The 57205-nt window shown below is 64.8% G+C and carries 50 protein-coding genes (1 of these 50 only partly in view); 19 read left to right on the plus strand and 31 right to left on the minus strand.

The window, feature by feature from the left end; genetic code table 11:
• The first annotated feature begins 15 nt into the window (after positions 1-15).
• The 6 genes from mgrA to CUR21_RS07980 all read left to right on the plus strand — a co-directional run bounded on the left by mgrA (position 16) and on the right by CUR21_RS07980 (position 6962).
• The gene (gene mgrA, locus CUR21_RS07955) at positions 16-1044 is read left to right on the plus strand and encodes an L-glyceraldehyde 3-phosphate reductase (RefSeq protein ID WP_100196468.1); all 1029 of its coding nucleotides are present in this window, start codon (positions 16-18) and stop codon (positions 1042-1044) included.
• An 89-nt stretch (positions 1045-1133) separates the two neighbouring features.
• Positions 1134-1973 carry a flagellar motor protein MotB gene (locus CUR21_RS07960; RefSeq protein ID WP_100196469.1) on the plus strand — a complete coding sequence of 280 codons (840 nt, stop codon included), beginning with the start codon at positions 1134-1136 and terminating at the stop codon, positions 1971-1973.
• A 96-nt stretch (positions 1974-2069) separates the two neighbouring features.
• Positions 2070-3389, plus strand: a complete 1320-nt coding sequence (locus CUR21_RS07965; RefSeq protein ID WP_100196470.1) for a flagellar hook protein FlgE — start codon at positions 2070-2072, stop codon at positions 3387-3389.
• Between the two features lie 12 nt (positions 3390-3401).
• On the plus strand, positions 3402-4859 hold the full coding sequence (gene flgK / locus CUR21_RS07970) for a flagellar hook-associated protein FlgK (RefSeq protein ID WP_100196471.1): 1458 nt from the start codon (positions 3402-3404) through the stop codon (positions 4857-4859).
• Position 4860: 1 nt separating this feature from the next.
• Positions 4861-5865: a flagellar biosynthesis protein FlgL gene (locus CUR21_RS07975; RefSeq protein WP_100196472.1), complete on the plus strand. Its 1005-nt coding sequence runs from the start codon at positions 4861-4863 to the stop codon at positions 5863-5865.
• Entirely contained in the window at positions 5862-6962 is a 1101-nt protein-coding gene (locus tag CUR21_RS07980) for a flagellar basal body P-ring protein FlgI (protein ID WP_100196473.1), read from the plus strand. Before CUR21_RS07975 ends, CUR21_RS07980 begins: the two co-directional genes overlap by 4 nt.
• Positions 6963-7045: 83 nt before the next feature.
• Here the strand turns inward: CUR21_RS07980 and map are convergent, their stop codons facing one another.
• The gene (gene map / locus CUR21_RS07985; RefSeq protein WP_100196474.1) at positions 7046-7855 is read right to left on the minus strand and encodes a type I methionyl aminopeptidase; all 810 of its coding nucleotides are present in this window, start codon (positions 7853-7855) and stop codon (positions 7046-7048) included.
• Positions 7856-7992: 137 nt separating this feature from the next.
• Between map and CUR21_RS07990 the strand changes: the two genes are divergently transcribed.
• From CUR21_RS07990 to CUR21_RS19040, 3 genes are read left to right on the plus strand one after another with little or no spacing between them, the layout of a single operon-like run.
• Positions 7993-8712, plus strand: coding sequence for a molybdopterin-binding protein (locus CUR21_RS07990; RefSeq protein WP_100196475.1), 720 nt, complete (start codon positions 7993-7995; stop codon positions 8710-8712).
• Positions 8709-9419 carry an N-acetyltransferase gene (locus CUR21_RS07995; protein WP_100196476.1) on the plus strand — a complete coding sequence of 237 codons (711 nt, stop codon included), beginning with the start codon at positions 8709-8711 and terminating at the stop codon, positions 9417-9419. Before CUR21_RS07990 ends, CUR21_RS07995 begins: the two co-directional genes overlap by 4 nt.
• Positions 9420-9440: 21 nt before the next feature.
• Positions 9441-10427, plus strand: a complete 987-nt coding sequence (locus CUR21_RS19040; RefSeq protein ID WP_304528565.1) for an OmpA family protein — start codon at positions 9441-9443, stop codon at positions 10425-10427.
• 16 nt (positions 10428-10443) lie between these two features.
• Here the strand turns inward: CUR21_RS19040 and CUR21_RS08005 are convergent, their stop codons facing one another.
• A complete protein-coding gene (locus CUR21_RS08005) occupies positions 10444-11349 on the minus strand; it encodes a LysR family transcriptional regulator (RefSeq protein ID WP_100196477.1) in 906 nt (301 codons plus the stop codon).
• Between the two features lie 290 nt (positions 11350-11639).
• On the opposite strand from CUR21_RS08005, the gene CUR21_RS08010 reads away from it, so the two are divergent.
• From CUR21_RS08010 to CUR21_RS08020, 3 genes are read left to right on the plus strand one after another with little or no spacing between them, the layout of a single operon-like run.
• Positions 11640-14984, plus strand: coding sequence for a DUF2126 domain-containing protein (locus CUR21_RS08010; protein WP_100196478.1), 3345 nt, complete (start codon positions 11640-11642; stop codon positions 14982-14984).
• A gap of 6 nt (positions 14985-14990) precedes the next feature.
• Complete coding sequence (locus CUR21_RS08015) at positions 14991-17399, plus strand: circularly permuted type 2 ATP-grasp protein (protein WP_100196479.1); 2409 nt, start codon at positions 14991-14993, stop codon at positions 17397-17399.
• On the plus strand, positions 17396-18280 hold the full coding sequence (locus CUR21_RS08020; protein WP_100196480.1) for a transglutaminase family protein: 885 nt from the start codon (positions 17396-17398) through the stop codon (positions 18278-18280). Before CUR21_RS08015 ends, CUR21_RS08020 begins: the two co-directional genes overlap by 4 nt.
• Here the strand turns inward: CUR21_RS08020 and CUR21_RS08025 are convergent.
• From CUR21_RS08025 to chvE, 7 genes are all read right to left on the minus strand, one after another.
• A complete protein-coding gene (locus tag CUR21_RS08025; RefSeq protein ID WP_100196481.1) occupies positions 18277-19782 on the minus strand; it encodes an aldehyde dehydrogenase (NADP(+)) in 1506 nt (501 codons plus the stop codon). The two genes, CUR21_RS08020 and CUR21_RS08025, sit on opposite strands and share 4 nt — an antisense overlap.
• 86 nt (positions 19783-19868) lie before the next feature.
• On the minus strand, positions 19869-20792 hold the full coding sequence (locus CUR21_RS08030; protein WP_100196482.1) for a Gfo/Idh/MocA family protein: 924 nt from the start codon (positions 20790-20792) through the stop codon (positions 19869-19871).
• Positions 20792-22534 carry an L-arabinonate dehydratase gene (gene araD / locus CUR21_RS08035; protein ID WP_100196483.1) on the minus strand — a complete coding sequence of 581 codons (1743 nt, stop codon included), beginning with the start codon at positions 22532-22534 and terminating at the stop codon, positions 20792-20794. Before araD ends, CUR21_RS08030 begins: the two co-directional genes overlap by 1 nt.
• Before the next feature lie 7 nt (positions 22535-22541).
• On the minus strand, positions 22542-23522 hold the full coding sequence (gene araD1 / locus CUR21_RS08040; protein WP_100196484.1) for an AraD1 family protein: 981 nt from the start codon (positions 23520-23522) through the stop codon (positions 22542-22544).
• Between the two features lie 8 nt (positions 23523-23530).
• Positions 23531-24721, minus strand: coding sequence for a multiple monosaccharide ABC transporter permease (gene mmsB / locus CUR21_RS08045; RefSeq protein ID WP_100196485.1), 1191 nt, complete (start codon positions 24719-24721; stop codon positions 23531-23533).
• Positions 24722-24725: 4 nt separating this feature from the next.
• Complete coding sequence (gene mmsA, locus CUR21_RS08050; RefSeq protein WP_100196486.1) at positions 24726-26255, minus strand: multiple monosaccharide ABC transporter ATP-binding protein; 1530 nt, start codon at positions 26253-26255, stop codon at positions 24726-24728.
• Between the two features lie 67 nt (positions 26256-26322).
• Positions 26323-27393, minus strand: coding sequence for a multiple monosaccharide ABC transporter substrate-binding protein (gene chvE / locus CUR21_RS08055; RefSeq protein ID WP_100196802.1), 1071 nt, complete (start codon positions 27391-27393; stop codon positions 26323-26325).
• Positions 27394-27565: 172 nt separating this feature from the next.
• Between chvE and CUR21_RS08060 the strand changes: the two genes are divergently transcribed.
• On the plus strand, positions 27566-28489 hold the full coding sequence (locus CUR21_RS08060; protein ID WP_100196487.1) for a LysR family transcriptional regulator: 924 nt from the start codon (positions 27566-27568) through the stop codon (positions 28487-28489).
• On the opposite strand, the gene CUR21_RS08065 is transcribed toward CUR21_RS08060, so the two are convergent.
• The 10 genes from CUR21_RS08065 to CUR21_RS08110 form a co-directional block, all read right to left on the minus strand.
• Complete coding sequence (locus CUR21_RS08065) at positions 28482-29429, minus strand: 2-hydroxyacid dehydrogenase (protein ID WP_100196488.1); 948 nt, start codon at positions 29427-29429, stop codon at positions 28482-28484. The two genes, CUR21_RS08060 and CUR21_RS08065, sit on opposite strands and share 8 nt — an antisense overlap.
• Before the next feature lie 27 nt (positions 29430-29456).
• Positions 29457-30857: an NADP-dependent phosphogluconate dehydrogenase gene (gene gndA / locus CUR21_RS08070; protein WP_100196489.1), complete on the minus strand. Its 1401-nt coding sequence runs from the start codon at positions 30855-30857 to the stop codon at positions 29457-29459.
• Between the two features lie 232 nt (positions 30858-31089).
• Positions 31090-31935 carry a fumarylacetoacetate hydrolase family protein gene (locus tag CUR21_RS08075; protein WP_100196490.1) on the minus strand — a complete coding sequence of 282 codons (846 nt, stop codon included), beginning with the start codon at positions 31933-31935 and terminating at the stop codon, positions 31090-31092.
• Positions 31936-31948: 13 nt separating this feature from the next.
• The gene (locus CUR21_RS08080; RefSeq protein ID WP_232622721.1) at positions 31949-32713 is read right to left on the minus strand and encodes an SDR family oxidoreductase; all 765 of its coding nucleotides are present in this window, start codon (positions 32711-32713) and stop codon (positions 31949-31951) included.
• A gap of 42 nt (positions 32714-32755) precedes the next feature.
• Complete coding sequence (locus CUR21_RS08085; RefSeq protein ID WP_100196492.1) at positions 32756-34264, minus strand: UxaA family hydrolase; 1509 nt, start codon at positions 34262-34264, stop codon at positions 32756-32758.
• 7 nt (positions 34265-34271) lie between these two features.
• A complete protein-coding gene (locus CUR21_RS08090) occupies positions 34272-35066 on the minus strand; it encodes an SDR family oxidoreductase (protein ID WP_100196493.1) in 795 nt (264 codons plus the stop codon).
• A gap of 74 nt (positions 35067-35140) precedes the next feature.
• The gene (locus tag CUR21_RS08095) at positions 35141-36088 is read right to left on the minus strand and encodes an ABC transporter substrate-binding protein (RefSeq protein ID WP_100196494.1); all 948 of its coding nucleotides are present in this window, start codon (positions 36086-36088) and stop codon (positions 35141-35143) included.
• A 68-nt stretch (positions 36089-36156) separates the two neighbouring features.
• Positions 36157-37155, minus strand: a complete 999-nt coding sequence (locus CUR21_RS08100; protein ID WP_100196495.1) for an ABC transporter permease — start codon at positions 37153-37155, stop codon at positions 36157-36159.
• Positions 37152-38672, minus strand: coding sequence for a sugar ABC transporter ATP-binding protein (locus tag CUR21_RS08105; protein ID WP_100196496.1), 1521 nt, complete (start codon positions 38670-38672; stop codon positions 37152-37154). Before CUR21_RS08105 ends, CUR21_RS08100 begins: the two co-directional genes overlap by 4 nt.
• Positions 38669-39685 (minus strand): zinc-binding alcohol dehydrogenase family protein, encoded by a 1017-nt coding sequence (locus CUR21_RS08110; protein WP_198431646.1) that lies wholly within the window; start codon positions 39683-39685, stop codon positions 38669-38671. The genes CUR21_RS08105 and CUR21_RS08110 overlap by 4 nt, the downstream gene beginning before the upstream one ends.
• Positions 39686-39835: 150 nt before the next feature.
• On the opposite strand from CUR21_RS08110, the gene CUR21_RS08115 reads away from it, so the two are divergent.
• The 5 genes from CUR21_RS08115 to CUR21_RS08135 all read left to right on the plus strand — a co-directional run bounded on the left by CUR21_RS08115 (position 39836) and on the right by CUR21_RS08135 (position 44944).
• Positions 39836-40738: a GntR family transcriptional regulator gene (locus CUR21_RS08115; protein WP_100196497.1), complete on the plus strand. Its 903-nt coding sequence runs from the start codon at positions 39836-39838 to the stop codon at positions 40736-40738.
• Positions 40739-41042: 304 nt separating this feature from the next.
• Positions 41043-42143 carry an ABC transporter substrate-binding protein gene (locus CUR21_RS08120; RefSeq protein WP_198431658.1) on the plus strand — a complete coding sequence of 367 codons (1101 nt, stop codon included), beginning with the start codon at positions 41043-41045 and terminating at the stop codon, positions 42141-42143.
• Between the two features lie 88 nt (positions 42144-42231).
• Positions 42232-43104: an ABC transporter permease subunit gene (locus CUR21_RS08125; RefSeq protein ID WP_232622722.1), complete on the plus strand. Its 873-nt coding sequence runs from the start codon at positions 42232-42234 to the stop codon at positions 43102-43104.
• Positions 43101-43883 carry an ABC transporter permease gene (locus CUR21_RS08130; RefSeq protein WP_100196500.1) on the plus strand — a complete coding sequence of 261 codons (783 nt, stop codon included), beginning with the start codon at positions 43101-43103 and terminating at the stop codon, positions 43881-43883. Before CUR21_RS08125 ends, CUR21_RS08130 begins: the two co-directional genes overlap by 4 nt.
• Complete coding sequence (locus CUR21_RS08135) at positions 43883-44944, plus strand: ABC transporter ATP-binding protein (protein WP_100196501.1); 1062 nt, start codon at positions 43883-43885, stop codon at positions 44942-44944. The genes CUR21_RS08130 and CUR21_RS08135 overlap by 1 nt, the downstream gene beginning before the upstream one ends.
• 90 nt (positions 44945-45034) lie before the next feature.
• On the opposite strand, the gene CUR21_RS08140 is transcribed toward CUR21_RS08135, so the two are convergent.
• From CUR21_RS08140 to CUR21_RS08170, 7 genes are all read right to left on the minus strand, one after another.
• A complete protein-coding gene (locus CUR21_RS08140; RefSeq protein ID WP_100196502.1) occupies positions 45035-46195 on the minus strand; it encodes an iron-containing alcohol dehydrogenase in 1161 nt (386 codons plus the stop codon).
• Between the two features lie 5 nt (positions 46196-46200).
• Complete coding sequence (locus CUR21_RS08145) at positions 46201-47583, minus strand: aldehyde dehydrogenase family protein (RefSeq protein WP_100196503.1); 1383 nt, start codon at positions 47581-47583, stop codon at positions 46201-46203.
• A gap of 112 nt (positions 47584-47695) precedes the next feature.
• Positions 47696-49063 carry a glutamine synthetase family protein gene (locus tag CUR21_RS08150; protein WP_100196504.1) on the minus strand — a complete coding sequence of 456 codons (1368 nt, stop codon included), beginning with the start codon at positions 49061-49063 and terminating at the stop codon, positions 47696-47698.
• 89 nt (positions 49064-49152) lie between these two features.
• On the minus strand, positions 49153-50205 hold the full coding sequence (locus CUR21_RS08155) for a TRAP transporter substrate-binding protein (RefSeq protein WP_100196505.1): 1053 nt from the start codon (positions 50203-50205) through the stop codon (positions 49153-49155).
• 60 nt (positions 50206-50265) lie between these two features.
• A complete protein-coding gene (locus CUR21_RS08160) occupies positions 50266-51609 on the minus strand; it encodes a TRAP transporter large permease subunit (RefSeq protein ID WP_100196506.1) in 1344 nt (447 codons plus the stop codon).
• Positions 51609-52115, minus strand: coding sequence for a TRAP transporter small permease subunit (locus CUR21_RS08165; RefSeq protein ID WP_100196507.1), 507 nt, complete (start codon positions 52113-52115; stop codon positions 51609-51611). Before CUR21_RS08165 ends, CUR21_RS08160 begins: the two co-directional genes overlap by 1 nt.
• Positions 52116-52118: 3 nt before the next feature.
• Positions 52119-52886, minus strand: coding sequence for an N-formylglutamate amidohydrolase (locus CUR21_RS08170; RefSeq protein ID WP_100196508.1), 768 nt, complete (start codon positions 52884-52886; stop codon positions 52119-52121).
• Between the two features lie 191 nt (positions 52887-53077).
• On the opposite strand from CUR21_RS08170, the gene CUR21_RS08175 reads away from it, so the two are divergent.
• Entirely contained in the window at positions 53078-53947 is an 870-nt protein-coding gene (locus CUR21_RS08175; protein WP_100196509.1) for a MurR/RpiR family transcriptional regulator, read from the plus strand.
• Positions 53948-53953: 6 nt separating this feature from the next.
• Here the strand turns inward: CUR21_RS08175 and CUR21_RS08180 are convergent, their stop codons facing one another.
• From CUR21_RS08180 to CUR21_RS08200, 5 genes are all read right to left on the minus strand, one after another.
• Complete coding sequence (locus CUR21_RS08180; RefSeq protein ID WP_232622723.1) at positions 53954-54454, minus strand: copper chaperone PCu(A)C; 501 nt, start codon at positions 54452-54454, stop codon at positions 53954-53956.
• Between the two features lie 84 nt (positions 54455-54538).
• On the minus strand, positions 54539-55888 hold the full coding sequence (locus tag CUR21_RS08185; protein ID WP_100196510.1) for an FGGY-family carbohydrate kinase: 1350 nt from the start codon (positions 55886-55888) through the stop codon (positions 54539-54541).
• Positions 55885-56199: an L-rhamnose mutarotase gene (gene rhaM, locus CUR21_RS08190; protein ID WP_198431647.1), complete on the minus strand. Its 315-nt coding sequence runs from the start codon at positions 56197-56199 to the stop codon at positions 55885-55887. The genes CUR21_RS08185 and rhaM overlap by 4 nt, the downstream gene beginning before the upstream one ends.
• A complete protein-coding gene (locus CUR21_RS08195) occupies positions 56199-57176 on the minus strand; it encodes an ABC transporter permease (protein ID WP_198431648.1) in 978 nt (325 codons plus the stop codon). Before CUR21_RS08195 ends, rhaM begins: the two co-directional genes overlap by 1 nt.
• Positions 57173-57205: the 3' end of an ABC transporter permease gene (locus CUR21_RS08200; protein ID WP_100196512.1), read on the minus strand. Its footprint extends 936 nt past the window's final position; the window shows 33 of its 969 coding nt (coding positions 937-969); its start codon lies beyond the right edge, outside the window; it ends in the stop codon at positions 57173-57175. Before CUR21_RS08200 ends, CUR21_RS08195 begins: the two co-directional genes overlap by 4 nt.

The raw sequence follows: 57205 nt of genomic DNA on the forward strand, positions 1-57205 counted from the left end.
ACAGGAGGATCGCCCATGTCTTATACCGCCCATCCCGACCGTTATTCGCGCATGACCTATCGGCGCTGCGGCGTCTCGGGGTTGAAGCTGCCTGCCATCAGCCTTGGGCTGTGGCACAATTTCGGCCATGACACGCCGCATCAGACCAAGCGCGAGATTTGCCGCACGGCGTTTGACCATGGCATCACCCATTTCGATCTGGCCAACAATTACGGCCCGCCCCCCGGCAGCGCCGAAGAGGCCTTTGGCGAGATTCTGCGGACGGATTTTGCCGGGCACCGTGATGAGCTGATCATCAGCTCGAAAGCCGGGTATTTGATGTGGCAAGGGCCTTATGGCGAATGGGGGAGCCGCAAGAGCCTGATCGCGTCTTGCGACCAGAGCCTGAAGCGGATGGGTCTGGACTATGTCGATATTTTCTATTCGCACCGCTTTGACCCCAACACGCCCTTGGAGGAAACCATGGGCGCGCTGGACCAGATCGTGCGTTCGGGGCGGGCGCTTTATGTGGGGATTTCCAGCTATTCCAGCGCCAAGACCCGTGAGGCGGCGGCAATTCTGAAAGATCTTGGCACGCCTTGTGTGATTCATCAGCCCAGCTACAACATCTTGAACCGCTGGGTGGAGAAGGATGGCCTGCGGGAGACTTTGGCAGAGTTGGGAATCGGGTCCATCGCCTTTACGCCGCTGGCGCAGGGGATTTTGACCAAGAAGTATCTCGGCGGCATCCCCGACAGCAGCCGCGCCGCGCAAGGCAAGAGCCTGAACCCCGCCACCATCACCCCGCGCGCGATTGAAAGCGTGAAGGCTTTGGATGCCATCGCGCAGGCGCGCGGGCAAACCTTGGCGCAAATGGCGATTGCTTGGGTGCTGCGCGAGGAGAAGATCACCACGGCGCTGATCGGGGCCTCGAAACCCGAGCAGGTGGTCGATTGCGTGGGCGCCATTGGCAATTTGGCGTTTTCGCCGGAAGAACTGGCCGAGATCGACCGGGTTTCGGCCGAAGAAGACATCAACCTGTGGGCGCGCTCTTCCGCCGAGTAAGCGCCGGAAATGCCTAAAACACCCGTCTTTAAGCCCCGGTTTACCGCGCGCAGGTAAACCGGGAGACGGGTGTGAAACATGGGTGTGTGATGGCAGGGCAATCAAATGCCGCGCCAGTCATCATCAAACGGAAGAAAAAGATCACGGGCGGTGGGCACCACGGGGGGGCGTGGAAGGTTGCCTATGCCGATTTCGTGACGGCCATGATGGCCTTCTTCATGCTGATGTGGCTGCTGAACGCGACAACGGAACAACAACGCAAGGGGATTTCGGATTATTTCAGCCCGACCATCCCGATCAACCGCGTCTCGGGCGGCGGCGATGGCGCCTTTGGCGGCGATTCGGTGATGTCGGAAAACACCTTGGCGCAGAACGGCACCGGGGCTTCGGCCACGCGCCCCACCGCCGAGCGGCAGGCGCGGGGCGATTCCCAGACGGAAGACGCCACCTCGGCCCAAGAAGAAGAGCGCTTGGCCGAGGTGCAAAAGGCGCTGTTGGCGCGCAGCGGGGAAAGCATGACGATGGAGCGTCTGCTGCGCCATGTGGTGACACGGGTCACCGATGAGGGGCTGGTGATCGAGCTTTTCGATCTGGAAGAGGCCCCGCTGTTCCAAGGCGAGACGGCGCGGCCCAGTCAGACCTTGCAGGATCTGGCCACGGTGCTGGCCGATGTGCTGCAGGCCACGCGCAACGATCTGGCCATCGGCGGGCATGTGCGGAGCTACCCCTTGATCCGAAAAGACAATCCGGTTTGGCCCTTGTCGGCGGACCGGGCGCAGAGGGCGCGTGACCTGCTGCGGAGCAAGGGCCTGCCCGACAGCCGCTTTGCCCGCGTGACGGGCTTTGCCGATCGCAAACCGCTGACGCCGGACCCGGCGGTGATCCGCAACAACCGGGTGGAGGTGATCCTGCTGCGCCGCGACCGCTAGGGGCTGTGTCAAATTGTCGGAATTAGCGGGCTGTTAATCGGGATGCGGCAGGCTGCACGGCACATAGAGGCATCGACCTGTAGAAAGGCGGCATTGATGACCATTTCCTCCTCGCTGAACGCGGGTGTGGCAGGCCTGAACGCAAATGCGACGAAGCTCGCCACCATTTCCGACAACATCGCCAACGCATCCACTTATGGCTACAAGCGGGCGGCCACTGATTTTGAAAGCATGGTGATCGGCAATTCCCGCGGCGCGGGAAAGTATTCGGCCGGGGGCGTGCGCGCCTCAAGCTCACGGTTGATCGATGAACGCGGCGCGATCGTTGGCACCGCGAATGCTTTGGATCTGGCGGTGTCGGGGCGTGGCATGTTGCCGGTGATTCCTTCCGTCAAGCTGTCGGATGGCGGGCTTGGCACGCAGCCCATCATGATGACGACGACCGGCTCTTTCCGGATAGATGCCGATGGCGTGGTGAAGACGGATTCGGGACTTGTGCTGTTGGGCTGGCCCGCCAATATCAGCGGCGACATCCCGATCCGGCCTCGGGACTCGGCCTCGGGGCTGGAGGCTGTGGTGATCCGTGCCAACCAGACTGCCGCCGATCCGACGACGCGGATCGGTCTGGGGATCAACCTGCCGGCAAGCGACACGGCAGTGGGGGCCTCGGGCGCGCCGATCCCGCTGTCGGTGCAATATTACAGCAACCTTGGCACCACGGAAACACTGACGCTCGATTTCACGCCGGGCGTGCCAGTGGCCCCGGCCACCTCGGCCACGAACAGCTGGACGATGGTGATCCGCGACAGCGCGTCGAACGGGGCGGTCGTCGGGGAATATGAGCTGACATTTGATGACACGCGCGGGGCGGGCGGCACCTTGGCCAGCGTCACCACCACCAGCGGAGGCGCCTATAGTGCCGCCGCCGGCACCATCGCGCTGTCCGTGGCAGGCGGGCCCATCGCCCTGTCGCTCGGGCGGCCCGGGCAGGCCGGCGGCGTCACCCAGCTGGCTGACAGTTTCCTGCCCACCGCCATCACCCGCGACGGCTCGCCCACCGGCAATCTGACAGCGGTTGAAGTCGACGAAAACGGCTATGTCAACGCCACCTATGACACCGGCTTTGTCCGGCGGCTTTACCAGATCCCTTTGGTCGATGTGCCCAATGTCAACGGGTTGACGGCTCTGGGCAACCAGACCTTTGAAGTCTCGCCCGACTCCGGCAGCTTTCTTTTGTGGGACGCCGGCGACGGGCCGACGGGAAGTGTGATGGGCTTCGCGCGCGAAGGCTCTGCCACCGATGTCGCGGCGGAACTGACCGCGCTGATCACCACCCAGCGCGCCTATTCGTCGAATGCAAAGGTGATCCAGACCGTCGATGAAATGCTGCAGGAAACCACCAACATCAAACGCTGAGGAGGGTGAAGGATGAGTATTTCCGGGGCTCTGTCTTCGGCCTTTTCCGGTCTGACCGCCACATCACGTCTGGCAGAAGCGACGGCGGCCAATGTTTCAAACGCCTTGACCGAAGGTTTTGCCCGGCGCGAGGTGCAGCTGGCCTCGCGCAGCCTTGGGAAAACGGGGGTGGGCGTGGCCATCACCGGTGTCACCCGGCAGGTCGACGCGCTCTTGCTGCAGGATCTGCGGTTGGCCTCGTCGCATCAGGGCGGGCGCGCCCTGTTCTCAGAGGCGCTCACCCGGGTTGAGACGGCCCTCGGCACGGCCGATCAATCCGGATCTTTGGCCGCCCGCATCGCACGGCTGGAAAGCACGGTCATCGAAGCGGCCGCCCGCCCCGAGGCGGAAGCGCGCCTGACCGCCGTGCTGGAGGCCGCCCGCAGCCTGACCGAAGGGCTGGCCCAGATCTCGACGGTGATCGCGACCGAACGCCAGACGGCCGACCGCCAGATCGCGGCGGAGGTGAAGCGGCTCAACGACTCGCTGGCGGGCGTGGCCGAGCTGAACCAGCGGATTCGGGCCTTTGCCGCCGCCGGGCGCGACACCACCGCCCTGCTGGATCAGCGGCAAACTCTGGTCGACGTGATCGCACAGGCCGTCCCCGTGCGGGAGATCAGCCGGGGGAATGATCAGATCGCGCTTTACACCAGCGCGGGCACTCTTTTGCTGGATGGCGAACCGGCACAGTTCGGCTTCACGGCCACCGGCATGATCACCCCCGATATGACCCTCGCGGCGGGCAGTCTGTCGGGCCTGTCGGTGAACGGCCAGCCGCTGCGCACCGCGCCTTCCGGGGGGCGCCTTGGCGAAGGACGGCTCGCGGCATTGTTCGCGCTGCGCGACGAAACCGCACCCGAAGCGCAGGCCAATCTGGATGCCCTCGCGCGCGACCTGATGGAACGGGTCAGCGCGCCCGCCGTCGATCCGACCCGCGCCCCCGGGGCACCGGGACTGTTCACTGATGCCGGCGCCGCTTTCGACCCGCTGACAGAGCCGGGTCTGGCAGGGCGCCTTGCCCTGAACGCGGCGGCAGACCCGGACCAAGGCGGCGCGCTCTGGCGCTTACGCGACGGGCTCGGCGCGACGACGCCCGGGCCTGCCGGCTTTGCCGGGCGGCTGACCGCACTGGCCGAGGCACTGGCCGCGCCCCGGGCGCAAGCCTCGGGCACGCTTTCCCCCGGATTGCGTAGCCTGTCGGCCTTGGCCGCGGAGATCGGGTCCGCTCAATCGGCCGCGCGGCTCGGCGCCGAGGCGGAAACGGCCTTTGCCGCCGCCCGCAGCGACACTCTACGCAGTGCTTTTCTGCAAGGCGGGGTGGATACCGACCAAGAGATGCAGAATCTTCTGCTGATCGAACAGGCCTATGCTGCGAATGCCAAGGTGTTCAAAACAGCTGACGACATGATCCAGACCTTGCTGGGGATATAGCATGACCATGGTTTCCTTAGGCGATCTGGCACAATCCTTCTTGCTGAAATCGCAAGCCACCCGCCTTAAACGCGACGCAGACAGGATCACGGGCGCGCTGGCTTCAGGCCGGGTCGCCGATGTGGGCGCGGCTTTGTCGGGCGATCTCTCTCGGCTCACCGCAGACTCCCGCGCCCGCGCAGTCACCGCAGGCTATCAATCGGCTGCGCGTGAGGCCGCCGCGCAGGCGCGGGCCACACAAGCCGCGCTGGATCTGGTCGGGGGTGCGGCACAGGCCCTCGTATCCCCCCTGCTCAGGGCGTCCCAGTTGAACCTGGCCGATCAGGTCGCCCTCGCCGGAGAGGAGGCGCGCGGCCGGCTACAAACGGCGCTGGCCGCACTGAACACGGCATCCGGCGGGCGGTCGCTCTTTGCCGGTCAAGCGATCAACCGCCCCGCCGTGGCAGAGTCCGGCGTGCTTCTGGCGGCGCTGCGGGCCGAGCTGGCCGGGGCAACGACGGCCGATGCGGCGATGGCGCGGCTCTCGGCCTGGTTCGACGCCCCCACAGGATTTGCAGCCATGGCGTATCAGGGCGGCATTGCGCTAGAGGATGTGGCGGTCTCGGCGACAGACCGGGTTTGGCTGGGCGTCACCGCGGCCGACCCGGCGCTGCGCGCTGTTCTCAAAGGTCTGACCGCAGCCGCCTTGATCGAAGACCCTGCCCTGCCCTTGCCCTTGGACGAATCAAAAACCTTGGCACGCCTCGCGGCCGAGGCGCTGCTGACAGGAGGAGAGCGGGTAACCGATCTCGCGGCCCGTCTCGGGATCAGCGAAGAACGGATCGACGCGGCGCAAAGCCGCAACGCAGCAGATCTCTTGACCCTTGAACTGGCACAAGCAGAGGCGATCCGAAGCGACCCGGAACGGCTCGCGGTCGAGTTGGAAGCCGTGCAGACCAGTCTTGAAACGGTATTTGCCATCACGGCCCGGCTGTCGCGGCTGAATTTAACGGATTTCCTGCGATGATGGCGCGGCTGGTTTTGCTGCTGTCACTGCTGCTCTGCCCCCCGGCGCTTGCAGATGCGGTGCGACTCAAGGATCTGGTGGAATTCGACGGAGTCCGCGGCAACGATCTGGTGGGCTATGGGCTTGTCGTGGGCCTGAACGGCACTGGCGATGGCATCCGCAACGCACCTTTCACCGAAGAGATCATGTCGAATCTGCTGGAACGGCTGGGCGTGAACGTGGCCGGAGAGGCTTATCGGCCCCGCAATGTGGCAGCCGTGTTCGTGACCGCCAGCCTGCCCCCTTTTGCCCGCGCCGGGGGGCGCATCGATGTGACCGTTTCGGCAATCGGCGATTCGCAAAGTCTTTTGGGCGGCACGCTGGTGATGACGCCGCTGAACGGCGCGGACGGGCAGATCTATGCCGTTGCGCAAGGCACGATCATTGCCGGTGGGATCGAGGCTGAAGGTCAGGCGGCACGGGTGGTGCAGGGGGTCCCCACCGCCGGGGTGATCCCGTCCGGCGCGCGGGTGGAGCGTGAGATTGACTTTGATTTCACCACTTTGCAATCCGTGCGTCTGGCCTTGCGCAACCCCGATTTCAGCACCGCCACGCGGATCGAATCTGTGCTGAACCGAGAATTTGGCCGACGGATCGCTTTGATGCTGGATGCCGGAACGGTCGAACTGGATGTGGCAGCCGCAGGCATGCGCTCTCCCGCCCATGTGATCGGTCGCATCGAGAATCTGACCCTCTCCCCCGAAACGCGTGCGCGGGTGGTGGTGGATCAGCGGTCAGGCACCATTGTCATCGGGCAGGACGTGCGGATCAGCCGGGTCGCGGTGGCGCAAGGCAACCTGACCTTGCGAATTGAGGAGGCGCCTTTGGTGGTGCAGCCCAATCCCTTTGCCGAAGGCGAAACTGTGGTGGTGCCGCGCACCAACGCCAACATCAATCGCGATCCGGGGACCGGGCTGGCCGAAGTCTCAGGCGGGACGTCGCTTTCCGAGCTCGTCGCCGGGCTGAATGCCTTGGGGGTCGCACCGCATGACATGATCGACATTCTCAAAAGCATCAAGGCCGCGGGCGCGCTCCATGCGGATTTCGTGGTGAACTGACGATGTGGCCGCGGAGATCCTGCCAAGTTCTTGTGACATTGCGCGCCGTTGGGCGCTGGCTGTCCCGACACATCGGCCTGCGGTTAACCCCAAGTGGGATGAAAGCGACCGGCGGGCGAAAGCGTGAAGATCTCACATCCAGTCGCGGTGACGCCCACCGAATGCTCGAACTGCGCCGAGAGCGATTTGTCGCGGGTCACCGCTGTCCAGTCATCGGCGAGGACCTTGGTTTCCGGACGGCCAAGGTTCACCATCGGCTCGATGGTGAAAATCATGCCTTCCTCAAGAACGGGGCCGCTTCCGGCGCGGCCATAGTGCAGCACATTCGGGGGCGCGTGAAACACACGGCCCAGCCCGTGGCCACAAAAATCCCGCACCACCGACATGCGCTGCGCCTCGACATAGCTTTGGATCGCGTGGCCGATGTCGCCGAAGGTGTTGCCCGGGCGCACGGCCGCGATGCCGCGCATCAGCCCTTCGTGGGTGACATCGATCAGGCGTTCGGCCTTGCGCGACAGGTTTCCGGCCACATACATCCGACTGGTGTCGCCAAACCAGCCATCCACGATCACCGTTACATCGATGTTGAGGATATCGCCATCCGCGAGCACCTTGGCCCCCGGAATGCCATGGCAGACCACATGGTTGACCGAGATGCAGGAGGCGTGCTGATAGCCTTTGTACCCAATGGTGGCCGAGGTGACGCCGCGGCGGACGATCTCTTCCCGGATGAAATCGTCGAGTTGGGCTGTGGTGGCCCCTGGCGTGACCAGCGGCGCCACCGCATCCAGAATCTCGGCCGCGACCCGCCCGGCGGCGCGCATGCCAGCAAAATCCGCCTCTTGATAGATGCGAATTCCATCTTTGGTGACGCGTCCCAGGGTGTCATTCATAGCAGATATCCTTTGTCTGTTGCCTGAATAGGCAAAACGGCCCCGCTTGACCAGAGGGGCGCAAGAACGCACAGCGCGGATTGAAAGCCTGCGGGGGCGGGCTATACCCGGGCTTGGCACAGAACAGGAGCGCGACAATGGCAAATCCAACAGCGGCAATGCTGGTGATCGGGGATGAAATCCTGTCAGGGCGGACCCGGGATTCGAACATGCATTACCTTGCGGGCGAACTGACGCGGCACGGCATCCGTCTCTTGGAAGCGCGGGTGGTGGCGGATGAGGCCCCGGCGATCATCGCGGCGGTCAACGCCTTGCGGGCGACTTATGACCATGTGTTCACCAGCGGCGGCATCGGTCCCACGCATGATGACATCACCGCCGAGGCCATTGCGGCGGCTTTTGAGGTGGGGATCAGCCAGCGGCCCGATGCCTTGGCGCTTTTGGCGGCGCATTACGAACGGGCGGGGCTGGAGTTCAACGCGGCGCGGCGGCAGATGGCACGCATCCCTGATGGTGCCATGTTGATCGACAACCCGGTGAGCACAGCGCCGGGCTTCACCCTTGGCAATGTGCATGTGATGGCGGGGGTGCCCAATATCTTTCAGGCCATGGTCGCCAGCGTGATGCCGACCCTGACCGGGGGCGCGCCGCTGCTCAGCCAATCCTTGCGGGTGAACCGGGGCGAAGGCGAGGTGGCGGGGCCTTTTGGCGCCTTGGCGGCGGAATACCCCGAGCTGAGCATGGGCTCCTACCCCTTTTTGCAAAATGGCGCCCATGGCACCAATCTGGTCATCCGCGGCACGGATGCGGCGCAGATCGACGCGGCGATGACGCGGCTGGCGGCGCTGTTCGGATGACACCAGAGGCGCTGGCCGAGGCGATGGAACAGACCTGGCCGCCGGCGCGCAGCTTTGAAGCGGGGCCTTGGTGCCTGCGCGATGGGCAAGGCGGTGGCAAGCGGGTTTCGGCGGCCACGGCCCGGCCGGGTTGGCGCGATGAGGACATCCCCGCGGCCGAAGCCGCCATGGCCGCGATGGGTCAGCCGCCGCTGTTCTGCATAAGGGCAGGGGACGATCTGCTGGATCAGGCCTTGCAAGCGCGCGGCTACCGGGTGGTGGACCCGGTGCTTGCCTATGGCGCAGCTTGCGCCGATCTGGCTTTGCCGCCGGCCCCGCCGATGGCGGCCTTCGCGCATTGGCCGCCCTTGGCGATCTGTGCCGAAATCTGGGAGGAGGGCGGCATCAGCCCGGCGCGTCTGGCGGTGATGCAGCGCGCCACAGGCCCGAAATGCGCGGTGCTGGGGCGCGTCGCCGACCGCCCAGCGGGGGTGGCCTTTGTGGCGATCCACCAAGACATCGCGCTGCTGCACGCTTTGGAGGTGCGGCCCCAGATGCGTCGGCAGGGTTCCGCGCACAACATCTTGCGGGCGGCAGCGGGTTGGGCGCAACAGAACGGCGCAACACAGCTTTGTCTTGCGGTCACGGTGGCCAACACCGGCGCGCGCAAGCTCTATGCTTCCCTCAACATGCAAATTGTGGGAGAGTATCACTATCGGCAGAGATAAGCCCAAAGAGGCATGCGGCAGGTGACCCAGAGCAGAACGATCCTTTGCGCCATGCTTGCGCTGACGTGGACGGCTTCGCCAGCGCTGTCTCTTGCGCTGGAAATGCCGTTTGATGCGGTGCCAAGCGCGGACAAGGCCGAAAGCCTAACCTCTTATGCGCTTCCGGTGGGCGCCTATGCCAATGGCGCGGTGCCAAGCCGGATGATCGAAGGACCGCTGATCGAGACCGCTTGGCGCATCGATGCCCCGGGCGTCACGACGCTGGAACTGCTGCAACCGCTGCGCCAGCAAGTGCTGGATGCGGGTTTCACGCCGGTTTTTGAATGCGAGGCGGCGCGCTGCGGCGGCTTTGACTTTCGCTACGGCACCCGCATCCTGCCGGAACCGGAAATGCATGTCGATCTGGGGGATTACCGCTATTTCGCGGCTGAGCGCGGGACAGAGGTGGTGAGCCTGATCGTGAGCCGGACGGCAGCCGCGGGTTTCGTGCAGGTGATCCATGTGGGAGGCGCGGCGCGGACGGTGCCGCTGCTGAGCGCCTCGACCATGGCGCGCCCGGCGGTGGCGGCCCCGCCGCCGCAAACAACCGCGCCAGCGCCCATGTCGGCCCCTGCGACGGCGGAACCGCTGGGCGCGCGCTTGCTGCGGGGCGGCGCGGTGGCGCTGGAGGACTTGGTCTTTGCCTCGGGCGCGGCGGCGCTGGCGGCGGGAGAGTATGGCTCGTTGCGCGATCTGGCCGCGTGGCTGCGCGAAAATCCCGGAATGACGGTGGCCTTGGTGGGGCACACCGATGCATCGGGCGGGCTGGAGGGGAACATCGCCCTGTCGCGCAAACGCGCCGATGCAGTGCGGCAATATCTGATCGGGCAGGAAGGCATTCCGGCGGCACAGGTGGAGGCGCAGGGGGTGGGCTATTTGTCACCGCGCGCCAGCAATCTGGATGAGGCGGGGCGCGAGAAAAACAGACGGGTCGAGGTCATGGTGACCTCGACCCAAGTTGCACCCTGAGGACGGCGGGCGGGGATTACCAGGCGTCGGGGCCTTTGTCGGCATAACGCCGGGCCAGAAAATCGATGAAAGCCCGCACCTTGGGCTGGGTAAAGCGGCCCGGCGGGTAAACGGCATAAATGCCCAGCACTTCCGTGGGCAAGCCGGGCAGCGCCTCTTCCACCAGACCCTGTTTCATCGCATCGGCATAAAGGAAGCTGGGGAGATACGCGATTCCGAGGCCGGAAATGGCGGCGTTGAGCAAGGACTGCCCGTCATTCACCGTCAGCCATCCGGCGGTGCGCACCTGCCGTTTTTCCCCCGAGGGCGCGGTGATCTTCCACACATTGCCATTGGCTTGGTTGGAATAGTGCAGGAGCTTGTGTTCGTTCAGGTCATCAATCTTGAGAGGCCGCCCATAGCGCTGAAAATAGCTGGGGGATGCGATCATCCGCTTGGTGGTGTCGGTGAGTTTGCGGGCGCGCAAGGAGCTGTCTTCGAGATCCCCCACGCGAATGGCCATATCAAAGCCTTCGCTGATCAGTTCGACATAGCGGTTGTTCAGCACCATGTTCACGGTGATGTCGGGATATTCGAGCAGGAAGTCACCGAGAATCGGGGAAAGCAGGTTCACGCCAAAATCCGTGGCAACGGAAATGCGCAAGAGCCCGGACGGCGCCGATTGCATCGAGGTGACAAGGGCATCGGCCTCGCCCGCGTCATTCAGCACCCGGCGGGCGCGATCATAGTAAGCAAGGCCGATTTCGGTGGGCGAGACGCGGCGCGTGGTCCGGTTCAGAAGACGCGCCCCCAAGCGCGCTTCAAGGGCCGAGACATGCTTGGAGACGGCAGATTTTGAAATACCCATCTTCTTGGCAGCGTCGGTGAAGCCGCCTTGGTCTACGACCGTGGCGAAAGCTTCCATTTCAGTCAGTCGATCCATCACTTTTCCCCAGCAGGCAGCTATACGGGTTATTTATCTGTATTGATCCTGAAATCGGGCAGGAACGCGGCACTCCTGCGTTCTATCCGGGGAATTCCGGCGGATCGTTTAGAAAAGAGAAACGTGAGCAGCGGGCGTTTGTTCCCGATTTGCTTAAAGATTGCACAGTGTTAACCTAGTGGCGTGGGTTTTGGGCGACATTGTGGCAACAATCGTGCAATACAGGTCTGGGACCAGACCCGTGCGGCGCCTGATGTTATTCAGGGCCAGACCTTACGAGAAGTAAAAGCATGTCGATCAAGGCCGCGATTCACCACCTGACGCATTACAAATACGACCGGCCCGTGGTGCTGGGGCCGCAGGTCATCCGCTTGCGCCCTGCCCCACACAGCCGCACGCGGGTGATTTCGCATGCGCTCAAGGTCAGTCCCGGCGGGCATTTCGTGAACCATCAGCAGGACCCGTTCGGCAACTGGCTGGCGCGGTTCGTGTTTCCTGAACCCGTGACCGAGTTCAAGATCGAGGTCGATCTTGTGGCCGACATGACGGTCTATAACCCGTTCGATTTCTTTGTAGAGGAATCGGCAGAGCATTGGCCGTTCGAATATCCAGTGGATCTGGTCGAGGATCTGGAGATCTATCGCCGCAAGGACCCGGCGGGTCCGCTGTTGCAGGCGTTTCTGGAAACAGTACCCAAAGACCGGGTGCGCAGCGTGGATTTCGTGGTGAACCTGAACGCGCAGGTGGCAAATACGCTGCGCTACACCATTCGGATGGAGCCGGGGGTGCAGACGCCCGAGGAAACACTGGGGGTGCAAAGCGGGTCGTGCCGGGATTCCAGCTGGCTGTTGGTGCAGGCGCTGCGGCACTTCGGCTTCGCGGCGCGGTTTGTGTCGGGCTATCTGATCCAGCTGAAACCGGATCTGAAGGCGCTGGACGGGCCTTCGGGCACCGAGGTGGATTTCACAGATTTGCATGCGTGGTGCGAGGTCTATCTGCCGGGCGCGGGCTGGGTGGGGCTTGATCCGACCAGTGGGCTGCTGGCGGGGGAGAGCCATATTCCGCTGGCCGCCACCCCGCATTACCGCAATGCGGCGCCGATTTCGGGCATGGCGAGCTTTGCCGAGGTGGATTTCGCCTTTGACATGACGGTGGCGCGGGTGGCGGAGCATCCGCGGATCACCAAGCCGTTCAGCGATGCCGCATGGGATGAGTTGAACGCGCTGGGGCAGAAGGTGGATGCCGCGCTGGAGGCGGGCGATGTGCGGCTGACCATGGGCGGTGAGCCAACCTTTGTGTCCATCGACGACTTTGAGGCGGATGAGTGGAACACCGCTGCCGTGGGGCCGACGAAGCGGGTGCTGGCCGACAGGCTGATCCGCCGCTTGCGCGACCGTTTCGCGCCGGGGGGGTTTTTGCATTATGGGCAGGGCAAGTGGTATCCGGGCGAGACGCTGCCGCGTTGGACGTTCTCGCTCTATTGGCGGGCCGACGGGCATCCGATCTGGCAGGACCCAAGTCTGATTGCCGAAGAAGGGGCCAAGACCGGCGCCACGACCGAGGATGCCGAACGTCTGTTGCAGCAGATGGCGCAGGATCTGGCGCTGGAGCCGGAGTGCATTTTGCCCGCCTATGAAGACCCGGCGCAGTGGCTGGTGAAAGAGGCCAACCTGCCCGACAATGTGACGCCCGCCAATTCCAAGCTGAAAGACCCGGAAGAGCGGCATCGTCTGGCCACCGTGTTCAATCGCGGGCTGACCCATCCTTCGGGCTTTGTCCTGCCGGTGCAAAGCTGGCAAAGCCGCGCGTCGGGGCGGAAGTGGCGCACGGAAAAGTGGCGGCTGCGGCGGGGGCATATGTTCCTTGTGCCCGGGGACAGCCCGGTGGGCTATCGCTTGCCGCTGGAAAGCCTGCCATGGCTGCCTGCGTCGCAATATCCCTATATCAACCCGGTGGACCCGACAGTGGAGCGCCCGCCCCTGCCGGTGCCGGAAGCAGGGCCTTTGAGCCCGGAGGTGACGGAGTCGCGCCCCCAAGGGTCGGCCAGTTTCACGGCCAGCGGGGCGCAGGGCGCGCAGGTGGAACAGGGCTCGCCCGTGTTCGAGGTGGATGGCCATATCCGCACCGCCCTGTCGGTGGAACCGCGCGATGGGCGGCTGTGCGTGTTCATGCCGCCGGTGGTGTCGGTGGAGGATTACCTTGATCTGGTGCGCGCGGCAGAGGATGCCGCCCGGAAACTGGGGTTGCAGGTGCATATCGAAGGCTATGCGCCGCCGCATGACCCGCGCCTGAACGTGATCCGCGTGGCCCCCGATCCGGGGGTGATCGAGGTGAACGTGCATCCGGCGCAGAATTGGCAGGACTGCGTGGATATCACGAGCGCGGTCTATGAGGAGGCGCGCTTGTGCCGCCTTGGGGCCGACAAGTTCATGATCGACGGCACGCACGCCGGCACGGGGGGCGGCAACCATGTGGTGGTTGGCGGCGCGACCCCGAATGACAGCCCCTTCCTGCGGCGGCCAGACCTTTTGCGCAGTCTGATTTTGCATTGGAACCGGCACCCGTCGCTGTCTTACCTGTTTTCGGGGCTGTTCATCGGGCCAACCTCGCAAGCGCCCCGGATCGATGAGGCGCGGCATGATGCGCTGTATGAGATGGAGATCGCGCTGGCGCAGATCCCGGCCCCCGGCGAAGGCACCCCGCCGATGCCATGGCTGGTGGACCGGTTGCTGCGCAACATGCTGACCGATGTGACGGGCAACACCCACCGGGCCGAGATCTGCATCGACAAGCTGTATTCCCCCGACGGGCCGACGGGGCGGTTGGGCTTGGTGGAGTTCCGCGGGTTCGAGATGCCGCCGGATGCGCGGATGAGCCTGTCGCAGCAATTGCTGATCCGGGCGCTGATCGCGCGATTCTGGGCCAACCCGGCCAAGGGCGAGTTGACGCGCTGGGGCACGGCTTTGCATGACCGTTTCATGCTGCCGCATCACGTCTGGCAGGATTTCCGCGATGTGCTGGCCGATCTGGCGCAGCACGGCTTCCCCTTGCGCGAGGAGTGGTTCGAGGCACAGGCCGAGTTCCGGTTCCCGTTCTGCGGTGAGGTGGCCTATGAGGGCGTGCATCTGGAGCTGCGTCAGGCGCTGGAGCCGTGGCATGTGCTGGGCGAGACGGGGGCGATTGGCGGCACGGTGCGCTATACCGACAGTTCCACCGAACGCTTGCAGGTGAAGCTGACAGCCGCCGATCCGTCGCGCTATCAGGTGCTGTGCAACGGGCGCGTTGCGCCGCTGACGGCGGTGGGCGGCGGTGAGGCGGTGGCGGGCGTGCGCTACAAGGCGTGGCAGCCGTCTTCGGCGATGCACCCGGTGTTGCCGGTGGATGCGCCGCTGACCTTTGACATTTTCGACACATGGTCGGGGCGGCCCTTGGGCGGCTGTGTGTATCATGTGGCCCATCCGGGCGGGCGGAATTACGACACCTTCCCGGTGAACGGCAACGAGGCCGAGGCGCGGCGGCTGGCGCGGTTTGAACCCAACGGACACCGTCCGGGGCATATGATGCGGCCCATGGCCGAACGCCCGCACCGGGAGTTTCCGCTGACGCTTGACCTGCGGCGGCCCATCGGGCTCTAGTCCCCCATGGACAGCACAGCCGGAGCACAGGGCGCAGCCGACGGACCCGGCAAACCGCGGGATCGCGGGCTGTCGGCCTATCGCGCCTTGCCGGGGGTGCCGGATGAGCTGGTCACGCCCGAGGGGCGGCTGCGCCCCCTGTGGGACCCGCTGATCGCGCATCTGCAAGGGCTGTCGGATGATGCGTTGACCCGCGCCACCGGGCGGGCCGACCAATACCTGCGCGATTCCGGGGTGTTTTACCGCCAGTATGGGTCGGGCCAGTCGGTCGAGCGGCCTTGGCCGCTGAGCCATGTGCCGGTGCTGATCGACGAGGCCGATTGGGCCGAGCTGACCCCGGCGCTGATCCAGCGGGCCGATCTGCTGGAAGCGGTGATGGCCGATCTGTATGGCGAGAACCGGCTGGTGGCCGAAGGGCATTTGCCGCCATCGCTGGTGGCGGGCAACCCCGAGTGGCTGCGGCCTTTGGTGGGGGTGCGCCCGGCATCGGGGCATTTCCTGCATTTTCTGGCCTTTGAGATCGGGCGCGGGCCGGATGGCCGCTGGTGGGTGCTGGCCGACCGCACGCAAGCGCCTTCGGGCGCGGGCTATGCGCTGGAAAACCGGGTGGCCACGTCGCGCGCCTATGCCGAGGTGTTTGACGGGCTGAACGTGCATCGGCTGGCCGGGTTCTTCCGCGATTTCCGCGATGGCCTGCTGGGCCTGCGCGATCCGCGCGATGGGCGGGTGGCCATTCTGACGCCGGGGCCGCTGAACGAGACCTATTTCGAACAGGCGTGGATCGCGCGCTATCTGGGTGTCAGCCTTGTGCAAGGCGAAGATCTGACCGTTTCCGACGGGCGGTTGATGGTGCGCACGATTTCGGGGCTGCGCCCCTTGGATGTGCTGTGGCGGCGGTTGGATGGCAGCTATGCCGACCCGCTGGAGCTGAACCCCGCATCGCGGATCGGCACGCCGGGGCTGGTGTCGGTGCTGCGCCAAGGCGGGCTGACCATGGTGAACTCGTTGGGGTCGGGTGTGCTGGAGACGCGGGCGCTGATGGCGTTCTTGCCGAACCTCGCACGGCATCTGACGGGGGCTGCGCTGGCGATGCCCAATATTGCGACATGGTGGTGTGGCGGCGCGGCTGAACGGGCGCAGGTGATGGCGGCGCAGGACAGGCTGGTGCTGTCGCCCGCGCTGGGCACCGGTCTGCCCTTTGATCGCCAAGGCGAAAGCACCGCCACCGCCACGCTGACACCGGCGGCGCTGGCAGCACGGCTGGCCGCCGATGGCGCAGATCTGGTCGCGCAAGAGGCGGTAACGCTGTCAACGACGCCCGCGCTGATCGACGGGCAGATCGTGCCACGTCCGATGAGCCTGCGGGTGTTCCTTGCGCGCACGCCGGGCGGCTGGCAGGTGATGCAGGGCGGTTTCGCGCGGATCGGCGCGTCGGAAGATCCGACCGCACTGGCGATGCAGCGCGGCGGCAGCGCGGCGGATGTGTGGATCGTCAGCAAGGACGAGGTGCCCGCCGTCAGCATGGTGGCCGCCAGTGGACCCTATCGCCGGGCCACTCCCGGAGCGCTTCCGGCGCGGGCGGCGGACAACCTGTTCTGGCTGGGCCGCTATGTCGAGCGCACAGAAGGGCTAATCCGGCTTTTGCGCGCGCGTCACATCCGGCTGGCCGAAGGCGGGCGCGCGGCCTTGCCGCTGCAAAAGCAGATGGATGCGCTGCTGGCCAGTTATGATGTGGATGGCGCGGTGGGCCTGTCGCCGGGGCTTCTCGACACGCTGGGCGCGGCGGTGGCGACGGCGGGTCAGGTGCGCGACCGGTTCTCGCCCGATGGCTGGTCGGCGCTGAACGATCTGGACAAGAGCGCGCGGCGGCTGGCGGGCAAGGTGGCCCCCGGCGATGATGCCGCCCGGGCGCTTTCGGCGCTGCTGCGCAAGCTGGCGGGGTTTTCCGGGCTGGTGCATGAAAACATGTATCGCTTTTTCGGCTGGCGGTTCCTGTCCATCGGGCGTCAGTTGGAACGCGGGTCAGCCATGTCGGGGGTGCTGGCGGCTTTTGCCGATGCCAAGGCTCCGGCGGGGAGTCTGGACCTTTGCATCGAGCTGGGCGACAGCGTGCTGACGCATCGCCGCCGCTTCAGCGTGGGGTCGTCGCGCGAAACGGTGATCGACCTTTTGGCGCTGGACCCGATGAACCCGCGGTCGCTGCGGCATCTGATCGACGCGCTGAGCGAACAGGTGCAGGCGCTGCCGGGCGCGGCCACGCATGGGCAGCTGTCGGATCTGGGGCGCGCGATGCTGCGCACGCAGGTGGAGATTGCCACCGCCACACCCGAGTCTCTGACGACCCAAGGCTTGCAGGATCTGCGCGGGGCCTTGGCCGGGATTTCCGACCTGCTGACCGAGGCCTATCTGCGGTGACCCTTTACGCGCTGCGCCAGACCATCCGCTACACGTTCAACCGGCCCAGCGGGGCGGGGCGGCAGCTGTTTCGCGTGCTTCCGGCCGATCTTCCGGGGCGGCAAACGGTGCGCGAGGCCCGCTATGCCTTTGCGCCGGACATGGCCGAACATGGCGCTTTCACGGATTTCTTCGGCACACGGGTGATCGAGGCGGCGATGTCGCCGGGGCTGACCCGGCTGGACCTGACGCTGGAGGCGGTGGTGGAGCGGTTGGCGGACAGCGAAGGGCCGGACCTGTCGCCCCCTTTGGAGCGGCTGGGGGCCGCGCTCGCGGCGCAGCGCGATGTGGGGCCGCGCGCGCCGCATCATTTCACGCGGGCGTCGCGCCGGATTGCCGCCGCGCCTGCGATTGCCGCCTTTGCCCGGGCGCAAACCGCGCCGGGCCAGACGGTGCGCAGCTGCGTTCAGGCGCTGGGGCAGGCCTTGCATGCGCGGATGGTGTTTGACGCCAAGGCCACGCAGGTGGACACCGCGCCCGAGGCGGCCTTTGCGCTGGGGCGCGGGGTCTGTCAGGATTTCGCGCAGATCATGGTGGGCGGATTGCGCAGCCTAGGGGTGCCCGCGGCCTATGTTGCGGGCTATCTGCGCACCTTGCCGCCGCCGGGCAAACCCCGGCTGGTGGGGGCGGATGCCATGCATGCTTGGGTGCGGGCTTGGGCGGGGGAAGAGATGGGCTGGGTCGATTACGACCCGACCAACGCCTGTTTTGCCGGGACGGACCACATCGACGTCGGCTTTGGCCGCGATTATGACGATGTGGCCCCGGTGACCGGCTGGCTGCGGCTGGACGGACAACAGTCCGGCAGCCACAGCGTCGATATCCAATCAATCGGCCCTTAGCGGAGGTCTGCTGGCAGCAGGGCTTCGGGGAGGTTCTGGTAGCAGACGGGGCGGAGCCAGCGGCGGATCGACAGGGTGCCGACGGAGGTGGCGCCGAAGTTGGTGCTGGCGGGGTATGGGCCGCCGTGGACCATGCTGTCGGCGACCTCGACGCCCGTGGGGAAGCCATTGGCGAGGATGCGGCCTGCCTTGCGCTCGAGGATCGGCAAGAGCGTCTGGCCGAGGGCGGTGTCGGCGTCATCAAGATGCAGGGTGCAGGTGAGCTGGCCTTGCAGGCTTTCGGCGATGGCCTGCATCTCAGCCGCATCGCGGACACGCAGGATCAGGCCGAGGGGGCCAAAGACCTCTTCCGCGAGCCTATGGTCGGCCAGCCAGTCGGCGGCATCGACCTCGAACAGGTTGGGGGTGGCGCTGCGCCCATCGCAATGGGTGGTGAGGAGCGCGCGCACGCCCGCCCCCGCCGCCATGCGGTCGCGTCCCGCGCGATAGGCGCTGGCCATGCCATCGGTCAGCATGGTTTGTGCGACGGCGGGCTCAAGTGCGGTGCGGGCGGCGGCGGCAAAGGCCTCGGCGTCGGGCCCGTCGATCACCACGGCGATGCCGGGGTTGGTGCAGAACTGGCCCGCGCCCATGGTGAGGCTGGCGGCCCAGCCTTTGGCGAGCGCCTCGGTCCGGGCGGCGAGCGCGGCTGGGAGCAGGAACATCGGGTTGACGCTGCCCAATTCGCCAAAGAAGGGGATCGGGTCAGGGCGCGCGGCGCAGAGGTCAAAGAGCGCGCGCCCGCCGCCGAGCGAGCCGGTGAAGCCCACCGCGCGGATCGCCGGGTGCTGCACGAGGGCTTCGCCCACGTCGCGCTTGCCGCCCTGCACAAGGCTGAAGATCCCGGCGGGCAGGTTGCAGGACTGTATCGCGGCGACAATGGCTTGCGCCACGATCTCACCGGTGCCGGGGTGGGCGGAGTGGCCCTTGACCACCACCGGGCAGCCCGCGGCGAGGGCCGAGGCGGTGTCACCGCCCGCGACCGAGAAGGCGAGCGGGAAGTTGGAGGCGCCAAAGACGGCGACCGGGCCGATGGGGCGCTGGATCATGCGCAGATCGGGGCGCGGCAGCGGCTGACGGTCGGGCAGGGCGGCGTCATGGCGGCGGTCGAGGTAATCGCCCGCGCGGATATGGGCGGCAAAGAGGCGGAGCTGGCCGGTGGTGCGGCCGCGCTCGCCCTGAAGCCGGGCGGCGGGCAGGCCGGTCTCGCGGCTGCCGATTTCGGTGATGGCCTCGGCCCGGGCCTCGATCTCATCGGCGATGGCGTCGAGGAAATCGGCGCGGGTGTCGCGCGAGGTGGCGGCGAAAGCGGGGAAGGCCGCCGCGGCGGCGCGGCAGGCCTGATCCACCAAGGCAGGCGTGCCGACGGCGAAATCCTGAGCGGGGCCATGGGCCGGGGTGGAGGCGAAAGTGGTCGCCCCGGCGACCCAGTCGCCCGCGATGAGATGTTTGCCTGTCAGCATGGTGGTCTCCGGATTTTGGCGGCGGACCGGGGGGTTTCACACCCCCCCGGACCCCCAGTGGGATATTTATGAACAGATGAACGGGGTCAGAAGTGGAAATCGTCCGTGACGATGCGCTTGCCAAGGGTCATCGCATCGGCGACGTGCACCATGGGGGCGAGATCGACTTCGGACTGGCTCGCTGCGACCAGTTCGGCCATACGGGCATAGAGAGCGGGGTATTCATCCATGATGGTGTTTTCGCCGCGGGCGGGCGCGCCGTCAATCTCGAGCACATTGCCGCCCATGCGCAAGGCCATCGGGCCTGCGGTGGTGTCGATCTCGATATCCCAGGTTTGCGGGCCGGTTTGCCGCCAGTCGAAATCGGCGGTGACATGGCCCGAGAAGCGCAGACGCGCCGCGATGGGGGTGTGGCGGTTGGCGGGAAACTCAAGCTCGGCCGATTGCAGATGCACCGGGGCGGGCAGGATTTCCGTCAGGATCGACAGCGCGTTGATGCCCGGATCGAAGACGCCCATGCCACCCGGTTCGAACACCCAGTCCTGACCGGGGTGCCATTTGCGCACATCCTCGCGCCAGATGATCTGGGCGCGGGTGATGGTTTTATCCGCGAGCCAAGCCTTTGCAGGCGCGACCGCATGGGCCATGCGGCTGTGCCAGGTGGTGTAGAGCGTGACGCCCTGTTCGGCGGCGAGCGCCTGAAGCGCATGGATTTCCGCCAGCGTGGCGCCGGGGGGCTTTTCCAGCATGACGTGACGCCCGGCGCGCAGGGCCGCCTGTGCATAGGCAAAGCGCGGCACGGGGGGGATGGCGAGCGAGACGGTGGTGATGTCGGGGCGTTCGGCCAGCATGGTGTCCAGACTGGTGAAGGCCTGCACCCCCTCGACCGTGCCCGCGCGGGACACGGTGGCGGCAAGCTGCCAATCGGGGCTGGCGGCAAGGGCGGGGACGTGTTGGTCCACCGCGATCTTGCCGATGCCCACGAGGGCGAGGGTCTGACGGCCTGCCATCAGTGCGAATCCCGGCCCACGGGGGCGCCGCGGCAGCCTTTGAGGAAGGCGAGATCGGCCCCGGTGTCGGCGCCTTCGACATGCTGCTGGTGCAGCCAGCCATAGCCAGACTCATAGGTCTGATGCGTCGGGGTCCAGGCGGCCAGACGGGCGGCGAGTTCTTCTTCGGGAATGTCGAGGTGCAGGCGGCGGTTGGGCACATCGAGTTCGATGAAGTCACCCGTGCGCACCACGGCGAGCGGGCCACCTGCTGCCGCCTCGGGCGAGGTGTGCAGGCAAACGGTGCCATAGGCGGTGCCGGACATGCGGGCATCCGAGATGCGCACCATATCGGTGATGCCTTTTTTCAGCACCTTGGGCGGCAGGCCCATGTTGCCGACCTCGGCCATGCCGGGATAGCCCTTTGGCCCGCAGTGTTTCAGCACCATGACGCAGGTTTCGTCGATATCGAGATCGGGATCGTTGATCTTGGCCTTGTAGTCGTCAATGTCCTCGAAGACCACGGCGCGGCCGCGGTGCACCATCAGATGCGGGCTGGCGGCGGAGGGTTTCAGCACCGCGCCCTTGGGCGCAAGGTTGCCCTTGAGCACGACCACACCGCCCGATTGCGTCAGCGCCTTGTCGGTGGGCAGGATCACGTCTTCGTTGTGGTTGCGCACATCCTTGACCTGATCCCACATCGAGGCGCCGGACACGGTGAGCGCGTCCTTGTGCAACAGGCCCGCTTCGCCAAGGCGCTTGATCACGACGGGCAAGCCGCCTGCATAGAAGAACTCTTCCATCAGGTATTTGCCCGACGGCATCAGGTTCACGATGGTGGGCACGTCGCGGCCGCAGCGGTCCCAGTCATCCAGCGTGAGGTCGATGCCGACGCGGCCTGCGATGGCCAGAAGATGGATCACGGCATTGGTGGAGCCCCCGATGGCGGCGTTGGTGCGAATGGCGTTTTCAAACGCTTCTTTCTTCAGGATGTCGGACGGTTTCAGGTCATCCTTGACCATCTGCACGATGCGCCGCCCGGTCAGCTGCGCCATTACGCGGCGGCGGCTGTCGACCGCCGGGATCGCGGCATTGCCCGACAGCGCCATACCAAGCGCCTCGGCCATGGAGGCCATGGTGCTGGCGGTGCCCATGGTGTTGCACGACCCCGGAGAGCGGGACATCCCGGCCTCGGCTTCGGCGAATTCTTCCTGCGTCATCTCGCCCGCCTTCACGGCTTCGGAGAATTTCCACAGATGCGTGCCCGAGCCCACGCGTTCGTTGCGATAGTAGCCGTTCAGCATCGGCCCGCCGGTGACGACGATAGAGGGCAGGTCGGTGGAGGCGGCGGCCATCAGCAGCGAGGGCGTGGTCTTGTCGCAGCCGACCAGCAGCACGCAGCCATCCATGGGCTGACCGCGCATCGCCTCTTCCACGGCCATGGCGGCAAGGTTGCGGAACATCATCGCGGTGGGGCGGAAGGCGGATTCCGAAGCCGAGAAGACGGGCACTTCGACCGGGAAGCCGCCAGCCTCATAGATCCCGTGTTTCACCCGCTGCGCAAGGTCGTTCAGATGCGCGTTGCAGGGCGTCAGCTCTGACCATGTGTTGAGGATGCCGATGACCGGGCGGCCATCGAACAGGTCATGCGGCAGGCCCTGATTCTTCATCCAGCCCCGGTGATAGATCTGGTCGCGGCCGGTGCCGCCGAACCATTCCTGAGAGCGCAGGGGACGGGGCCATTGGGCGGGTTTGAAGGTCATCAGATCCTCACAGAGTATGAACGGTTTGCAGCCCGGCATCAGCGGCCACGGCAAGCGGATTGGTCAGCGGCAGGCCGAAGGCCGCCACTTCGATTTCAAAGATATCACCGGGTTCGGGGCGGATGCCATCGGCGAATGACAAGGTGGCGGTGCCGAACATATGCACATGCAGATCGCCGGGTTGGCGGAACAGATCGTATTTGAAGTGATGGTGTTCCAGATTGGCAAAGCTGTGCGACATGTTCGCCTCGCCCGAGAGGAAGGGTTTTTCCCAGATCACCGTGCCTGCGCGGCGGATGCGGCTGCTGCCGCGCACGTCTTGGGGCAATTCGCCCACAAGGATTTCCGGGCCGATGGCGGCTTGGCGCAGTTTGGAATGGGCCAGATACAGGTAGTTGATCCGCTCGGTCACATGATCGGAAAACTCGTTGGCCAGTGCCCAGCCGACGCGGCAGGGGGTGCCGTTGGCGGCGATCACATAGATGCCTGCAAGTTCCGGCTCTTCGCCGCCATCCAGCGCAAAGCCCGGCGAGGTGAGCGGCGCGCCGGGGGCGACCAGATGCACGCCATTGCCTTTGTAGAACCATTCGGGCTGCACGCCGGGACCGGAGGCAGGCTTGCCGCCTTCCAGACCCATGCGGAACATCTTCATGCTGTCGGTGGCATCTTCGGCACTGGCCTTGGTGTGCATCGCATCGCGGGTGGCGGCGCTGCCCAGATGGGTCAGGCCGGTGCCTGTGAGGTGCAGGTGTGCCGGATCGGGATGGGTGATGGGGGACAGCATCCGGCCTTCGGCGGCGGCACGCAACAGATCGACCGCCGGGCCAAGGCCTTGCGCTGCGATCACGCTGGCCAAGCTGCGCCCGGAATTGGCGGCCTCGAGCGCCAGCGCATAGGTGCTGCTGGCACCTTGCACGATGGCGGCCTCGGACCCTTCGCGGGCCACCACGGCGATGCCGTTTTCTGTCTGGATCTGCGACAACAGCATCGGAACCCTCATTTGTTCTTGTTGTAAACGTCGAAGATGACAGCGGCGAGCAGCACCAGCCCCTTGATCACCTGTTGATAGTCGATGCCGATGCCAAGGATCGACATGCCGTTGTTCATCACACCCATGATCAGCGCGCCGACGACCACGCCGATGATCTTGCCCGAGCCCCCGGCCATCGAGGCGCCCCCGATGAAGACGGCGGCGATCACGTCAAGCTCGAACCCGGCACCGGCCTTGGGGGTAGAGGAGTTGAGGCGCGCGGCGACGATCATGCCCGCCAATGCGGCCAGAACGCCCATGTTGACAAAGCAGAAGAAGACCAGCCGTTCGGTCTTGATGCCCGAGAGCTTGGCGGCCTTTTCGTTGCCCCCCAGCGCATAGATGCGGCGGCCACTGGTGGTTTTCTCGGTGAAGAAGGCGTAGATCACCGTCAGCACCGCCAGCACCATCACCACATTGGGCAGGCCCCGGAAGATGGCAAGCTTGTAGCCGACAAATACCAGCGCGCCGCAGACGATCGCATTGCGAATCCAGAACACCGCCGCAGGTTCGGGGCTGATGCCAAAGGCGGCGTCCTGTCCGCGCTTGCGCAGGCCCAGAAGCACGACCACAAGCGCCACGGCCACCACGATCAGGAGTGCGGTGCCGTTCAGGCGGTCCAGCCCCAGAAGCGCCTGATCGGCATCGCCGAACAGATCTGGCAGGAATCCGGTCGACAGCGACTGGAAGGAGCGCGGGAAGGGCCCGATGTTCTGCCCGTTCAACAGCCACAGCGTCAGGCCGCGGAACACGAGCATCCCCGCCAGCGTCACGATGAAGGACGGGATTTTCCAATAGGCGACCCAATAGCCTTGGGCCGCGCCGATCAGGCCCCCCACGATCAGGCAGGCCGGGATCACCGCCAGCACCGGCCAGCCCAAGTTGACCGTCAGCACCGCCGCCACCGCGCCGGTAAAGCCCACGACCGAGCCGACCGACAGGTCGATATGGCCCGCCACGATCACCAGAAGCATCCCCAGCGCCATGATGATGACGTAAGAGTTCTGCAAGAACAGGTTGGTGATGTTCTGAGCCGACAGGAAATCGACGTCGATCGAGGCGCGCACGATCACCGTGAAGAAGAAGACGATGGCGACAAGCGCCATGATCATTCCATATTCGCGCAGATGGCTGCCCATGTAAGACTTTTCCGACATTGTATTACGCCGCCTTCCCAGCAGAGTTCAGGATCATGGCCATGATGCGTTCCTGCGAGGCCTCGGCGCGGGAGAGTTCCCCCACGATGCGGCCTTCGTTCATCACATAGATGCGGTCGCACATGCCCAGAAGCTCGGGCATTTCCGAGCTGATCATCAGGATGCCCCGGCCATCGGCGGCCAGTTGGTTCATGATGTTGTAGATTTCAAATTTCGCGCCCACGTCGATGCCGCGCGTGGGTTCATCCAGAATCAGAACCTGCGGATCGGTGAAGAGCCATTTCGACAGCACCACCTTTTGCTGGTTGCCGCCCGAAAGGTTGACCACCTTTTGCTGCACATTGGGGGTGCGGATGTTCATGGCGCGGCGGTAATCCTCGGCCACCTGCGCCTCACGCCGGGGGTTGAGCACGCCGCGCAGGGCAATGCCCGCCAGATTGGCAAGGCTGATGTTGCGCAGGATCGGCTCGTCCAGCACAAGGCCAAGGGCCTTGCGGTCTTCGGTGACATAGGCAAGGCCCGCGTCCACCGCCTTTGTGACGGTGGAAGTGTCGACCGGCTTGCCGCCCATGCTCACACTGCCGGTGATGCCCCGGCCATAGCTGTGGCCAAAGAGGCTCATGGCCAATTCGGTGCGCCCTGCCCCCATCAGGCCTGCGATGCCGACGATTTCGCCCTTGCGCACGGTGAATCCGGCGTTGCGGATCATCTGGCGGTCTTTCTGATCGGGGTGATAGACGTTCCAGTCTTTCACCTCGAGCAAGATCTCGCCCGGGTTTGGCGTGCGGGCGGGGTAGCGGTGTGCCATGTCGCGGCCCACCATATCGCGGATGATGCGGTCTTCGGTGATTTCGTCCCGGTTCAGGGTCGATACCGTGGTGCCGTCGCGGATGATGGTGGTGCGGTCGGCGACCCGGCCGATTTCGTTCAGCTTGTGGCTGATGATGATTTGCGTGACCCCTTGCGCCTTGAGCTCCAACATCAGGTCCAAGAGCTTTTGGCTGTCGTTTTCCTGAAGCGCGGCGGTGGGTTCGTCCAAGATGAGCAGGCGCACATCCTTGGCCAGCGCCTTGGCGATCTCGATCAGCTGTTGCTTGCCGACGCCCAGCTTGCCGACGATGCTGGTGGGGGCTTCGTTCAGCCCAACCTTTTTCAGCAGTTCAGTGGTTTTCTGAAAAGCCAGCGGCCAGTTGATGACCCCCGCCTTGGCGACCTCGTTGCCCAGAAACAGGTTCTCGGCAATCGACAGCAGCGGCACCAGCGCCAGTTCCTGATGGATGATGATGATGCCGCGCGCTTCGGAATCCGTGATGGATTTCATCGCCAGCGGCGCGCCGTCATAGATGATTTCGCCTTCATAGCTGCCATGGGGATAGACGCCCGACAGCACTTTCATCAGCGTGGATTTTCCGGCGCCATTCTCGCCGCAGATCGCGTGAATCTCGCCTGCCTTGACTGTCAGGTTCACCTGATCGAGCGCGCGCACGCCGGGGAACAGTTTGCTGATCCCGCGCATTTCCAGAAGCGTTGTCATGATCCCCTCCCCGAGGAACGGGCCTGCCTGCCGGGAGCAAGGGCAGGCAGGCCCGGAAGGCTTGGTCTTACTTCAGCTGGTCGGCGGTGTAGTAGCCCGAGCCCACAAGCACTTCTTCGTAGTTCGAGGCATCAACCGACACCGGCTCCAGCAGGTAGGACGGAACCACCTTCACACCGTTGTCATAGGTTTCGGTGTCGTTGATTTCCGGCTCGGACCCGGTCAGCAGCGCGTCGACCATCTTGACGGTAACGCCAGCCAGCGCGCGGGTGTCTTTGAACACGGTCGAATACTGTTCACCCGCGATCATGGATTTCACCGACGGGATTTCGGCGTCCTGACCGGTGACGATCGGCATGGCCAGATCGCCGGAACCGTAGCCGACGCCTTTCAGCGAGGACAGGATGCCGATCGACAGGCCGTCATAGGGCGACAGCGCGCCGTGCAGCACCTTGTCGCCGTAGTTGGCCGACAGCAGGTTGTCCATGCGGGCCTGCGCCACGGCGCCATCCCAACGCAGGGTGCCGACCACATCCATGCCCATCTGGCCGGACGGAATGGCAATATCGCCCGAGTCGATCAGCGGTTGCAGGACCGACATCGCGCCATTGTAGAAGAAGAAGGCGTTGTTGTCGTCGGGCGAGCCGCCAAACAGTTCCACATTGTGCGGTTTCACATCGGGGAACCGCTCTTTCAGGCCTTTGACCAGCGATTCCGCCTGCTGCACGCCCACCTTGAAGTTGTCGAAGGTGGCGTAATAGCTGACATCGCCGCTTTCGCGGATCAGGCGGTCATAGGCGATGACCTTGATGCCGCTGGCAGCGGCGTTTTCCAGCGCGTTCGACAGGGTGGTGCCGTCGATGGCGGCGATCACCAGAACATTCACCCCCTTGGTGATCATGTTCTCGATCTGGTTCAACTGGTTCGGAATGTCGTCTTCGGCATATTGCAGATCGGTGGCATAGCCGGCTTCGGTGAATTGTTTCACCATCGACTCGCCGTCGGAAATCCAGCGGGCCGAAGATTTGGTGGGCATCGAAATGCCGACGGTGCCTTTATCCTGTGCAAAGGCAGCGGGGGCGCCGAGGAACGTGGCGGCGACCGCCAATTTCAAAATGGCGCGTTTTGTGAAGTGCATCTGGTTCTCCTCCCATGTGCCGCGAAACACGGCAATGTCGCGGCGGTTTGTCCGTTCCCAAGGCGCTTTGCGCATTGGAACCGCGATCAGGCGGCAGATTGACGCCGCAACACATCCGCGTCAAATGAGATTGCGTGAAACATATACTGCAATTTTGATATGGATTTGACGGATGACCCTGCCCTTGCATCACCTGAAGATGACGCATCTGCGGCTGCTGGCGCATCTGGCAGAAACGCGGCGGATCACCGCTGCGGCGGATCTGGTCGGGGTGTCACAGCCCACGGCCTCGCGCCTGATCGTGGAGATCGAAGAGATTCTGGGCCAGCCGGTGCATGAACGCTCGGGCCGGGGGATCGCGCTGACGGTGGTGGGAGAGGCCTTGGCGCGGCGGGCGCGGCGCATCCTGACCGAGTTGCAAGAGGCCACGGTCGAGGTGACGGGGCTTGCCTCGGGGGCGGCGGGGCATCTGCGGATCGGCGCAGTCACCGCGCCTGCGCTGGGGCTGATGCTGCCCGCGCTGCGCACGCTGCGGCTGACGCATCCCAACATCACCGCCGATGTGTCGGTCGCGCAATCGGCGCAGCTGTGCCAAGAGCTGCGGGCGGGGCGGCTGGATGTGGTGCTGGGCCGCCCGACCGAGCCACGCGACCGCGATGAATTCGAGGTGCTGCCGCTGGACACCGAGCCGGTGGAGCTTCTGGTGCGTCAGGGCCACCCTCTGGCCGGGCGCGGCGATATCTCGCTGGCCGATCTGGTGCGGTTCGATTGGGTGATGCCGTCGGAAAGCTCTCCCTTGGGCCATGCGGTGAACATGGCGTTTCGCGAACACGGGATGCCGCCGCCCCGGCAGACGCTGACCACCGGCTCTTTCCTGCTGACGCTGACGGTGGTGCGGCAGACCAATGCGATTGCGCCGCTGGCCCGCGCGGTGACGGATGTGTTTGCCGGGCCGGAGGGCGGCTATGTGATGCTGGAGGCGCCCTTGCAGGTGGATGTGGGGGAATATGGGCTGCTCACGCGCAAGGGTCAGGCGCGGACGCCTGCCCTGCAACGGCTCATCACCCAAATCCTTGGGCAGCTTCCGCTTAGTTGACGCGCGACAGCAGCGGCTGGCCGCTGAAATGCGCGTCCAGATTGGCAACCGCCAGCTCTGACATTGCGGTGCGCGATTCCCGGGTGCCGCTGGCGTGGTGCGGGTAAAGCGTGACATTGGGCAGCGCGGTCAGCACCGGATCGGGGTTGGGTTCGTTCCAGAACACATCCAGCGCGGCATGGCCCAGCGTGCCATCCTGCAAGGCGGCGATCAGCGCGGTTTCATCCACCACCGACCCCCGGCTGACGTTGACCAGCGTCCCTTGCGGGCCAAGGGCGCGCAGCACATCGGCGTTGATCAGGTTCATCGTGCCCTTGCCGCCCGAGACGATCACCACAAGGATATCGGCCCAAGCGGCCAGCGCCAACAGATCGGGTTGGAACGGGCGGCCCACCCCCGGCTTTTCGCTGCGGCTGAAATAGGCGACCTGCATCCCCGAGGCTTCGGCGCGCGGGATGATCGCCTGCCCGATCTTGCCCATGCCCACGATGCCCATCTTCTTGCCCCGCACCGAGGATTGCAGCGGGAACATCCCCTGCCGCCCCCAATCGCCCGAGGCGACATAGGCATGGCCCGGCACCATCCCGCGCCGCGCCGCAAGCGTCAGCATCAGGGCGGTGTCGGCCACATCATCGGCCAGCGCATCAGAGGTGTTGGTGAGCGGGATGCCCCGCGCGGTCAGCGCGGGCACATCGATGGTGTCATAGCCCGCCGAGCCACAGGACACGATTTCCAGCGCGGGCAGCGCGGCCAGCATCGGCGCCGTCAAGGGCTCGTGCCCGTTGGTGATGATGCCCCGCACCCGTGGCCCCACCTCGGCGAGCAAGGCCGCCTTGCCTGCAGCATCGGCAAGATCATGGCGGTGCAGGGTATAGCGCGCGGCAAGAGCGTCGAGCGACGGTTGCAGCGGCGGGGCGATCACCAGCAGGTCGGGTTTCATGGGCATCTCCTTGCAAAAGGGCTGGGGTCAGGCCGGATTGCCCCAAGGGCCGTGGTGGGAGTCCTTGCCATCCAACCGGTCAAAGCCATGGGCGCCAAAGAAATCGCGCTGGCCTTGGATCATGTTGGCGGTGCCGCGCGCCTGACGCATCAGATCGAACCAAGCAAGCCCCGCTGACAGCGCGGGCAAGGGCAGGCCTTGCAGCGCGCCTTCGGCGACCACGCGGCGCAGCGCAGGCAGGCCCTGATCCAGCAGATCGGCAAAGAAGGGCGCAAGGATCAGGTTGCGGGCCGGATCTTCGGCCAGCGCCTCTGCCATGTCATTGAGCATGGAAGACCGGATGATGCAGCCCGCGCGCCAGACCCGCGCGATGGCGGGCATGTCCAGCGCCCAGCCGAATTCCTTGGCCGCTGCCGTCATCATCGCAAAGCCTTGGGCATAGCACAGGATCTTGCCCGCGATCATCGCCTGTTCCAGATCCTCGATCGGCAGGGCGATCTTGGCCTGCGCCGCGCCAAAACGCGCCTGCCCGGCTGCGCGCTCGTCCCGGCGGGCCGAGACGTTGCGCGCCATCACGGCGGCCTCGATCACCGGAACGGGTGCGGCCAGATGCTGCGCCTCGACCGCCGTCCAGCGACCGGTGCCTTTCTGGCCGGCGGCATCCACGATCATGTCAAGGATCGGCCCGCCTGCGATCGGGTCGGCGGCGGCGGCGACCTGCGCCGAAATCTCGATCAGGTAAGAGTGCAGCACGCCCGCATTCCACTGGTCAAACACCGGGGCGATCTGATCGGCAGACAGCGCCATGCCATCGCGCATCACGCCGTAGACTTCGGAAATCATCTGCATATCGGCATATTCGATGCCGTTGTGGACCGCCTTGACGAAATGCCCGGCGCCCGAAGGCCCCATGTGATCGGCGCAAGGCGTGCCATCCTCGGCCCGCGCCGCGATGGCTTGCAGCAAGGGTTTCATCTGCGCCCAAGCGGCATCCGGCCCCCCGGCCATGATCGCGGGGCCGTGGCGTGCCCCCTCTTCGCCGCCCGAGACGCCGATACCCATAAAGCGGAAGGGCAGATCGGCCCCATCGCGGCGGTTGGTGTCGCGGAAATTGGCGTTGCCCGCGTCGATCACCAGATCATCGGCCCCGAGCAGGGGCGCAAGTGCTGCCAGTTGGTCATCCACCGCCTGCCCGGCGGGCACCATCAGGATGATGGCGCGCGGCGGCGTGATGGCCTGCACGAGCGCCTCCAGCGTGTCGGTGGGCGTGATGTTGGCGGCAAGATCGCCCGCATCGGCATGAAACTTCTGCGTGACGGAAGCCGTCCGGTTCCACACCGCGATCGGGAAGCCTTTTTCGGCAATGTTCAGCGCCAATGCGGCACCCATCGTGCCAAGGCCGATCAGGCCGGTGTGTGTTGCGGTCATCGCGTAAAGTCCTTTGCAGTTCGGGATCACAGAATAGTCCAGCACGGCGGCAGGGGTAAGGGGGCTTGCCCACAGGAAAGTTTCGCCCCCGCCTCTCACGCCGCGCCTCGGATAAAGCGATCCGGGCGGAAATGCTATCGTTAACATGAAGCGCGCGCCGCACAAGACCGCCCGCGCATGGAAAAGACCCAAAGGCGGTTGGCCCTTGGGTCCCAGCGGTGCTGCGCCCGCCTCAGATGTCGGCAATCACGTCTTGGCGCTGGCTGCCAAGGCCTTGGATTCCCAGCTCCACCACATCCCCCGCCTTGAGGTAACGCGGCGGCTTTTGCCCCATGCCCACGCCGGGCGGGGTGCCGGTGGAAATCACGTCGCCGGGATGCAGCGTCATGAATTGCGATAGATAGCTGATCACATGGGCCACGCCGTAGACCATGGTCTTGGTCGAGCCGTCCTGCATGGTCTGGCCGTTCACCTTCAGCCACATCGACAGGTTCTGCGGATCTTCCACCTCGTCCCGGGTCACCAGCCATGGGCCGATCTGGCCGTAGTTGTCGCAGCTTTTGCCCTTGGTCCACTGACCCGCGCGTTCGGTCTGAAAGGCCCGCTCGCTCACGTCATTGGTGATGGCATAGCCCGCGACATGGGTCAGCGCATCCGCCTCGGAGACGTATTTCGCCTTGGTGCCGATGATGACCGCCAGTTCCACCTCCCAGTCGGTTTTCTCGGAGGTGCGGGGGATGATGATGGGATCGTTCGGGCCACAGATGGCGCTGGTGGCCTTCATGAAGATCACCGGTTCGGGCGGCACGGCCAACCCGGATTCGGCGGCGTGATCGGCGTAGTTCAGGCCGATGCAGATGAACTTGCCGGTGCCCGCGACACAAGGGCCAAGGCGGCTGCCCGCATCCACCACCGGCAGCTTGGCCGCATCGATGCCACGCAGCGCTGACAGGCCCACATCCGACAGCACCGCCCCGGCGATATCGGGCACGATGCCGGTCAGATCGCGGATGCTGCCATCCGAATGCAGCAGTCCGGGGCGTTCGGCACCGGGGGCGCCATGACGAAGCAATTTCATATGTCAGATCCTTTCAGGTATTCGACCAGCCGCCGTCGATGACATGGGCTGTGCCGGTGACGAAGGCCGCTTCGTCCGAGGCGAGGAAAACAACAAGCGCCGCGATATCTTCGGCCTGTGCGAGCTTGCCAGAGGGTTGCCGGGCCAGAAACGTCTTGCGCCCGGCTTCGTAATCGCCGGTGGCGGCCATACGGTCTTGCAGCGAGGGCGTGTCGACGGTGCCGGGGCAGACGGCGTTGCAGCGGATGCCCTTGGTGATGAAATCGGCGGCAATCGCCTTGGACATGCCGATCACCGCCGCCTTGGTGGCGCCATAGGCAAAGCGGTTGGGCGCCGCGATGATGGTGGAGGCCACCGAGGCCATGTTGATGATGGACCCGCCGCCGCCGTCGATCATGGCGGGCAGAAAGGCGCGGCACATGCGATACATGGCGGTGACGTTCAGATCAAAGCTGAAGGCCCATTGCTCTTCGTCGCAGTCCAGAATGCTGCCATTGGCCACGAATCCCGCGCAGTTGAACAGCACATCCACCCGCCCCAGATCGGCTGCCAGCGCCGTGATGGCGGCAGGGTCGCGCACATTCAGCACCCGCGTTTCAATCCCCTGCCCCGCCAGATCGGCCAAGGTGGTTTCGTTGATATCGGTGGCAATCACCCGCGCGCCTTCACGCGCCATCGCCAGTGCCGAGGCCCGGCCGATGCCCTGCCCTGCTGCGGTGATCAACGCGGTCTTTCCGTTCAGCCGTCCCATGCGGTTGTCCTGTCTGCTCTCACTCATTGCCGTGCCGCCCTTCGGGCGCAGTCCGCGCGTGTTCAGGTGTTACATCACCGCGCCGATCTGCCAAGGCACGAATTCCGCGCCGCCAAAGCCCAAGGCTTCGGATTTCGTCACCTCGCCGCTGGCGACCTTGATGAACAGCTCGAACATCTCGGCGCCTTTGTCGGCCAAGGACACCCCGCCGTCGATGATGTCGCCGGTGTTCAGGTCCATGTCCTCTTCCATATGCCGGAACATCTCGGAATTGGTGGCGACCTTGATGCAAGGCACGGGTTTATAGCCGGAAACCGATCCGCGCCCGGTGGTGAAGACGATCAGATTGGCGCCCGAGGCGATTTGCCCGGTGACGGAACAGGGATCATAGCCGGGGCTGTCCATGAAGACGAAACCCTTCTTGGTGATGGGTTCGGCAAAGAGGTAAACGTCCTCCATCGGGGCGGTGCCGCCCTTGGCCACCGCGCCCAGCGATTTTTCCAAAATGGTGGTCAGCCCGCCGCGCTTGTTGCCGGGGCTGGGGTTGTTGTTCATCTCGCCCTTGTTGCGGGCGGTGTAATCCTCCCACCAGCGGATGCGCTCGATCAGCTTTTCGCCCACCTCCACGCTGACCGCGCGGCGGGTCAGCAGATGTTCGGCCCCGTAGATTTCCGAGGTTTCTGACAGAATCGTGGTGCCGCCATGCTGCACCAGAAGGTCAGAGGCCACGCCCAGCGCGGGGTTCGCGGTGATGCCGGAATAGCCATCGGACCCGCCGCATTGCATGCCGATCACCAGTTCCGACACCGGGATCGGCTCGCGCGCATAGGCGTTGGCGATTTTCGCCATCTCGCGCAGGGCCTCGACTCCGCGTTCCACGGTTTTGCGGGTGCCGCCGACCTGTTGGATGGTCATGTGGCGAAAGTTGTTGTCGGCGCGCATCCGGCCGCGCCCCACGAGATCGGGGATCTGCAACACTTCGCAGCCCAGCCCCACCAGAAGGATGCCGCCAAAGTTGGGGTTCTGCGCATAGCCCTGAAGCGTGCGCATCAGGGTGGCATAGCCCTCATCCGACCCCGACATCCCGCAGCCGGAGGCATGGGCGATGGGCACGATGCCATCGACATTGCCAAGCGCCTTGAACCAATCGGATTTCTCAGCCTCTTCCGCGATAAAACGGGCGACCGAGCCCGAGCAGTTCACGCTTGTCAGCACGCCCAGATAATTGCGCGTGCCCGCCTTGCCATCGGGGCGGCGAAAGCCCATGAAGGTCCGCTGCTGCGGGGCCGGGGCCAAGGGCCGCGCCTCGGCGGCAAAGGCGTAATCCTGCGCGTGGTCCGACATGGCGATGTTGTGCACATGCACATGCGCGCCTGCCGGAATCTCTTGCGTCGCGGCCCCGATGATCTGGCCATAGCGGCGGATATTCTCGCCCGGCGCGATGGCGCGATTGGCAATCTTGTGGCCGCGCGCGATGGCGGTGGTGATCGTCACGCCCAGCGACTCTGCCCCCGGCAGAAGATCGGTCAGGGCGATGTCGACATTGTCATCGGGATTCAAGCGGATGCTGATGGGCATAGGGGCCTCAGGTCGTTGGAGCAAGGGTGGACAGCGCGCGGTCAAGATGGGTGTAGCCGCCATCGACAAACAGCCATTGCCCGGTGGTATGCCCCGCCTGTGGCGAGAGGGCAAACACCACGGTGGCGGCCATTTCGGTGTCCAGCGTCATCCGGCCCCCAAGGGGGATGCGCGCGGTGATCTCGGCCAGCTTGGCATCGGGGTCATCCATCCCGTCCAGCCAGCGGCGATAGAGCGGCGTCATCACCTCGGCCGGGATCACGGCATTGACGCGCACGCCATCCCCCGCCAGCGCCGCCGCCCATTCCCGCGTCAGCCCCAGTTGCGCGGCCTTGGCCGCCACATAGGCCGAAGTGCCCCCTTGTCCGGTCACAGCCGTCTTGGAGCTGATGTTCACCACCGCGCCCTTGGCCGCCTTCAGATCGGCCATCAGCAGATGCACCAGCGTGTAATAATGGATCAGGTTCTGGTTCAGCGAGGCGCGAAACGCCTCGGGCCCGGCATCTAGGCCGACGCCATCATTGGCGCCTGCATTGTTGACCAGACCGTAAACCTGCCCCCAGCGCGCGCGCGTTTCTGCCACCGCGCGGCGGCAGTCTTCATCCTGCGACAGATCGGCCTTGATCCAGCCTGCGCGCGGCGCCTTTTCGGCCAAGCTGGCCAGAAAGGCGTCATCGGGCGCGCGACGGGCGTAGATCACCGGGATGGCCCCCTCTGCGGCCAGCGCCATCGTGATCGCGGCACCAATGCCCGAGCCGCCCCCGGTCACCACCACGATCTTGTCTTTCAGGCCCAAGTCCATTCTGTCTTCCTTCATTCAGATGGGTGGCCCCGCCTGTCGCAGGGCCACCCGGGGTTCATCCCACAGCGGCGGGATCAGTCGTAAAGCACGGCGGCGATTTCCGGCGCGTCCATGTTGCTTGCGTCATACCAGGCGAAGCCGGAGTCGATGGTTTTTGGCAAGGTTTCGCCCTTGGTCGCGGCAAGCGCGGCCTTGACCGTTTCATAGCCCATGCCCACCGGGCTTTGGGTGATCGCACCTGCCATCAGGCCTTCCTTGATCGCCGCCTTTTGCGCGGCACCCGAGTCATAGCCGATCACGGTCACGCCTTGGGTGTTGGTTTCGCGGATCGCGTTGATCACCCCCAGCGCCGAGCCTTCGTTGGCCCCGAAGATGCCCTTCATGTCGGGATGCGCGGTCAGCATCGCCTTGGTGATCTCGGTCGATTGCAGCTGATCGCCCGCGCCATACTGGATATCGACGATCTCGATGTTGGGATGCGCTTCCTTGATGCGGTTCACAAAGCCGTCGCGGCGGTCAATCCCGGTGCGCGAGGTCTGGTCATGCACCACAAGCGCCACCTTGCCCGCACCACCGATCAGTTCCGCCATCTTGTCGGCGGCCAGTGCTGCGGCGGCGACGTTGTTGGTGGTCACGGTGGTGGCCGGAATGTCGCTGTCGACCCCTGAGTCAAAGGCGATGACCGGGATGCCCGCCTCTTGCGCCTGACGCAAAAGCGGGGTGGCGGCCTGACTGTCCAGCGCGGCAAAACCAAGCGCGGCGGGTTTCTTGGCCAGCGCGGCAGAAAGCATGTCCATCTGCTTGTCGACCTGCGCTTCGGTATCGGGGCCTTCGAACGTGACCTCGACCCCCAGTTCGGCGGCAGCCTGATCGGCCCCGGCCTTCACGGCCTGCCAGAACTGGTGCTGAAAGCCCTTTGAGACGAGCGGAATGTAAATCTTGTCCTGCGCGCTGGCGAGGCTGGCAGAGAGCATGAGCGCAGTGGCAGAGGCGGCGGCAAGCAAGGTGCGTCTGGTGAACATCGGGTTTTCCTCCCATGGTGTCGATGTTGGTGGGTTCCGGGGCGTTTGCCGCCCTCTGGTTGGTGTTCTTAACTGGCGGCGCGGCGGCGGCGCAGCATGTCGGCATAGACGGCGGCGATGATGATGGCCCCGGTCACAACTGTTTGCCATTCCTGCGCAACCGACATCACGCGCAACCCGTTGAGCAGCACCGCCATGATCAGCGCGCCGATCATGGTGCCAAGGATGGACCCGCGCCCCCCGGCAAGCGAGGTGCCGCCGATCACCACCGCGGCGATGGCGTCCAGTTCATACCCCAGCCCAAGCGCGGGCTGGGCAGAGTTGAGGCGCGAGGCGATGATCAGCCCCGCGATTCCGCAGATGCTGCCCGCCAGCGCATAGATCGCGATTTTCCACGCATCGGTGTTCACCCCCGACAGCCGCACGGCCTCTTCATTCGAGCCAAGGGCAAAGCAATAGCGGCCCAGCACGGTGCGGTTCAGCACATAGCCGATGACCAGCGCCAGAAGGAACAGGATCAGCACCCCATTGGGCACCGGCACGGCGGGAAAGATCCGGCCGATCAGCGACCCGGTGGAGATTTCCGAGAATCCGGGCGTGTCGTTGAAATAGATCGGCTTGGTGCCCGAGATGATCAGCGACAGGCCCTTGAGGATCAGCATCATGCCCAGCGTGGCGATGAAGGGCGGGATCTTCATTTTCGCCACCAGCGCGCCGGAAATGGTGCCGCAGATCGCCCCCACCGCAATCGCGCCGATCACGCCAAGCGGCAGCGGCATCCCCGCATTGGTCAGGATCACCCCGGCCATCACCGCGCAAAACGTCATCAGCGTGCCCACCGACAGATCGATCCCCCCGGTGATGATCACCAGCGTCGCGGCAATCGCCAGCACCCCGTTCACCGAGGTGGCTTGCAGGATCGCCAGAATGTTCGACGTTTGCAGGAAATTCGGCGAGGCCAGCGAAAAGAACACCAGAAGCGCGATCAGGCTGGCAAAGGCCAACAGCTTTTGCTGCGCGCCCGAGGCAGGTTTGCGGGCCGGAGCGGCGGCGGGCAGGGTCGTCATGCGGTGGCCTCCTCGATGGCGCCATGCCGGGCGGTGGCAAGGCGCATGATTGCTTCCTGAGTGGTGGCGGCGCCGCCGGGCAGGATGCCGGTCAGACGGCCTTCGCACATCACGGCGATCCGGTGCGACAGGCGGAGCACCTCGGGCAGTTCAGAACTGATGACGATGATCGCCTTGCCCTGCGCCGCAAGCGCCTGCATCAGCCGGTAGATTTCCGCCTTGGCACCCACATCGATGCCGCGCGTGGGTTCGTCAAAGATCAGCACATCGCAATCGCGCAGCAGCCATTTCGCAATGACGATCTTTTGCTGATTGCCGCCGGACAGCAATCGCACCTCTTGCCGGTCGGATGGCGTGCGGATCGCCAGTTGCGCGATGTAGTCGCGCGCGGTTTTTTCCAGCGCGGGTTCATTCAGCACGCCCAAGCCATTGGCAAAACGGCCAAGGCTGGTCATGCCCACATTGGCCCGCACGTCCAGCCCAAGGGCAAGGCCAAAATGCTTGCGGTCTTCGGACAGATAGCCAATCCCTGCGGCCACCGCATCCTTGGGGGTGTGGATGCGGGCGGGCTTGCCATGCACGAAAATCTCGCCACTGTCGCGCGGATCGGCACCAAAGATGGCGCGCGCCACTTCGGTGCGCCCGGCCCCCATCAAGCCGGCAAAGCCCAGAATCTCGCCCCGCCTGACGCTGAAACCCACATCCCGGATCGCGCGGCCCCGGTTCAGCCCCCGCACCTCGAGCGCGACCGGCGCGGCGGAGAGATCGGGAATATCGACCGGCACGCTTTCCAGATCGCGGCCCACCATCATGCTGATGATCGTCTCGATCGGCGTGTCGGCGGCATGAACCGTGCCCACATAGGCCCCGTCACGCATGATCGTCACCCGGTCGGAAATGCGGCGGATCTCGTCCATCTTGTGGCTGATATAGACCACGCCCACGCCTTCGGCCTTGAGCCCCCGGATGATCGCAAACAGCTCGTTCGTCTCGGCCTCGTTCAGCGCGGCGGTGGGTTCGTCCATGATCAGGATGCGCGACCGGAACGACAGCGCCTTGGCGATTTCCACCATCTGCTGGCGGGCCACCGAAAGCGTGCGCACCTCGGCCTGCGGGTCGATCTGCACCTTCATCTGGGCAAAGATCGCGGCGGCATCGGCGTTCAGCTGCGGCTCGTTCAGGCGGCCAAAGCTGCGGCGGGGTTCGCGCCCGATAAAGATGTTCTGCGCCACCGTCAGATCGTTCATCAGCGCCAGTTCCTGATGGATGATCCCGATGCCAAGCGCCTGTGCCGCGCGCGGGCCGGCGATGGTGACGGCCTCTCCGCGCACCTGAACCGTGCCGCCATCGGGCTGATAGATCCCCGACAGCACCTTCATCAGCGTGGATTTGCCCGCGCCATTTTCTCCCATCAGCGCATGAACCTCGCCCGGGATCAGGTCGAACTGCGCGCTGCGCAGGGCGTGCACGCCGGGGAAATGCTTGTCGATGCCGGTCATCCGCACCAAGGGCGTCATGGCTGCCCCCCGATCTGCACCACCACCTTGATCAGCGCCTCGCGGTTGGCGACCAGCGCGGGAAAGCGCGCGGGCAGATCGGCCAGCGCCAGCGTTTCCGAGGTGATGCGGGCGGCATCGATCTGGCCATCGCGCAGCGCCTGCATCACGGTCGCAAAATCCTCGGCCGTGGCATTGCGGCTGCCCATCAGCGTCATCTCGCGCTTGTGGAACTCGGGGTCGGAAAAGGTGATGTCGTCCTTGACGACCGAGACAAGACAATAGGTGCCGCCATGCGCGACATGGGCAAAGCCATCCTGAATGGCGCGGGCATTGCCGGTGGCATCAAACACTACGTCAAAGCCGCCGTCGGGGAGCGGGTCGGTCACGCCATGCAGATCGGCAAAGCCAAAGCCCGCCGCCGCCTGCAAACGCGCGGCACTTGCATCGCGCAGATGCACCTGCGCCCCGCGCATCCGCGCAAACAGCGCCACCCCAAGGCCAATCGGCCCCGCCCCGGTAACCAGCACCCGGTCCCCCGGCTGTGGCGCGGCGCGGCGCACGGCATGGGCGCCGATGGCCAGAAACTCGGTCAGCACCGCCGCACCCTTGGGCAGGCCCGAGGCATCATAAAGATTGCCCGCAGGCACCGCGATCCGGGCGCACATGCCGCCATCGCGGTGGACCCCCAGAACGGCGATATCGGTGCAGCAATTGGGCTTGCCCTTGCGACAGGCGATGCAGGTGCCGCAGGACAGGTAAGGGTTGATGACCACCGGCACACCCTTGGGCCAGTCCCCCGTGGCTTGCGCCACATGGCCCGAAAGCTCGTGCCCGATCACGCGCGGATAGGCCAGAAACGGGTGCTTGCCTTCAAAGATGTGGAAATCGGTGCCGCACAACCCCACCGCATCGATGTTCACCAGCACCCAGCCTTCGGGGGCCGCATCGGGCAGCGGGCGCGGCTCCAGCGTGAAAGTGCCGGGCGCGGCGCAGGTGCCACACAGCATGGTCTGGGCGACCGAGCCATCCATGATCCAGAACCCCTCCCAAGGCCGCTGATCGCACCCCCGACTCAAGCGGTGGTTTTTATCATTAAAGACACCATGGCGCGGCGATTTCGGCTTGCCAACTGTTTTTAATTTTTTAATTCATAGAAACAGGGGCCGCAAAGGACTCATGCCATGGCACGCACCGACACCCGCTTTCGCCAGTCACACAATGCGATGCTGGACATGCTGTCGGGCATGGCCCCCGGCGCGGGCCTGCCGTCCGAGGTGCAATTGGCGGCGCAGTTTGGCGTGTCGCGCACGGTGATCCGGGCGGTGGTGCAAAAACTGGGCGCGGATGGCATCCTGCAGGGCAGCGGGCGCGGCAAGCGGCTCTTGCGCGTGCCAAAGCCCAAGGACCACTTGCCCTTGCGCGAAGACTATATCGGCCGCGACGAGCTTGAAGCGCGCTTTCTGGACTGGGTCTTGCGCTTTGACGTGCCCGCAGGCACCGCGCTGAACATCACGCAACTGGCGCGGCAATTCATGGTGCCGCCGCATGCGCTGCAAGAATTTCTGGCCAGTCTGGGCCAGTCCGGCCTGATCGAGCGGCGGCCGCGTGGCGGCTGGCGGCTTTTGGGATTTACCGCCGATTATGCGGTGGAACTGTCAGAATTCCGGCAGGTGCTGGAGTTGAACGCGATTCGCGTGTTCACAACGCTGCCCGATGATCACCCGGCTTGGGCCGCGCTGGCGAGCATCCGCGAGGAGCATCTGGACCTGTTGCAGCGCATCGAGCAGGATTTCCACGATTTCTCACGGCTGGACGGGCGCTTTCATGCGCTGCTGAATTCGGTCGTGCGCAACCGCTTTGTGGCCGAATTCCAGAAGGTGATCTCGCTCATCTTTCACTACCATTACCAATGGGACAAGACGATGGAGCGCTTCCGCAACGAGGCCGCCATCCGCGAGCATCTGACAATCATCGCCGCCCTTCAGGCCCGCGACACCGGTGAGGCCAAGGCCCGCGCCCGCGCGCATCTGGCCACCTCCAAGGAAACCCTGCTCACCTCGATGCGCGGGCATCAGTTGGCCTAGGCCCGCGGCTTGGCCCTGTGCTGCGCTGTGACCTTAAAACCGCGGCAGCTTTGCGCTTTGTTGCACAACCCTCAGGCATTTATCGCGGCTCACGCGCAGCCATGCGGAGAGAAACGTCGATATAATTGTTTCAGCCTGATGAGTTGTGAAGAAATCGTCACAAGACCGCGATAGAGCGCTTGTCTGACTCGCTCGCCCGCCCTTAACCTTGCCCGATAAACCGCGAATCCATTCCGGTCGGTCGGGCAGCCGGATCTTGGGTGACAAGCGGGACAGACATGATCAACCGGGAGAGACTGTGATGATGACGAAGAAACTGCTTGGACTGACCACCAGCCTTGCGCTGGTGCTCAGCGCACAGGTGGCCTCGGCCCAGACGATGGCCGAACTGGAAGCCGCGGCCAAGGCCGAAGGGATGCTGACCACCATCGCTCTGCCGCATGACTGGTGTGGCTATGGCGACGTGATCGCCGGGTTCAAGGCAAAGTATCCGGAAATCACCGTGAACGAGCTGAACCCCGATGCAGGTTCGGCCGATGAGATCGAGGCCGTGAAGGCCAACAAAGACAACAAGGGCCCGCAAGCGCCCGACGTGCTGGACATCGGTCTGTCCTTCGGCCCGGCGGCGCAGGCCGAAGGCCTGCTGGCGCCCTACAAGGTCTCGACCTGGGACACGATCCCCGCCGATGCCAAGGATCCCGATGGCCATTGGTATGGCGACTATTACGGCGTGATGTCCTTTGCGGTGAACACCGATCTGGTGCCGAACCCGCCGACGTCCTTTGCTGATCTGCTGAAGCCGGAATATGCGGGCCAAGTGGCACTTGCAGGCGATCCGCGCGCGTCGAACCAAGCCATCCTCGCGGTTCTGGCCGCAGGCATGGCACGCGGTGCCGAACCGGGTGCCGCCGCTGCCGAAGCCGGTCTGGCCTTCTTCAAAGAGCTGAACGATGCGGGCAACTTCGTTCCTGTGATCGGCAAGGCCGGCACGCTGGCCCAAGGCACCACGCCCATCGTGATCCAGTGGGACTACAACGCCCTGTCGGCCCGCGACTCGCTGGAAGGCAACCCCCCGGTCGAGGTGATCGTGCCGTCCGACGTGACGCTGGCCGGGGTTTACGTGCAGGCGATCAGCGCCTATGCGCCGCAGCCCAACGCCGCCAAGCTGTGGATGGAGTATCTGTATTCGGACGAAGGCCAACTCGGCTGGCTGGCCGGCTACTGCCACCCGATCCGCTTCAACGATCTGGTCGCCCGCGGTGTTGTCCCGCAAGAGCTGATGGATGCCCTGCCCCCGGCAGAGGCCTATGAGCGCGCGGTGTTCCCGTCGATCGAAGCCGTGAACGCGAACTCGGATGCCGTCAAGGCAGGCTGGGACACCGTGGTCGGCGCCAACGTTCAGTAACATCTGAACGGGCCTGCCCGGCATCGCGCCGGGCAGGCCCATTCCAGACAAAGGGGCCGCAAAGTGCCCCGAGCCACAGGGGACCATGATGCCAAAGCAACCGGGGGGCCAGCGCCTTCGCCTGCCGCTTGAATGGTTGGGCATTCTGCCCTTTGTCGTTTTCGCCGTGCTGTTCCTGATCCTGCCCACCATGAAGATCGTGGTCGGCGCCTTTCAGACCGCCGACGGCAGCTTCACCTTTCAAAACCTGATCGATCTGAACACCGACTCCATCCGCTCGGCCTATTGGACCTCGATCAAACTCTCTTTCGTGACCGCCCTGCTGGGCTGCGCCATCGGCTTTGCCATGGCGGCGGCGGTGGTGTTCGGCGGGATGCCCAAGGGCGTGCGCAACCCGCTTGTCACCTTTTCCGGCGTGGCCTCGAACTTTGCCGGGGTGCCTTTGGCCTTTGCCTTCATCGCGACGCTGGGTCCGGTCGGGCTGGTGACCGTCTGGCTGCGCACCGAATTTGGCATCAACCTGCGCGCGCTGGGGTTCAACCTTCTGTCCTTCTGGGGGCTGGTCGTCACCTATCTGTTCTTCCAGATCCCGCTGATGATCCTGATCATCATCCCCGCGCTGGACGGGCTCAAACGCGAATGGCGCGAGGCGGCAGCGGTGCTGGGGGCAACGGGCCTGCAATACTGGCGCATGGTGGCGCTGCCGATCCTGTTCCCGTCGCTCTTGGGCACCTTTGCGCTGCTCTTTGCCAATGCCTTCGGTGCGGTGGCCACCGCCTTTGCGCTGACCGGGCCGCAGCTGAACATCGTGCCGATCAAGCTGTTCGCGCAGATCCGCGGCGATGTGCTGGGCAATCCGAACCTTGGCTATGCGCTGGCCTTCGGGATGATCGTGATCACCGCGCTGGCGAATTTCCTGTATATCTGGCTGCGCGTGCGGTCGGAAAGGTGGCTGAAATGACCCGCTTTTTCGCTTGGGGCACCTTCCTTCTGGGCTGTTTGTTCTTTGCTCTGCCGCTGATCGGGATGACCGAATTCAGCCTGAAGATGCGGCGCGGCGAATATTCCTTTGACGCCTATGCCCGCGTCTTTGCCGATCAGCGTTTCTGGGACACCTTCAGCTATTCGCTGACACTCGCGGCGGCGACCATCGTGGTCGGCGTGGTTCTGGTGGTGCCCACCGCCTATTGGGTGCGGCTGAAACTGCCACAGGCCCGCCCGGTGATCGAATTCATCACGCTGCTGCCGCTGGTGATCCCGGCCATCGTGATCGTCTTTGGCTATATCCGGCTCTATAACACCTCAAGCTTCCTGCCGCTGACCGGATCGGCGCTTGGCACCGATATCCTGCTGACCATGGGCTATACCACGCTGGCGCTGCCTTACATGTATCGGTCCGTCGATACTGGCCTGCGCACCATCGACGTGGCCACCCTGACCGAGGCCGCGCAAAGCCTTGGCGCGGGCTGGATCACCATTCTGGCGCGCATCATCCTGCCCAACGTGATGGTCGCGGTGCTGTCGGGGGCGTTCCTGACGCTGGCCATCGTCTTGGGCGAATTCACCATGGCGGCCCTGCTGAACCGTCCGGCCTTTGGCCCGTTCATGCAGCTTCTGGGCGCCAACCGCGCCTATGAACCGCCCGCGCTGGCCGTGATCGCCTTTGCCATTACTTGGGGCTGCATGGGCTTGATGCAGCTTGTCACCCGGCTCTCCAAACATGAAAGGGCGAAAGCCTGATGTCTTTCCTGACCCTGTCCCATCTTGAAAAAACCTTCGGCCAGAACCGCGTGGTCAAGGATTTCAACCTTTCGGTCGAAAAGGGCGAGTTCATCTCCTTGCTGGGGCCATCGGGCTGCGGCAAGACCACGGTGCTGCGCATGGTGGCGGGGTTCGAGGTGCCAACCTCGGGGCGCATCACGATTGACGGCAAGGATGTCACCGGGCTCAAGGCGAATTCGCGCAACATCGGGATGATGTTTCAGGCCTATGCGCTGTTTCCCAACATGACCGTGGCCGATAACGTGGCCTTTGGCCTGCGGGTCAAAGGGGTGCCGCGCGCCGAACGCGATGCCCGCGTGGCCGAGATGCTGGCGCTGATTGGCCTTTCGGAGATGGGCGGGCGCTTCCCGTTTCAGCTTTCGGGCGGACAGCAACAGCGCGTGGCGCTGGCGCGCGCGCTGGCCCCGCGACCTTCGGTGCTGTTGCTCGATGAACCGCTGTCGGCGCTGGATGCCAAGGTGCGGGTGTCCTTGCGCAACCAGATCCGGCAGATCCAGCAGGAGCTGGGCATCACCACCATCTTCGTGACCCATGACCAAGAAGAGGCGATGAGCATTTCCGACCGCATCGTGGTGATGAACGGCGGCGTGGCCGATCAGGTCGGCGCGCCGTTTGAAATCTACAACCGTCCGCGCACCCGCTTTGTGGCGAACTTCGTGGGCACCTTGAACACCTTCGAAGTGCGGGTCACCGATCCGGCCACCGGCCGCGTCACGCTGGCCGGGCAAGACCTGACCCTGCCGGGCGTGCCCTTGGCCGCCAGAGCCGGGCAGACGCTTTCGGTCGCGCTGCGCCCCGAAGCGCTGCGGCTGGGACGACTGGCCGAGGCCGAGGCGCTGCTGCCCGCCAAGGTCACGGATGTGCATTTCATGGGCTCGGTGATCCGGCTGAAAGCCGATCTGGCGGGCAGCGAAGTCTCGCTCGACACGTTCAACCGCCCGGATACCCCGCCCCCTGTGGTGGGCAGCATGGTCGAGGTCAGCCTGTCGGGCCGCGATTTCATCCAGTTGCAGGCCTGAAAGGACAAAGGGCGGGGGGAACCCCGCCCTACATTTTCATGGGCACCTGATGCGCGCGGGTAGGGCGGGGTGCGCCCCGCCGCCCCGTCTTCACATGCAGGCGTCGAACAGCGCGCGGGTGTTTTCGCGCGTCATCGCCACCGGGTTGCCGCCACAGGACGGATCTTCCAGCGCCATATCGGTCAGCCTGTCCAGATCCTCGGGCTTCACGCCCATCGCCGTCAGGTTGGCCGGAATCGCCAGCGTCTCGCGCAGTTCCATCACCTTGGCGCGGAAGCCATCGAACCCGCCCGCGATGCCCAGATAGGCGGCAGCAGCGGTGATCCGGTCTTCGATCGCATCGCGGTTGAAATCCAGCACCATCGGCATCACCACCGCATTGGTGGTGCCGTGATGGGTGCCATAGACCGCCCCCACCGGATGCGACAGCGAATGGATCGCGCCCAGACCTTTCTGGAACGCCACCGCCCCCATCGCAGCGGCAGACATCATATGCCCGCGCGCCATCAGGTTGTTGGGGTCCGTGTAGACAACGGGCAGGTTTTCAAACACCAGCCGCATGCCTTCCAGCGCGATGCCTTGGCTCATCGGGTGGTAGAACGGGCTGCAATAGGCCTCAAGGCAATGCGCCAGCGCATCCATCCCGGTGCCAGCGGTGATGAACTTCGGCATCCCCACCGTCAGCGCGGGGTCACACAAGGTGATGGCGGGCATCAGCTTGGGGTGGAAGATGATCTTTTTCTTATGCGTTTCCGAATTGGTCAGCACGCCTGCGCGGCCAACCTCGGACCCGGTTCCGGCCGTTGTCGGCACCGCAAGGATCGGCGCGATCTTGTCGGCGTCCGCGCGGGTATACCAGTCGTCGATATCCTCCAGATCCCAGACGCTCAGATCGGCCCGCTGATGCGCCATCAGAGCGATCATCTTGCCAAGGTCCAGCGCCGACCCGCCGCCAAAGCAGATCACGCCATCATGGCCCCCGGCGAGGTAAACCTTGATCCCGTCGGCCATATTGGTCTCGTTCGGGTTCGGGTCCACGTCGGAAAACACCGCGCGGCCAAGGCCTGCGGCATCCAGCACCGACAGTGCCTCGGCCGTGATCGGCAGGCTGGCCAGCGCCTTGTCGGTCACCAGAAGTGGCTTTTTCAGGCCGATGCTCTTGGCATGGTCGGCCAGCTCGGAAATCCGGCCAACGCCGAACTTGATGGCGGTCGGATAAGACCAGTTGCGGTGGGGCACGCCGTGCGACATGAGGATCAGACTTTCTTCAGGTGATAGGATTTCGGCCGGGTCACCGAATGGAAACCCAGATAAGACAGCGAATTGCCGCGCCCGGTGTTCTTGCAGCCGGTCCAGCACAGCGCCGGGTCCAGATAATCGGCGCGGTTCATGAACACGGTGCCGGTCTCGATCTGCGCGCCGATTTCGGCGGCGGTGTCGTAGTCTTCGGTCCAGATGCTGGCGGTCAGCCCGTATTGGCTGTCATTCATCAAGGCGATGGCTTCGGCATCATCCTTGACCTTCATGATGCCCACCACCGGGCCAAAGGATTCCTCGGTCATGACCCGCATGGAATGATCGACATTCACAAGGATCTGCGGCGCCAGATAGGCGGCGCCATCATCGGCCGGGAAATGCGCGGCATCGATCAGCGGCTTGGCCCCGGCGGCAATCGCCTCGGCCACCTGATCGCGCACCACACGGGCAAAGCGCGCATGGGCCATCGGGCCAAGGGTGGTCGCTTGGTCAAACGGATTGCCCAAGGTCAACCCGTTGACCCAGGCCACCGCCTTTTCGACAAAGGCCTCATAGAGCGACTCGTGCACATAGATCCGCTCGATCCCGCAGCAGCACTGGCCCGAGTTGAACATCGCCCCATCCATCAGCGTATCCACCGCCGCGTCCAGATTGGCATCGGCCCGCACATAGCCGGGGTCCTTGCCGCCAAGCTCAAGACCAAGCGGCGTGAAGGTGCCCGCCGCCGCGCGCTCGATGGCCTGCCCGCCGCCGACCGACCCGGTGAAGTTGATGAAATCAAAGGCCTTGGCCTTGATCAGGCCTTCGGTGGTGGCATGGTCCAGCACGATGTTCTGGAACACATCCGCGGGCACCCCTGCGGCATGAAACGCCTCGGCCAGACGCTCGCCCACCAAAAGGGTTTGTGACGCATGTTTCAAAATCACGGTGTTGCCCGCAATCAGCGCCGGCACCAGCGTGTTGATCGTGGTGAGATAAGGGTAGTTCCACGGCGCGATGATGAAGACCACGCCCAAGGCCTCGCGCGCGAGAAAGCGGCGGAAGGTGTCGCTGTCTTCCACCACCTTCGGGGCCAGCGTCTCGGCAGCGATCTCGGCCATGTAATCGGTGCGGGCGTTCACGCCGCCCATCTCGCCCTGACCATAGCGGATCGGGCGGCCCATCTGCGCGGCAAGCTCGGTGGCGATGGTCTCTTTCATCGCCGTCAAGGCGGCGACCCCGGCCTTGACCAAGGCGATGCGCTCTTCCAGCGGGCGCGCGGCCCATGCCTTTTGCGCGCCCCGGGCGCGCGCCACGGCGGCCTCAGCGGCCTCGGGCGTCAGCGGCATCCGCTCGGCATAGACCTGGCCATCGGCCGGGGAAATCAGGTGAATGGGCTTCATGTTCCGTCCTCGCAGAGCGGGGTTCCCCCCGCCATTCCTTGCATCAAAGGCGGGGGGAACCCCGCCCTCTCCCAATCCGTGTAGGGTGCGTGCTTGCACGCACCCCGTTTTCTCAGGCCCGCTCCAGCAGGCGCTGCAATTCGAAATCGGTCACCACCCGGTCGGCCTCGGCAATCTCCCAGCGCGCCGCATGGGTGTAATGCTCCACCACCTCATCGCCAAAGGCCGCCCGCAGCATCGCCGAGCCGTTCAGCCGCTCCGCCGCCTCGCGCAGGGTGCGCGGGATCTCGCGGATGCCCTTGGCCGCATACATGTCGCCCTTCATCTCGGGCTCCAGTTCCAGCTTGCCCTCGATCCCGGCAAGACCTGCCGCCAGCAACGCGGCGCAGGCGAGGTAGGGGTTCACGTCACTGCCCGGAATCCGGCACTCCACCCGCACCGCCTTGGTATGCGCGCCACAGACGCGGAAGCCCGCCGTGCGGTTGTCCGCACTCCACACCGCCTTGGTGGGGGCGAACATGCCGATGGTAAAGCGCTTGTAGCTGTTCACATAGGGCGCGAGAAAGGCGGTGATCTCTTCGGCATGAGCCAGTTGCCCGGCCAGAAACTGCTTCATCACCGCGGACATGCCGTTTTCATCGTCATGGTCATAGAACACCGGCTTGCCATCGGTCGTCCACAGGCTCTGGTGCACATGCGCCGAAGACCCGGCCTTGCGGTGGTCATACTTTGCCATGAAGGTCACCGACTTGCCCTTGGCATGGGCGATGTCCTTCACCGCCTGCTTCACCACGATATGGTTGTCCGCGGTGTCCAGCGCGTCGGAATAGCGGTAGTTCACCTCATGCTGGCCGGCATCCGCCTCGCCCTTGGTGTTTTCCACCGGAATGCCCGCCGCATAAAGCCCGTTGCGCACCGCGCGCATCAGCCCTTCTTCCTTGGTGGTCTGGAAGATGTGGTAATCCTCGTTATAGCCCGAGATCGGCTTCAACCGCGACAGCCCGCCATCGCGCAGGTCTTCATAGGCGTTCTCGAAAATATAGAACTCAAGCTCGGTCGCCATCATCGGCTCGAACCCCAAGGCGCGGGCGCGGGCGACCTGCCGCTTCAGGATGGCGCGCGGGCTGACGGAAATATCCTCTTTGCCCGCATGATCCATCAGATCGGCCAGCACCAGCACCGTGCCCGGCAACCACGGCAGCACGCGCATCGTGTCCAGATCCGGCTTCATCATGTAATCGCCGTAACCCTGCTCCCATCCGGCGGATTTATACCCCGGCACGGTGGTCATCTCCATGTCCACCGCCAGCAGATAGTTGCAGCAATGGGTTTCCTTATATCCGCTGCTCAGGAAAAACGCGGCGTGAAAGCGCTTGCCCATCAGACGGCCCTGCATGTCGACGGCGGCCACCAGAACCGTATCGATCGTGCCCGCGTCGACCAGTTCGCGCAAAGCCTCCAGCGTCAGAGTTCCCGGCATCGTTCATCCCCGTCTGTCAGTTTTTGATCATATTCTTGTGGAACAGGGGGCGCAATCCTCGCGCCCCCCGGCATCTGGCAGGCGCAGGCTCAGCCGTAGCGATAAGGGCGCCCGGCCTTTTGCTGCACGTCGTTGTATTGCTTGAAGATCTCGACAACCTTGGCCTTCACCTCGGATTCGGCGGCGATCTCGTCCCAGAACTTCACCGCGGCCTCTTCCACCGTGGCCCATTCCTCATCGGGAATCGTGGTCAGCTGCAACTTGCCGCCATTCAGGCGCAGATCGGCCTCACCGGCCCAATACCAATGCTGGCGGTAGTAATGCGACTGCTCAAAGCAGGTGGCCAGCATCTCCTGCAAATGCGGTGGCAGCGCGTTCCACTTGTCCATATTGGCAAAGAAATGCCCGATCCACGCGCCCGAGATGTTGTTGGTCAGGAAGTAATTGGTCACATTCGACCAGCCCACCGTATACACCTCGGTGATCCCCGACCATGCGATGCCGTCCAGCTCGCCGGTATGCATCGCCACCTCGATATCTTCCCAAGGCAGCGTCACCGGCACCACCCCGAATTGCGTCAGGAAGCGGCCTGCGGTGGGGAAGGTGAAAATCCGCTTGCCCTGCAAATCGGCAAGGCTGTTGATCGGGTCCTTGGTCGAGAAATGGCACGGGTCCCATGCGCCGGCCGAGATGTGCTTGACGCCCACCTTGGCATATTCGTCTTCCCAGATCTGCTTCAGCCCGTATTTGTTGAACAGGGCCGGCACATCCAGACTGTAGCGTAGCGCCAGCGGGAAATAGCCGCCGAACACCGTCACCTCGGTGGGCGAGGCCATGGAGTCATCATCCGACTGCACGCAATCGATGGTGCCGCGCTGCATCGCCTGAAACAGCTCGCCCGTCGGGACAAGCTGATCGGCATAGAACAGTTCAATCTCCATCTGGCCCTGCGCCATCCGGTTGAAGGCATCGACGGCAGGCTTCACCACCTCTTCCCCCAAAGCCGCGCCGGCATAGGTCTGCATCCGCCACTTGATCACGTCCTGCGCGCGCGTCACGGCAGGGGCGGCCAGCGTGGCAGCCCCGGCCCCAACGGCAAGCGTGGCGCCTTTGGTCAGAAAGGAACGTCTGGATGTCGTCATCAGGATACCTCTTGGTGCTGGATGGGGTGGGTGCGGTTGGGCCCGCGCCTCGGTTCAGTCTCAGTTTCGATAGATCAGATGCGGCAGCCACAGGGCCAACTGCGGAAAGGCCATGATCAGCCCCAGCGTCACCACCATCACCCCCACAAACGGCGTGACGGAGCGGTAGATGTCGCCCATGGTGATTTCTGGCGGCGCGAAGGCCCGCATCAGGAACAGGTTATAGCCAAAGGGCGGCGTCAGATAGGCGATCTGGCAGGTCATGGTATAGAGAACCCCATACCACACCAGCACATCGGCCCGCGGCATCCCGAAATCGAGCGTCGCCACCAAGGGCACATACAAGGGTGCCACGATCACCAGCATGGCGGTGTCGTCCAGGAACATCCCCATCAGCAGGAAAGACAGCTGCATCAGGATCAGGATGGTCCATGGCCCCATGTGCAGCCGGTCCACGAACAGCGATTCCACCGCCTTGACCGCGCCCAGACCATCGAACACCGCGCCAAAGGACAGCGCGGCAAGGATCACCCACATGAACATGCAGGTGATGCCCAGCGTGTTGCGGGTCGCGGTTTCAAACACCGCGCGGGAGAAGGTGCCCTTGATCACCGCGCCCGCCACCGTGGCCAGAACGCCGATCACGCTGCTTTCCACAAGGCTCGTCCAGCCATAGATGAACGGCAGCATCATCGCGCCAAAGATGATGAAGGGCAAAAGCCCGGCGCGCAGGCTGCGCAGCTTTTCGGCGCGGGTGATCTGCGCCATTTCCTCGGGCGTCAGCGCCGGGGCCAGCCAAGGCTGCGCGCGGCTGCGCAGCAGGATATAGACAATGAACATCCCCGCCATGATCAGCCCCGGCACCAGCCCGGCCAACCACAGTTCCGAAACCGGGGCGCGCGCGATCATCGCATACAGCACAAGCACCACCGAAGGCGGGATCAGGATGCCAAGGCTCGACCCGGCCTGAATGACGCCCGTCACCATCCGCTTGTCATAGCCGCGCTTCAACAGTTCCGGCAGCGCGATGGTGGACCCGATGGCCATGCCCGCCACGCTCAGCCCGTTCATCGCGGAAATCAGCACCATCAGCAGGATGGTCCCCACCGCAAGCCCGCCCCGGATGCGGCCAAACCACAGGTGGAACATGCGATACAGATCATCCGCCAGCCGCGATTCCGACATCACATAGCCCATGAAGACGAACATCGGCAGCGACAGCAGCGGATACCAGCGCATCAGCTTCATGGTGGCGGAAAAGCCCATCTGCTCGCCGCCCTGCCCCCAAAGGCCAATGGCGGCCACCACGGCGACAAAGCCGATGATGCCGAACACCCGCTGCCCGGTCATCATCATCAGCAGCATCGTCGAAAACATCAGGGCCGCGATCATCTCATAGGGCATCAGATGGTTTCCCCACGGATGGTGGCCACGTCACGGATCAGCGCCGCCAGCGCCTGCAAGAGCATCAGGAAAAAGCCCACACACAGGATCACCTTGATCGGCCACAGATAGGGCCGCCACGCGGTCGGGCTGCGTTCGTTGTATTGCAGCGAATACATCGTGCTGTCGATCGCCCCCCACAGCATGACGCCCAGATAAACGATCAGCGCCAGCACCGTGAACGCATCCCACCACGCGCGGCCCACCGGGCTTTGCTTGGCGTAGAACAGGTCCATCCGCACATGGCTGCCCATCTGCATCGCATAGGGCCCGCCCAGCACGAAATAGGCCACCATCACGAATTGCGCCATCTCCAGCGTCCAGAGCGACGGGGTAAACGCCGCCTTGCTGATCGTGGACCACATCAGAATGCCCATCAGAACGAACAGCAGATACATCGCCATCCGGCCCACGCCGTAATTCATCCGGTCCACGAAACGCACGAATCCCTTGGCAATCTGCGGCATCGCCTAATCCTCCGTCAGACGGGCCAGCGCCGCCTGCAAGACCGGGGCCAGACGGTCGGCCATCCCCTCGGCCTGCGCTTGCGTGGCGATCAGGTCGTTGCGGATTTCCAGCATGGCATTGGCAAGACCATAAGGCGTTGCCTGCAAGCGCAGCGTATGCGTCACGCCATCCGCCGCCGAATAGGGCGCATTCAGCCCACAGATCAGATCGGTCCCGGCCTCGGCCTCGGCCACGATGGCGCGGGCCATGCGGTCATCGGCATCATGGATCACCCCGAACTCCACCCGGCGCTTCTGGCCGTGGTAGATGGGGGTAAAGGAATGGATCGTCACCAGAACCGTCGCCTGCCCCAGCGCCAGCCGTCGCGCCACCTCGGCGTGCAGCGCGGTGTGAAACGGCAGATACAGCGCCTCGGTCCGCTGCAACCGGTCTTGCGGCGTCAGATCCGCATTGCCCGGAATCTCATGAACCTCGGACCGCGCGGCCATCGCATCGGCCCGCGCGGGCCCCCGGTTCAGGTCATAGATCAAGCGGCTGACCGGCGCATGCACCAGCGCCGCATCCAGCCGCGCCGACAGGCACCGTGCCAGATCCAGCGCGCCCGGGTCCCAAGCCACATGGGCAGATTGCTGCCCCTCGGTCAGGCCCAGCGTGCCCCAAGGCGCGGGAAAAGCATTGCTTGCATGTTCACAGACCAGCAAGATCGCACTGCGGCCCTCCCGGCGCTCCACATGGGCCGCGAACTCTGTCTGGGTGGAATGCAGGCTCATGCGTGACTCGGCCCCCTTGTCGCCGCCCCTAGGCTTCCTGATGCCACGCGCGTCTGTCAAGAATTTTTCTTCTGAAGAATTTCTGTTACAATCATTTCTAAAATCACGCACACTCGCTTGCACAATCACGTGCGATCTTCCCGGGCCTGTGCCGTTCAGCCGGGCACAGCATGGACAATAAAGGCATGGACATGGACCTTCCCCTTGGCGTCGAAGACAAGATGCGCGCCGCCCTGCCCGACCTGACCCGGGCCGAGCGGCAGGTGGCCACCCATATCCTGCGCCATTATCCAGTGGCGGCGCTTGGCTCGATCACAGCACTGGCGCAGGCGGCTGAAGTCTCCACCCCCACCGTGGTGCGCCTGTGCCAGAAACTGGGCTATCGCGGCTATCCCGATTATCAGGCCGCCTTGCGCGGCGAGGTGGGGGCGATGCTGGAATCGCCGCTTGTCAAACATGACCGCTGGGCCGGGGGCGCGCCCGACACCCATATCCTGAACCGCTTTGCCGATGCGGTGGTCGCCAATCTGCAAGCCACGCTCAGCCAGATTGACCATGCGGTGTTCGATCAGGTGGTGGCGCTGCTGGCCGATCCGTCGCGGCGCATCTTTGCCATGGGCGGGCGCATCACCCATGCCCATGCCGATTACCTTGTGTCGCTGATGAAGGTGATCCGCCCCGAGGTCACGCTGCTGTCAGACATGTCCAACACTTGGCCCCCCGCGCTTCTGGACATGAAACCGGGCGATGTGCTGGTGGTGTTCGACATCCGCCGCTATGAAAACTCGGTCCTGCAACTGGTGGAACTGGCGGTGGAACAGGGGGCCGAGGTGGCGGTCATCACCGACCGCTGGGTCAGCCCCGCCGCCGCCCATGCCCGCCACACGCTCACCTGCCATATCGAAGCGCCCTCGGCATGGGATTCCACCGTGTCGATCCTTGTGCTGGTGGAAACGCTGCTGGCCAGCGTGCAAAGCCGCACTTGGGGCGAAACCGAAGGCCGCATGAAGCGGCTGGAAACGCTTTATGACCGCTCGCGGTTCTTCCGCCGCTACCGCTGACCGGGCTTAATGCCCCATGGCGGAATGATCGGCGCCGTCAGCCGGGTCCACGCTGAACTCCACCGCCACACGGCCCGCCTGTTCAAAGATCAGCGTGCCGGGCAGCATCTGACCTTCTTCAAAAGGCGCGCTCAGCCCCATCAGCATGATGTGCAGCCCGCCGCGCTCCAGCAGCAGGGTTTCGCCCGCCGGGATCTCGATGCTCTCCACATGCTGCATCCGCGCCACGCCATCGGCGCCAAGCTCGGTCACATGCAGTTCGGCGCGCGGCACCAAAGGCACCTCAACCCCGATCAGACGGTCCGCCGTGCCGCCCTCATTGGCGATCGCCATATAGCCCGCCGCCGATTTCGCCATCGGATTGGGCGCAAGGATATGCGGGTGGATGATCTCCAGCCCCCCCGCCGTCACCCCATGCGCCTGCGCCGCAGCGGTCATCGCCACCACCGCACACAGCGCAAGCAGCGGGGCTTTCAGCAGGGTCCGGGCGGCGGCGGATATGGGCATCGGGGCACCTTTCGGGTCAGATCCATGGCCCTCCCTTGCCCGATTTCCCGCCTTTGGGCAACGGGGCAGCCTGTCACCCCTGCGTTATCCGGCATGGGCGCGCCACTGCGCGGCATAGGCCCGCAGCCGGGGGTCGGGGGCAGGCTCCGCCGCCGGCGGTTCGGCAAGCGGGGCGCTGTCCTGAAACAACAGCGCGGTGCCAATGGCGGTGCCCGTTCGCATGGGTGACCGCACCACCGCGCGTCCCGTCGCCGCGCGCAGCATGGCGCAAAACCACGGGTTGGCGGCGAACGGCCCTTCGATCACGCTCGGCCCCGCCGCCCCGATCTGCGCGAGCGATTCCGCCGTCATCAGGCCAAGGTAATAGCCCAAGGCCACCGCGCGCTGGCCGTCGGTCGCGGGCTCCACCGTCCACCCGCCCTGCCGCCCTTGAAAAGGCCCACTGTCGCGCACCACCGCCGGCCGCAGCATCACGCCGCGCGTCAGCACGGCCTCGGCATCGGCCGCGTCACCTTGCGCGTCCCCTTGCGGCCGCATCAGCTCATATTCCCGCCCGCCCATGAACCGGGCCGAAGGCACCGGATCGCCCAGCGCGTTCACGTTGATCAGCGTATCGCGCGTGGGGTCCAACGCCACATCCGCCCCGCCGACCGCCATGGAAATCACCCAAGTCCCGGTCGAGACCACCGCAAACGGGGCCGCGCGCGCCCGCAGATGCGGGAGCAGCGAGGCATTGCTGTCATGCAACCCGCAGATCACCGGCACCGCGCCAATCCCCAGCGCGGCCTGCAAGGCGGGGCGGAGCACCCCCAGCACCTCGCCCGGCAGGCGCGGCGGCGCCATCCGCCCGTGCAGGCCCAGCGCCGCCGGAAGGCTGGAAAACCCGCGCGCGCCCGGCTCCCACAAATCGGTGTGGCACCCCAGCGAGCAGATGTCGCTGGCCACCGCCCCCGTCAGCCGATGCCCCCAATATTGCGGCCACAACACCACATGGGCAATGCGGTCGCGCAGGCCCGGGTCCACCCGCAACTGCCAGAACAGCTGCGCCCCCAGATTGAGCCCCAGCGGCAGCCCGGGGCTTCCCGTGCGGGCAAAGGGGGGGCGGATCGCCTCATAGGCCGCGCGGTAACTGTCGGGCCCGTCATGTTCATAATCGAGCACCGGCGCCGCCAGATCGCCCTGCGCGTCAAGCAGCGCGGCACAGGCGCCATGGGTCGTCACGCCAATCGCATCCACCCCATGACGGACCGCCATCTCGCGCAAGGCGTCGCACAGAAAATCCCACTGTGCCTCGGTGTCGAAATGCGGCCAAGGCGGGCCGGGGCGCACAAGATTGGGCGTGGTCCGCACCGCCACCTCGGCCCGCGTGGCCAGATCCACCAGCGCCAGTTTCACATTGGTCTTGCCAATGTCGATGATCGCCGCATGCCTCATGGCATGTGGAACACGGTCACCAATGGCTCGGCCACCGGGGCGTTGTCCGGATGCGTCTCCATCAGATCGGCCATATGCGCCCACCAGCGCTGCATCACCGGATGGGCGGGCAGAGCGTCCATGCCATGATCGTCCCGCCGCCACAGCACGCCAAAAAGAATGCGGCTGTCGCGGTCCAGATGGATGGAATAATCCTCCACCCCCGCATCCTTCAACAGCGCCACCAACTCGGGCCAGATCGCATCATGGCGGCGGATGTATTCCGCCTCGGCCCCCGGATGCAGCCGCATCTTGAACGCATGTTTCTGCATCATCTCCTCCGCAGCAAACGGGGCAGCGCGATCACGCCAATCAGCAACAGCCCCAGAAAAATGCTCATCACAATGCCCGGCACGTTCAACAGGCCAAAGCCAAAGGTGACCATCCCCATGATCAGCGCCGCCAGCACCACGCCCGGAATGCTCCCCGACCCGCCCAAGATGCTGACCCCGCCCAGCACCACCATGGTGACCACCTCCAGCTCCCACCCCGTCGCGATGGAGGGCCGGGTGGACCCAAGCCGTGACGTTAGGCAGACGGCGGCAATCCCGCTCATCACGCCGGTCAGCAGGAACAGGATGAACCGCACCCGCGCCACCCGGATGCCGGAAAACTGCGCGGCGGTGGCATTGTTGCCAATGGCAAAGACCGCGCGGCCAAAGCTCGTGCGGTGCAAAAGCAGGTAATACACCACCGCCATCCCGGCAAACAGCGCCAGTTCAAAGCTGAACACCCACCAGACATAGCCTTGGCCAAAGAACTTGAAGCTGGCCGGATAGCCGGTGAACGCCTTGTCGCCCAGAACGATATAGGCGATCCCGCGAAACAGGCTCATGGTGCCGATCGTCACCACAATGGACGGCAGGCCCAACCCCGCCACCAGCGCGCCGTTGATCACCCCGCACAAAAGCCCGGTGCCAATCCCGATCAGCACCAGCACGGGCGTCTCTGCCCCCGCCGCCATCGCCACCCCCATCGCGGTGGAGGCCAGCGCGATGATCGACGCGACCGAAAGATCGATCTCTCCGGAGATGATCAGCAGGGCCATGGCAAAGGCGATCAGCGCCTTTTCGGTGAAGTTGAAGGTCGCATCCGACAGGTTCCACGCATTCAGGAAATAGGGCGAGGCGAAACTGTTGGTGACAAACACGGCAATCGCCACCGCTACCAGAATCGCCTCCCAACTGCGCAGCGCGCGGACGGCGGGGGATTGCAGACGATCGGGCAGAACACGGGTCTGGGGGGTCATCTTGCCTCGGCTGATTTCAGGATGATGCG

The sequence above is a fragment of the Pseudorhodobacter sp. MZDSW-24AT genome (assembly GCF_002794355.1).
Classification (GTDB): domain Bacteria; phylum Pseudomonadota; class Alphaproteobacteria; order Rhodobacterales; family Rhodobacteraceae; genus Pseudotabrizicola.

Excerpts from the sequence above, each read along its gene's own strand:
- CUR21_RS08085 (WP_100196492.1), bottom strand. The coding sequence starts at position 34,264 with ATGCCCATCAGCATCCGCTTGAATCCCGATGACAATGTCGACATCGCC.
- CUR21_RS08155 (WP_100196505.1), bottom strand. The coding sequence starts at position 50,205 with ATGACGACATCCAGACGTTCCTTTCTGACCAAAGGCGCCACGCTTGCC.
- CUR21_RS08015 (WP_100196479.1), top strand. The coding sequence starts at position 14,991 with ATGGACAGCACAGCCGGAGCACAGGGCGCAGCCGACGGACCCGGCAAA.
- CUR21_RS08120 (WP_198431658.1), top strand. The coding sequence starts at position 41,043 with ATGACGAAGAAACTGCTTGGACTGACCACCAGCCTTGCGCTGGTGCTC.
- CUR21_RS07990 (WP_100196475.1), top strand. The coding sequence starts at position 7,993 with ATGGCAAATCCAACAGCGGCAATGCTGGTGATCGGGGATGAAATCCTG.
- CUR21_RS08005 (WP_100196477.1), bottom strand. The coding sequence starts at position 11,349 with ATGGATCGACTGACTGAAATGGAAGCTTTCGCCACGGTCGTAGACCAA.
- mgrA (WP_100196468.1), top strand. The coding sequence starts at position 16 with ATGTCTTATACCGCCCATCCCGACCGTTATTCGCGCATGACCTATCGG.
- gndA (WP_100196489.1), bottom strand. The coding sequence starts at position 30,857 with ATGACCGCAACACACACCGGCCTGATCGGCCTTGGCACGATGGGTGCC.
- CUR21_RS08195 (WP_198431648.1), bottom strand. The coding sequence starts at position 57,176 with ATGACCCCCCAGACCCGTGTTCTGCCCGATCGTCTGCAATCCCCCGCC.
- CUR21_RS08075 (WP_100196490.1), bottom strand. The coding sequence starts at position 31,935 with ATGAAATTGCTTCGTCATGGCGCCCCCGGTGCCGAACGCCCCGGACTG.
- CUR21_RS08110 (WP_198431646.1), bottom strand. The coding sequence starts at position 39,685 with ATGGATGGCTCGGTCGCCCAGACCATGCTGTGTGGCACCTGCGCCGCG.
- CUR21_RS08065 (WP_100196488.1), bottom strand. The coding sequence starts at position 29,429 with ATGAAACCCGACCTGCTGGTGATCGCCCCGCCGCTGCAACCGTCGCTC.
- mmsB (WP_100196485.1), bottom strand. The coding sequence starts at position 24,721 with ATGTCGGAAAAGTCTTACATGGGCAGCCATCTGCGCGAATATGGAATG.
- CUR21_RS07975 (WP_100196472.1), top strand. The coding sequence starts at position 4,861 with ATGACCATGGTTTCCTTAGGCGATCTGGCACAATCCTTCTTGCTGAAA.
- CUR21_RS08025 (WP_100196481.1), bottom strand. The coding sequence starts at position 19,782 with ATGCTGACAGGCAAACATCTCATCGCGGGCGACTGGGTCGCCGGGGCG.
- CUR21_RS08080 (WP_232622721.1), bottom strand. The coding sequence starts at position 32,713 with ATGAGTGAGAGCAGACAGGACAACCGCATGGGACGGCTGAACGGAAAG.
- rhaM (WP_198431647.1), bottom strand. The coding sequence starts at position 56,199 with ATGCAGAAACATGCGTTCAAGATGCGGCTGCATCCGGGGGCCGAGGCG.
- CUR21_RS08165 (WP_100196507.1), bottom strand. The coding sequence starts at position 52,115 with ATGCCGCAGATTGCCAAGGGATTCGTGCGTTTCGTGGACCGGATGAAT.
- CUR21_RS07980 (WP_100196473.1), top strand. The coding sequence starts at position 5,862 with ATGATGGCGCGGCTGGTTTTGCTGCTGTCACTGCTGCTCTGCCCCCCG.
- CUR21_RS08170 (WP_100196508.1), bottom strand. The coding sequence starts at position 52,886 with ATGAGCCTGCATTCCACCCAGACAGAGTTCGCGGCCCATGTGGAGCGC.
- chvE (WP_100196802.1), bottom strand. The coding sequence starts at position 27,393 with ATGCACTTCACAAAACGCGCCATTTTGAAATTGGCGGTCGCCGCCACG.
- CUR21_RS08010 (WP_100196478.1), top strand. The coding sequence starts at position 11,640 with ATGTCGATCAAGGCCGCGATTCACCACCTGACGCATTACAAATACGAC.
- CUR21_RS08115 (WP_100196497.1), top strand. The coding sequence starts at position 39,836 with ATGGCACGCACCGACACCCGCTTTCGCCAGTCACACAATGCGATGCTG.
- CUR21_RS08060 (WP_100196487.1), top strand. The coding sequence starts at position 27,566 with ATGACCCTGCCCTTGCATCACCTGAAGATGACGCATCTGCGGCTGCTG.
- CUR21_RS08140 (WP_100196502.1), bottom strand. The coding sequence starts at position 46,195 with ATGTCGCACGGCGTGCCCCACCGCAACTGGTCTTATCCGACCGCCATC.
- CUR21_RS08150 (WP_100196504.1), bottom strand. The coding sequence starts at position 49,063 with ATGCCGGGAACTCTGACGCTGGAGGCTTTGCGCGAACTGGTCGACGCG.
- CUR21_RS08130 (WP_100196500.1), top strand. The coding sequence starts at position 43,101 with ATGACCCGCTTTTTCGCTTGGGGCACCTTCCTTCTGGGCTGTTTGTTC.
- flgK (WP_100196471.1), top strand. The coding sequence starts at position 3,402 with ATGAGTATTTCCGGGGCTCTGTCTTCGGCCTTTTCCGGTCTGACCGCC.
- map (WP_100196474.1), bottom strand. The coding sequence starts at position 7,855 with ATGAATGACACCCTGGGACGCGTCACCAAAGATGGAATTCGCATCTAT.
- CUR21_RS08145 (WP_100196503.1), bottom strand. The coding sequence starts at position 47,583 with ATGAAGCCCATTCACCTGATTTCCCCGGCCGATGGCCAGGTCTATGCC.
- CUR21_RS08030 (WP_100196482.1), bottom strand. The coding sequence starts at position 20,792 with ATGGCAGGCCGTCAGACCCTCGCCCTCGTGGGCATCGGCAAGATCGCG.
- CUR21_RS08160 (WP_100196506.1), bottom strand. The coding sequence starts at position 51,609 with ATGCCCTATGAGATGATCGCGGCCCTGATGTTTTCGACGATGCTGCTG.
- CUR21_RS08100 (WP_100196495.1), bottom strand. The coding sequence starts at position 37,155 with ATGACGACCCTGCCCGCCGCCGCTCCGGCCCGCAAACCTGCCTCGGGC.
- CUR21_RS08175 (WP_100196509.1), top strand. The coding sequence starts at position 53,078 with ATGGACCTTCCCCTTGGCGTCGAAGACAAGATGCGCGCCGCCCTGCCC.
- CUR21_RS08135 (WP_100196501.1), top strand. The coding sequence starts at position 43,883 with ATGTCTTTCCTGACCCTGTCCCATCTTGAAAAAACCTTCGGCCAGAAC.
- CUR21_RS08095 (WP_100196494.1), bottom strand. The coding sequence starts at position 36,088 with ATGTTCACCAGACGCACCTTGCTTGCCGCCGCCTCTGCCACTGCGCTC.
- araD1 (WP_100196484.1), bottom strand. The coding sequence starts at position 23,522 with ATGCTGTTGTCGCAGATCCAGACAGAAAACGGCATCGCCGTGGTGGCC.
- CUR21_RS08105 (WP_100196496.1), bottom strand. The coding sequence starts at position 38,672 with ATGACGCCCTTGGTGCGGATGACCGGCATCGACAAGCATTTCCCCGGC.
- CUR21_RS07960 (WP_100196469.1), top strand. The coding sequence starts at position 1,134 with ATGGCAGGGCAATCAAATGCCGCGCCAGTCATCATCAAACGGAAGAAA.
- CUR21_RS07995 (WP_100196476.1), top strand. The coding sequence starts at position 8,709 with ATGACACCAGAGGCGCTGGCCGAGGCGATGGAACAGACCTGGCCGCCG.
- araD (WP_100196483.1), bottom strand. The coding sequence starts at position 22,534 with ATGACCTTCAAACCCGCCCAATGGCCCCGTCCCCTGCGCTCTCAGGAA.
- CUR21_RS08090 (WP_100196493.1), bottom strand. The coding sequence starts at position 35,066 with ATGGACTTGGGCCTGAAAGACAAGATCGTGGTGGTGACCGGGGGCGGC.
- mmsA (WP_100196486.1), bottom strand. The coding sequence starts at position 26,255 with ATGACAACGCTTCTGGAAATGCGCGGGATCAGCAAACTGTTCCCCGGC.
- CUR21_RS08125 (WP_232622722.1), top strand. The coding sequence starts at position 42,232 with ATGCCAAAGCAACCGGGGGGCCAGCGCCTTCGCCTGCCGCTTGAATGG.
- CUR21_RS08185 (WP_100196510.1), bottom strand. The coding sequence starts at position 55,888 with ATGAGGCATGCGGCGATCATCGACATTGGCAAGACCAATGTGAAACTG.
- CUR21_RS07965 (WP_100196470.1), top strand. The coding sequence starts at position 2,070 with ATGACCATTTCCTCCTCGCTGAACGCGGGTGTGGCAGGCCTGAACGCA.
- CUR21_RS08180 (WP_232622723.1), bottom strand. The coding sequence starts at position 54,454 with ATGCCCATATCCGCCGCCGCCCGGACCCTGCTGAAAGCCCCGCTGCTT.